Source organism: Streptococcus sp. HMSC062B01, from assembly GCF_001811085.1.
GTDB classification, from domain to species: Bacteria; Bacillota; Bacilli; order Lactobacillales; family Streptococcaceae; genus Streptococcus; species Streptococcus gordonii.
The window spans coordinates 1-57,100 of record NZ_KZ672804.1 but is presented as its reverse complement, the minus strand read 5'-3'; the positions used below and the strand labels follow the sequence as shown (position 1 = coordinate 57,100).

Below are 57,100 nucleotides of genomic sequence, written 5' to 3'. Positions count from 1 at the left end.
GCAAAAAGAAATCTTTTTTCTGCTCTTGGTAGCTTCTGCAGTCAACTTTTTCTTTGCGGCTTTTAATTATCTATTGCCTTTTACCAATCAGCTCTACGGCAATACCGGCTCTTATGCGACCATTTTGAGTTTGGGAGCTGTAGGCTCAATCGTTGGAGCCATGCTAGCCAGCAAGGTTAAGGCCAGTATGGGTAACTTACTTGTAGCCCTGCTATTGACCGGTGTTGGAGTTGCAGTCATGGGCGTCTCTGCCTTGATACAGGTTCATCCCTATTTTTCTTATTCTGGTAATCTTATCTGTGAGCTTTTTATGACTGTGTTCAACATTCATTTCTTCAGCCAGGTTCAGACCAAGGTGGACAAGCAGTATCTAGGTCGCGTTTTCTCAACGATCTACACGCTGGCAATTCTTTTCATGCCTCCTGCGACTTTCCTAATGACTCTGCTACCAAGCGTCCACACTCTTTCCTTTCTACTGATTGGCCTAGGGGTGATTGGACTAGCTTTTCTTTCCTATATCTATCAAAAAAGAATACAAAAAACTAGGCTGGAATAAATTCCAACCTAGTTTTTTGAATGTGAGTTTTCAAGTACTTCCTTGGTCTTTTTAAGCTCTTTTTTCAGTGAGAAATTTTTTACCATGCTGATGAGAAAGGTTGTGATAGATCCTAGAAGTACTGAGATCAAAATCAATATAATCAAGGGAAGTTTGAAGCTAAATAGGATAAAGCTAACATTTACGCTCTGCATATTGGCCAAGGAAATACCAGCAACCAATAGAACGGTAATTAAAAGTAGGATATAATGTAGTTTTTCTTTCATAATATTTCTCCAATATATTTATTCAAATTCAGCCTTACTTTTTACATCTCCATATTCTTCCTGTTTTTCCAGTGCTAAGATGTCCTCATAAGCTGCCAAATTAAGATCTGAGCCATATTTCTTTTTCAGTGCTGTTGTTACCAGACGATAGGCCAAGTTTGCGTTGCGGGATAAGATGGGGCCATGGAAGTAAGAACCAAAGACATTTTTAAAATGAACGCCTTCGCAACCATCCTCTTGGTTGTTGCCATTTCCATAGACGACCTTTCCAAGAGGTTTTTCGTCGTCAGAGAGGAAGGTACGTCCTTGGTGATTTTCAAAACCATAGTAGGTCTCATTGAATTCTTCATTATGAATCTTAATATCACCAATATAGCGATTATTGGTCTGGTTGAGGGTGTAATGTCCCATGATACCTAATCCTTCGATCCGTCGACCGGATGCTTCGATATAGTATTTTCCCAAGAGTTGAAAACCACCGCAGATAGCTAACACTACGCCATTTTCGTTGATAAAATTTTCTAAGGCATCCTTTTTAGCTGGTAAGTCACGAGCTACGATCGTTTGTTCATAGTCTTGGCCACCACCAAAGAAGACGATGTCGTAGCTGTCCTTGTCAAAACCATCTTCCAGAGAGACAATATCCACTTGAACTCTAGCACCTAGCTTTTCTGCCACATATTTAAGCATGAGCACATTGCCATTATCTCCATAAGTATTCATGAGATCTCCATAGAGGTGGGCAATTTTAATATCGTAACCGAAATCCTGGTTATCAGGAGAAATTAGGGATGTATAAACCATTAGTTCATCTCCTTTCTGACCACTTGTCGTTCTGCCAGTAGCTCGCGGAATTCCAGCATAGCAGTATATGTTGCTAAGATGTAGGCATGATTGGTTTCTTGCTGTTCAATGGCCTTGAAAACTTCTTCTAAGTCTTTGACTTCGCTAATCTGATCTGCTGGATAACCCGTTACTCGCAGTCGACGAGCTATTTCGGAGTGACGGACACCACCTGCGATGACATGAGGAATATTCATCTCTAAAATTTTCTCAAAATCAGCATCCCAGATCCAGCTGGTATCAATGCCGTCCGCATAATTAGCATTGAGCAAGACAGATAAGCTAAAGTCAAAAGGTGCAAGCTCAATCATTTCTAAGGCTTGGGTAGCACCAACTGGATTTTTAATCAAAACCAAGGTACACTCTTTATCTCCGATTTTGAAGGTTTCCTGACGGCCAAAGACAGCTCGGCTCTTATCAAAGCCAGACTTGATTGTAGAAGGATCAACTCCAAAGAATTGAGCCACTGACACTGCAGCCAACGCATTGTAGATATTGTAGAGTCCGCCGATATTGATCTGATAGTCTTGTCCATCAATAGTAAAGGCAGAGCGGTTATGCTCAAGAGCATTGAGAGCAGTCAAGCTGTAGTCTAGTTTAGGACGTTTGAAGCCGCAGTCCTCACAGATATAAGCTCCCAGATTGGCATAGGTGTTGAGCTCGTACTTGAGGATATGCTCGCACTTGGGACAGAGGATGCCCTCTGTATTGTAGTGAGCCAGCTGGGCCTGGCTTTTTTCAGTATCAAATCCATAGTAGCGGACAGGATTCTTTAGGCTAACCGAGTTAAAGAGAGGACTGTCGCCATTCATCAATACAGTCGCTTCAGGCACTTTTGCAGCAGCATCCAGAATCATCTGGTAGGTCGTGTAGATCTCACCATAGCGGTCCATCTGGTCACGAAAAATATTGGTAAAGACGAAGAGGCTGGGCTTGATATAATCACAAATCCGAGATAGGCTGGCTTCATCTATTTCTAGGACAGCGATATTCTTGCCAGATTTGCCTTTTTTAGCGGTCAGGAAGGTTGTAGTAATTCCCGTAATCATATTGGCGCCACTGGTATTAGTAACAACTTCTCCGAATGCTTCCTTTAGAATGCCCACTGTCAAAGCTGTGGTTAGTGTCTTTCCGTTGGTTCCCGTAATAACCACGACTTCATAGTTATTAGCTAAGTTTTGTAAAATGTTTTTGTCAAAGGTTAAGGCAATTTTTCCAGGAAGAGTAGATCCACGTCCCATTTTGCTGAGGATAAAGTGGGAGGATTTACCTGCCAAGAGGCCTAAAAGTGTATTTATCTTCATAAGAATTATTTTATCATAAAAAGTAAATTTGATTACAGAAAAAAACACTGAAAAGTGATATAATAGAAAAGAACGTTTTCTTTGATAGGGTGAATTGATTATGAATTTTCAACAATTGTCTAATCTCCAGTACTGGTCCAGTTTGTTTGGCAGCCCCTGGAGTATTTTGATTAATATCATTGATATTGCCTTGGTAGCTTGGATCTTATATTTCTTTACTAAGGCTGTTGCAGGAACAAAAATTATGATTCTCCTGCGTGGAGTTTTTCTCTTTGTTTTAGGACAAATTATTGCAAATTTTTTAGGCCTAGCAACAATCTCTTGGCTGATTAATCAAGTTATTACTTATGGGGTCATTGCAGCAGTAGTAATTTTTACTCCAGAAATTCGAACAGGACTTGAACGCTTAGGTAGAGCAACTGATCTTTTTTCAGCAACTCCTATAAGCTCGGAAGAAAAGCTTATTCAAGCTTTTGTCAAAGCTGTTGAGTATATGAGTCCTCGTAAAATTGGGGCCTTGGTTGCGATTCAGGGTAGCAGAACCTTGCAAGAGTATATTTCGACTGGAATTCCCTTGGATGCGGATGTGTCAGGTGAATTACTGATTAATATCTTTATCCCAAATACTCCTTTGCACGATGGTGCAGTCATTATCAGAGATAATAAGATTGCTGTATCATGTGCTTATCTTCCTCTCACAGAAAATTCAAGGATTTCCAAGGAATTTGGTACTCGGCATCGGGCTGCAATCGGACTATCTGAGGTTTCTGATGCTTTTACATTTGTTGTATCGGAGGAAACTGGAGGTATTTCTATCACTCACAATGGTGTCTTCAAGCATGATTTATCTCTGCAGGAATTTGAAGAGGAGCTTCGTAAGGTTTTGGCTCCTGATCAACCTGTTAAAAAAGGTTGGCATCAGCGTATATTGGGAGGGCATAGAAAATGAAAAACTATAAAAATATCTGGTATATTCTCTCCTCTATCTTTTTTGCTCTGGTCTTATTTGTTTATGCAACCTCAAATAATTTCCAAAACAATGCCAATATTCGCTTAAATAAGTCTGAAACATACACTAATACAATTACAAATGTTCCAATTGACGTGAAATACGACAGCGATGAATATTTTATAAGTGGTTTCTCTTCTGAAGCAACAGTTAGTTTGACGGGATCGAATCGCTTGACCTTGGCCAGTGAAATGCAGGAAAGTACTCGGAAATTCAAAATAGTAGCTGATCTGACCAATGTTAAGACAGGTATCTCAGAGGTGAAACTAAGTATTAATAATCTACCTAGTGGCCTGACAGCAACAGTAAATCCTGATAAGATCACTGTAAAAGTAGGTAAGCGCGTGAGTAAGACATTTCCTGTACAGACAACTATCACAGAAAGTCAGGTTGCTCAAGGAGTTTCAATTTCAAGTGTCAACTTCGGTGATTCGAAGGTTACCGTCTTTACTGATGAGGACTACATGGAAAGAATTGACCATGTAGAAGCGGTCTTACCAGAGAGTGACGTCATTAGTGGTAATTATACAGGCGTTGCAACTTTGAGAGCTGTAGACAGTAATGGGACTGCAATACCAAGTGTCATTAGTCCTTATGAAACGACGGTGAAGATTACGACTAAGACGTCAGGTTCATCTTCGACAAGTACAAGCTCAACTTCTACGAGCTCTTCTAATCATTAATAAAACAGTTTATAACCTGAAAGGAATAATAGAATAATGGGAAAATATTTTGGAACCGATGGTGTTCGCGGAGAAGCAAATGTGGAATTGACGCCTGAATTGGCCTTTAAATTAGGTCGTTTTGGCGGTTATGTTCTGAGCCAGCACGAAAGTGAAGTGCCCAAGGTCTTCGTTGGACGTGATACACGGATTTCAGGAGAAATGTTAGAAAGCGCCTTGATAGCTGGTCTTTTATCAGTTGGTATTCATGTTTATAAACTTGGAGTTATTGCAACACCAGGTGTGGCTTACTTGGTTAAGTCAGAAAAAGCAAGCGCCGGAGTTATGATTTCTGCCAGCCACAATCCAGCACTGGATAATGGTATCAAGTTTTTTGGTGGTGACGGCTATAAATTGGATGATGATAGAGAACTAGAAATTGAAGCATTGCTTGATGCAACTGAAGATACTTTACCACGTCCAAGTGCTGAGGGACTAGGAACCCTTGTTGATTATCCAGAAGGACTACGCAAGTATCAACAATACCTAGTTTCAACTGGTTTAGAGCTAGAAGGTATGCATGTTGCTCTGGACACGGCTAATGGCGCCGCCTCAACAAGTGCTCGTCAGATTTTTGCTGATTTGGGCGCTCAATTGACTGTTATTGGAGAAAACCCAGATGGTCTCAATATTAACTTGAATGTTGGTTCGACTCATCCTGAAGCCTTGCAAGAGGTTGTGAGAGAATCGGGCGCTGCTATTGGTTTAGCTTTTGATGGAGATAGCGATCGTCTGATTGCTGTGGATGAGAATGGTGAGCTAGTTGATGGTGATAAGATTATGTACATCATCGGTAAGTATCTATCTGAAAAAGGCCAGTTAGCTCAAAATACTATTGTGACTACAGTTATGTCTAACCTTGGTTTCCATAAGGCATTAGATCGAGAAGGAATTCAAAAGGCTGTAACAGCTGTTGGAGACCGTTATGTAGTAGAAGAGATGCGCCAATCTGGCTATAATCTTGGTGGTGAACAGTCTGGACATGTGATTATCATGGACTATAATACAACAGGTGACGGCCAGTTAACTGCTGTACAATTGACCAAAATCATGAAAGAGACTGGTAAAAAATTATCAGAACTTGCATCCGAAGTAACTATTTATCCTCAGAAATTAGTTAATATTCGAGTGGAAAATAGCATGAAGGATAAGGCGATGGAAGTCCCTGCTATTAAATCAATCATCGAAGAAATGGAAGCAAAAATGGCAGGAAATGGACGGATTTTAGTTCGTCCAAGTGGAACTGAACCATTACTTCGAGTAATGGCGGAAGCTCCAAGTCATGAGGAAGTTGATTTCTATGTTGATACGATTGCGGATGTCGTTCGTGCAGAAATTGGTATTGAATAAATAACTATGAAAACAAAGAAGTAGCATTGATTTTGCTACTTTTTTGTATGAAATGAATCAATTTACATATATATCTTGTAATATAACTGATTTTTTTGTTATTTTTCTATAAAACATTTCCTACTTTTCTGTATTTTAGGTATAATGAAATATGAAGGAGGGAATAATGAATGAAAGAAAAAAATAATCTTGTTCTTAAATTCTTTATTTTGTTGTCGGCTATTGTTTTTGGTCTTGGAGTAACAAAATCAGCTCAAGCGACGGAAGTTACTGACTATACAAACAATGTTACTATAACTAAAAATGGTAGTCCTCTAACTAGCGATACAACAGTTACGACAAATGAGACCTTAGCTGTGACAAGTGACATTACTTTTCCGGATTCACAAGCTATTAATAGCGGTGATAACCTTACTCTGAAGCTGCCTCAAGAGTTAACTCTTATTACAGTTTTGAATTTTAATGTCATTGATGTCAAAAATGATAAGGGTGAAGTTGTTGGTACCGCTCAAGTAGATCCGAACAATCAGACGGTGACAGTAACTTTCAGTGATTACTTCTCTCGTTTGCCTGAAAATAAGAGAATGTCTCTAAATTTCAATGTTCGATTAAATAATGACACAGTCAAAGAGTCTGGCCCTGTTTCATTCCGTTTTGGTCAAACTGACTTTTCTTTCCAATATAAAAAGGATGATGGTCAAGCTGGTGAGTACGAGATGAAATATGGTTACCAAGATAAATCAGACCCAAGTATCGTTAAATGGCGTATCATCTTAAACGCTCGACAAGACATGCTTCGTGGAATGGTTATTTCTGATAATTTTGGTGATGGCTTAACTCTTGTTCCAGGAAGTTTACGAGCTGTGCGTTATGCACCAGTTCAAGGGGGAATTCGTAATGAAGCCCATCTTTTAACTCTACCTGTACTTGACAATTTTACAAAGAAAGCAGTTCTTTCTAAAAATGCAAATGGCGACGTAAATGGATTCACAATCAACTTTGGTGATAATTACAATTGGCCAATGTATATTGAATACTCAACTCGTGTAGCGCCAGGAACTAAAGTAGGTGATACAGTAAATAATAAATTATCTTGGTCAGCTACAAACTTCCCAGGAGAACGAACAATCAATCGCTCACTTAGATTGGAAGCTGGTTCGGGAGATGGAAGTGCCGAACGCTCAAAAGATGTTGTAATCAAGGCTCAAAAAACTCTGGTCGGTAAAGAATTGACTAAGGGACAATTTAGTTTTGGTCTTTACGATGACAAGGGGCAACTTTTACAGACAGCTACTAATGAAGCTGATGGTTCTATTAATTTCGCAGCAATCAACTATAGCCAAGCTGGTACATTCAACTATGTAATTAAAGAAATTCCAGGGCAGGAAGATGGCTACACTTATGACTCTAAAGAGGTTAAAGTAACAGTTAAAGTTGTTGATGTATTGGGTGAAAAATTCGGTTCAGTTTCTTATGATGGAGACGCGACTTTTACCAATACATACAAACCAGTAACCTCTGTATCAGGTCATAAAACATGGGTTAATGATACAAACATGACTCGTCCACAGAGCATTACAGTTAATCTATATGCTAACAATCAAGTAGTAGCATCTAAAGTTGTCAGTGAAGCTGATGGCTGGAACTACACATTTAGTGGTCTTCCAGTAAATGATGAAAATGGTCAAAAAATTACCTATACAATTGGTGAAGATGCAATTGTAAACTATAGTTCAAAAGTTGAAGGTTATGACTTAATTAATACCTATGATCCGCCAACTATTCCATCAAACCCAGGAGAGCCTGGAAAGGATAAACCAAGCAATCCAGGTGGAGGCGATCCGAATGATCCTGGTCGTAAAACGCCAGATCCAAAGGTAGAAGATCCAAAGGGTTCAAATAAACAAGATCCAAAAACAACAGAAACCAAGAAATCTGAAAATAAACCAACCTTGCCAAAGACTGGTGAGCAAGCGGCTATCTGGTTGACTGCAGCTGGAGTCTCAATTTTGGTTATTCTTGGTGGTGTATTTGTACTCTTAAGAAAGAAAAATAAACAATAATTGATGGCTTAAAAAAATAAGAAGTCAGTTTTTAAGTGATCAAAATAATTTGAAAGAAGATAAGGTTTATCATTTTTATCCCTTTCTTCTTTCTTTTTTTATTTGAAGCGACTAGCATTTGAAAAATACTATCAATCATGTTAGAATAAGTCTATAAAAATATAAGAGGTAATTATTGTGGCTTTTGGAGATGAAGGAAAACGCAAAAAAACAGGATTTGAAAAATTAACAATGGTCGTTGTGGTAATCATGATTGTGGTAACAGTCGGAGCCATTATTGCTAGTGCAGTCAGCGCTATTTTGAGATAATTTTAAATCCGAAACGCTCTTTCAGCGTTTTTTTTAGGAATATGAAAGTGAAATTTAAGAGAAGGTAGAGAAAGAATGAGTATGTTTTTAGATACAGCCAAGATTCAGGTTAAGGCTGGTAATGGTGGTGATGGTATGGTTGCCTTTCGCCGTGAAAAATACGTTCCCAATGGTGGTCCTTGGGGTGGCGATGGAGGTCGTGGAGGCAATGTGGTTTTTGTCGTAGACGAGGGTCTTCGTACCCTGATGGACTTTCGATACAATCGCCATTTCAAAGCTCAGTCTGGTGAAAAGGGCATGACCAAGGGCATGCATGGCCGTGGCGCTGAGGACTTAATTGTTCGTGTACCTCAGGGGACGACGGTTCGTGATGCTGAGACTGGCAAGGTGCTGACGGACTTGGTAGAAAATGGTCAAGAATTTATCGTAGCGCGTGGTGGCCGAGGCGGTCGTGGAAATATCCGTTTTGCAACGCCTAAAAATCCTGCACCTGAGATTTCTGAAAACGGAGAACCAGGACAGGAGCGGGAGCTTTTGCTGGAGCTCAAGGTCCTAGCAGACGTTGGTCTAGTTGGTTTTCCATCTGTCGGAAAATCCACTCTGCTTAGCGTGATTACAGCGGCTAAGCCTAAGATCGGTGCCTATCATTTCACGACAATCGTGCCAAATCTAGGCATGGTTCGCACCCAGTCTGGCGAGTCTTTTGCAGTTGCAGATCTACCGGGTTTGATAGAGGGAGCTAGCCAAGGGGTCGGACTGGGAACCCAGTTTCTCCGTCATATTGAGCGGACACGGGTTATTCTTCATGTCATCGATATGTCAGCGAGTGAAGGACGTGACCCTTATGAGGACTATCTGGCTATCAATAAAGAGTTGGAATCCTACAACCTTCGTCTCATGGAGCGGCCTCAGATTATTGTTGCTAACAAGATGGATATGCCAGATAGTGCTGAAAATCTCAAGGTATTCAAAGAGAAATTAGCTGCTAATTATGATGAGTTTGCGGAACTGCCACAAATCTTCCCAATTTCCAGTCTGACTAAGCAAGGACTTTCGACTCTCTTGGATGCGACCGCAGAATTACTGGATAAGACACCAGAGTTCTTGCTCTATGATGAGTCTGAAATGGAAGAAGAAGCTTACTATGGCTTTGACGAGGAAGCACCAGCCTTTGAAATTTCTCGTGACGATGATGCGACTTGGGTCCTATCAGGTGACAAGCTTGAGAAGCTCTTTAACATGACCAACTTTGACCGAGATGAGGCCGTTATGAAATTTGCCCGTCAGCTACGTGGTATGGGTGTTGATGAAGCCCTTCGTGCTCGCGGAGCCAAGGATGGGGATCTGGTCCGAATCGGCAAGTTTGAGTTTGAATTCGTTGACTAAGGAGGCTTGAAATGGGTGATAAACCAATATCTTTCCGTGATGAAAATGGAAACTTTGTCTCTGCAGCAGACGTCTGGAATGCAGAAAAGCTAGAAGAGCTCTTCACACGCCTTAATCCAAATCGGAAATTACGATTGGAAAGAGAAAAGGCTAAAAAAGAAGAATAAAATAAGCACTCTGAGGATAATTCTCAGGGTGTTTTCTTATTATGAAAGATAGACATTTCAATTCTTTTGTTTTGGATAATGATATAATATGCTTAAGGAATATTTGATTCCAAAGGAGAGTTGATAATGACTAAAGCATTAGAGGATATGTCTTTGGAAGAGCTATGGCAGCTTTTTCCGATTTTTTTAAGAGAACATCAGCTTGAGTGGAAAGACTGGTATGAGGAGGAGCGACTTCGGCTCTTGAGTTTTTTGCCAGAACATCAGATCGTTTGTCTTAGCCATATTGGCTCAACATCGGTAGAGACCATCTGGGCCAAGCCCATAGTGGATATCATGCTGGAGATTCCTAAAAAAATAGATATGGCGGTAATGAGAGACTTACTTCTACAGAATGGCTATTTGCTCATGTCAGAAAGCCAAGGGAGGATGTCTTTTAATAAGGGCTACACACCGAGTGGTTTTGCAAAGCGCGTTTTCCATCTGCATCTTCGCTATGCAGGTGATCATGATGAGCTTTATTTTAGGGACTATTTGCAGGAGCATCCTGCTGTAGCTAAGGACTATGAACAGCTCAAACTTTCTTTGTGGAAACAGTATGAACACAATCGTGATGCCTATACAGACTCCAAGACGGTTTTTATCAAGAAATATACCAAGGAAGCTAAAAAGCTTTATAGTGGGCGATATGAGAGGGAAGACATATGATTTATCTTGTAATGGTTGGACTTCTGATTATTCTGGCTTTTCCTTACTTAATTTACCAATCAAAGAGACCGTCCGGCTTTGTCGGATTATGGATGATGAAAATTTGGAATCGTGTTTATATGCCCATGGTTGTCTGGTCGATCAGTCAGTTGGATCATAAGAAGCGATTTAAAGCTATTTTGGATGTTGGAGTTGGAAATGGAGCTTCCTCGAAGTATTTAAAAATGCATTTTCCTGATAGCCAAGTTTTGGGGATTGATATTTCTTCTACAGCCATCAGAGCAGCTGAAGAATTGTCTGAGCCTGGCCTATCTTTCGAGGTGAAAAATGTTGAGAAAACAAATCTTCCTGTCGAGGAATTTGATTTGATTACAGCCTTTCAGACGCATTTTCATTGGTCGGATTTAACTCAAGCGTTCCTAGAACTTAAGAGGATTCTTAAGCCAGATGGAACCATTCTACTGGCATGTGAATGGAGCAAATTAGCTTACTACCTACCAGACTTTAAGAAGCGCGAAAAACTGGAAAGCTTCTTGTCAACCTTGGAGCTACATCTACTCAATAGTCAAAGAAATGATCAATGGATTCTTTATCAAATCGTAAAAAACTAAGGGAGGTATCCTATGAAACAATTATTTTTATGCTCTTATTTTGCGGGAGTCAAGGACTTGTTCAGACAATATGCGTCTGAAAAGCAATTGGGCAATCAGGTACTTTTTATCCCGACGGCTGGAAATGTAGAAGAGTACAGAGGCTATATTGACGAAGCCCTGCAAACCTTTGAGGACTTGGGATTTCAAGTAGAAGTCTTGGATATTTCAGTTTGTGATAGAGAAACAGCTCAAGCCAAAATTTTCCAAAGCAAGCTCCTCTATATTTCTGGCGGCAATACCTTTTACCTTCTGCAAGAACTAAAGAAAAAGCACCTTCTGTCCTTGATAAAAGAGCAGATTGCGGATGGTATGGTTTATGTGGGCGAATCCGCTGGTGCTATCATCACAGCCAAAGACATTGACTATAATAAGATTATGGACGATAAGGCGGTTGCTAAGGAACTGAATGATACAGAGGCACTAAACGAGGTTGATTTTTACGTTCTTCCTCATCTAGGCGAAGAACCCTTTGTTGAAAGCGCTCAGGCAACTCTGGATACATACAGCGCCCAGCTAAATCTGCTTTCCCTCCATAATCACCAAGCTGTGCTTGTGGAAGGAGAAGAAGTGAAGGTTTTGGAGGAGGAATAAAATATTTTTGCCACGAATTTTAACAAAAGGTCTATAGAAAGTAAGAAAAGCTTGGTTGAAGCAACCAGCTTTTTTGCTATACTAACAGTGTAATCATAAAAAGGAGATTAAAAAATGATTTCTAAAAATATTGCTATTTTAAGAAAAAGAGAGAATATTTCTCAGGAAAAACTGGCCGAGGAAATAGGTGTATCAAGACAGACTATAGCAAAATGGGAAGCAGGAGAAAGCGTTCCAGATGTGATTTATTCCTCTCAATTAGCTGATTTTTTTGATGTGAGTTTGGATGAACTAGTACATTTAGAAAGCAATTTATTGACAACTCCTAGTATCAAAGGGAAATATATTTTTGGAACAGTAACGGTGGGAGAGCGTGGTGAAATCCACTTACCCCCTCGGGCACGAAATATTTTTCAAATAAAAGCGGGAGATCAGCTTCTTTTGCTAGGAGATGAAAATCAAGGATTGGCGTTATTAGATCCGAATTTTTTTCTAGAAACTCCTAAGTATTTTTCAGAAAAGTAGCAGGCGATGAATGAAAAGGACAATGATGTTAGTTATTTTGATATTGATAGCTCTTATATTGGTAAGTGCAGGGTGGTTTGCTTATCGCAATCTTCACTATGATAAGGCTAATCTTGAATATATACGACAAGCTGGGATGATAGAAAAGCAAGTGACTTTACCAGATGGATCTCTTATTAATTATGGCGAAGGTCCAAAAAATGGTCCTGCTTTACTCCTGATCCATGGCCAGCAAGTATCTTGGGAGGACTACGCCAAGGTTTTTGGAGAATTGTCTAAGCGATATCATGTATATGCAGTAGATTGTTATGGACATGGTGGGTCTAGTAAAAATCCTGCTAAATATTCAGCACTAGAAAATAGTCAGGATTTCATTTGGTTTATTCATAATATTATAAAAGCTCCTGTGTTCATTTCAGGACATTCATCAGGAGGCCTTCTGGCAACAATGGTAGCTGCACTAGCTCCTGATACTGTTAGAGGACTGTTGATAGAAGATGCACCGTTCTTTTCAACAGAGCCTAGTCGAGCACTTTCTACTTTTTCTTGGTTAGGATTTAAAGATATGTATGATTTCTTAAAAAGCGGTAAAAAAAATTATACTGCTTATTTTTTAGAACATACTTATTTAAAAAAACTTTTTGGTAAGGAAAATTTTAATAAGATTGTCAAAAAACCAGCTCTGAACTATATGAAAAATCATCCAGGAAAGATTCCTAGAATTTGGTACTATCCGCCAGAATTACAAGTGAATCTCATCTATGACTTAACAGCTAATTTACAGGATGGAACAGGAGATTACGATCTTCGTTTTGGCACAACGTTTTATGATTTTTCTTGGTTCAAGGGATTTGAACAGGAAGAAATCTTGAAAAAAGTTCAATGTCCATCTATATTGCTTCATGTGGCTCGGCCTTTGAATCAGAAAAATTACTATGATAAAAATGGGATTCTCTTGAGTGCTATGGATGACAAAGATGCTAAGCGAGTAGACAAACTTTTGTTGAACAATCATCTAATAGATAATATCAAGAGTGGGCATGATATTCATGCTGAAAAACCTGAGATTTTTATTCGGGCGATTGATGATTTACAAAAAAGGTGTAAATAGAATCTTAAAGGTGAGAGATGTTTTCACTTGATCTATTGGAATTTTCACTTGACGAAAAGTTTAAAGTCTATTTAAGTTGTGCTTCTTGTTTTTATTTCAAAAACAGCCATCAGACTGTTTTTTTGATATAATAGACTCTATGAACACAAAAGATAAAATTTCAAATTATCAACTTTTATTAGCACAGCTGGAAGCCTTGTTAGATGGTGAGACCAATGCTTTGGCCAATCTTTCCAATGCTAGCGCTCTTCTCAATCAAGCCCTGCCTCATTCGGTTTTTACTGGTTTCTATCTTTTTGATGGAAATGAGCTGATTCTGGGGCCTTTTCAGGGTGGTGTTTCCTGTGTCCATATTGCCTTAGGTAAGGGTGTCTGTGGGGAATCTGCTGAGAAAAAGCAAACGATTATCGTAGACGATGTGAGCCAGCATGCCAACTATATCTCTTGTGATAGCCGGGCTAAGAGTGAAATTGTGGTGCCCATGGTAAAAGATGGCCACTTTTTGGGAGTGCTAGATTTGGATTCGGCATTGACAGGCGATTATGATAATCTAGATCTGGAATATTTGGAAAAGTTCGTCCAGATTTTGCTTGAAAAAACAACTTGGAATTTTGAAATGTTTGGAGAAAAAGCCTAATGTATCAAGCTTTATATAGGAAATACCGCAGTCAGACCTTTGGTCAGCTGGTGGGTCAGCAGGTAGTGGCAACCACTCTGCGACAGGCTGTGGAGCAAGGGAAAATTAGCCATGCTTATCTCTTTTCTGGACCACGTGGAACAGGGAAAACTAGTGTTGCTAAGATTTTTGCCAAGGCTATGAATTGTCCGAATCAAAAGGACGGCGAGCCCTGCAATGACTGCTATATTTGTAAGGCCATTACTGAGGGAAGCCTTGAAGATGTCATAGAAATCGACGCAGCTTCTAATAATGGGGTAGATGAGATTCGTGATATTCGGGATAAATCTACCTATGCACCTAGTATGGCTAAGCACAAGGTCTATATTATTGACGAGGTGCACATGCTCTCAACAGGGGCATTTAACGCCTTGCTCAAGACCTTGGAAGAACCGACAGAAAATGTGGTCTTTATCCTAGCGACGACTGAGCTACATAAGATTCCAGCCACCATTCTTTCCCGCGTCCAGCGTTTTGAGTTTAAGTCTATTAAGACGCAGGACATTATTGCCCATATTGAGTGGATTTTAGAGCAGGAAGGCATTGATTTTGAGCAAGAAGGTGTGCAGATTATTGCCCGTCGAGCTGAGGGCGGTATGCGGGATGCCTTGTCTATCCTCGATCAGGCTCTTAGCTTGACCCAAGAAAATCGCCTGACTACAGAGATTGCTGAAGAGATCACAGGCTCTATCAGCTTGGGAGCCTTGGATGCTTATGTAGCAGCCTTGATTGCCCATGATGCAGTTGCGGCCTTGGATAATCTCAATCTGATTTTTGACAGCGGAAAAAATATGGCCCGTTTCGTAACGGATCTTCTGCAATACCTGCGTGACCTAATCATTGTCAAAACTGGCGGGGAAAATCATCATGCCAGTGAGCTCTTTCTGGAAAATCTCAAGACACCGCAGGACACTCTCTTTGCTATGATTGATATGGCAACCAAGAGTTTGCCTGATATCAAGAACAGCCTGCAACCTAAGATTTATACAGAAATGTTGACTATTCGATTGGCAGAGACTAGCAGTCTTCCTGCAGTTGTAGCCATTCCGGATAATCTAGCTGATGAGCTCAAGGGATTGAGACAAGAGATTGATAGTCTTAAGCAGCAGCTGGCTAATGGCAATGGAAAACCTGTAGCAGCTGTCAAAACTTCGGATATTCGGCCGCAGAAATCTAAGGGCTACCGTGTAGATCACAATAAAGTCAATGCTATCCTGGAGGAGGCTGTTGACAATCCTAGCCTAGCTCGTAGCAATCTGACTAAGCTACAGAATGCTTGGGGAGAGGTCATTGAGAGTTTATCTGGGGCGGACAAGGCTTTATTAGCTGGCTCGCAACCTGTGGCAGCCAATGAAAGCCATGCTATCTTAGCTTTTGAATCTAATTTTAACGCTGAGCAGACCATGAAGCGAGACAATCTCAATATCATGTTTGGCAATATTCTTAGCAACGCAGCAGGGTTTTCACCAGAGATTTTGGCTATTTCCTTAGAAGAATGGACCAAGATCCGAGCGGATTTCTCGGCTCGTAGCAGAAATGGTAAAGTTGAAGTCGAAGAAAAGAAAGAGGAAAAACTGATTCCAGAAGGATTTGACTTTTTAGCTGAAAAAATTACCGTGCAAGAAGACTAATAAAAGATTTTTTGAATTTTTCATGATATAATACATTTATGAATAGAAGACAATTTATCACAGTGGCTCTCTTTACGGCTGTTGAAACATACTTTTTTAATGAATCCATAATGTCGGAACACTATTTCATGGCGATTTTCTGGGCCTTTCTGATTTTGCGGAATCTTCAGATTTCCTATGTCATGGGTCGGATTGTTGATGAAATTGATAAACATTTAAAATAAATATAAGAAAAGGACTGAGCTTTCTCAGTCCTTTTATCTTGTGATTTTATGTGGCCTATTACCAACTGCTTAGAGAAACTTCGCCACTATTAAGCCAGATTTCCTGACCATTATCAAGCTGAACGAGGAGCTGCCCACTGTCAGAAACGTCCTTAGCCAAACCCTTGTAGTCAGTATTATTTTGACTGAAGCAGACTTCCCTCCCCAGCACCAAAGAGCGCTGCTTGTAAAGGTAGATGAGTTCTTCTGGATCACTTTCGTAAAAGCATTTCCAGATCTCAGCAATGAGCTCATTACGACTGATTGGAGGTTTCTTATCAAATAAAGATCCGGCCTTGTCCTTGAGGTCTTCAGGAAAAGCTTTAATAGAGAAATTAAAACCAACTCCGATAATAACATCAGTTACTTGCCCATTCTCGATAGAAGTAGTAGCTTCTGTTAGGATGCCAGCTATCTTTTTATTTTTATAATAAATATCATTGACCCACTTGATGTCAATGTCCATAAGAGTTAAATTTTTTATAGCTTTATAGATGGCTCCCGCAGTTAAGATAGTATAAGATGGGATCTGGCCAAAGGGGAGGTTGGGCTTGAGGTGGAGAGACATGTAGAAGCCACCTTGGCTAGGGCAGAAGAAAATACGACTGAAACGGCCACGACCAGCTGACTGGGAGGTGGCTAGATAAAGGGTATCGGATGGGGCGCCAGCTTCCATCCCAGCTTTAGCATCGATTTGAGTGGACTTACAGTCAGGATTGAAGGAAACCTGAACAGGAGCGTGTTCTTCAATCCAAGAAGGAAGTAGCAAATCTCCATCAAGCAATCGATAGCCACGATTCTTGACTGATTCGATTTGAATGCCTTCTTTCTCAAGTTTTTGAATGGCCTTCCAAATAGAGGTCCGAGTAATCCCTAGCTCTTGGGCTATTTTTTCACCATTGACATAATCATCGGCCTGACTAAGAATATCATAGAGTTTTTCGTAGGTTTTCATAGTATGTCTTTCTAATTTAAATGCTGCTTTCTCTAATAGTCAATCTTGTAGCTAATTTGACCATATAAGGAACTGAAGAACCATCTTTTTGGAAACTTTGCTCAAGAATCTGAATGGCTTGTTTTCCCATTTCTTCAGTAAAAACTGTCACAGTACTGAGTTTTGGATACATATATTTGGCTAGAGAAGTATCGTTAAAAGAAATCAAGCCAACTCTTTCTGGGACAGGGATTTTAGCTTCTTGCAAAGCACGCAAGGCGCCTGAGGCTAAGGCATCATTTGCTGCAAAGAAGGCTGGAGGTAGATTGTCACCAAGCTCCATAATGAACTCTTTCATTATTTTATATCCAGCTTCTGAAGAAAAACTCCCAATTTTGATCAAGTTGGGATCATATAGTGTGAGTTGTTTGAGATAGGATTGAAAAGTGTTGAGTCGAGGGTCAGATAGGAGTGTGCTTTTATCAGAAGAGGTTTCTTGGCCAGCAATCATACCAATTTTTTTTAGGCCACTGTTGATAAAGTAATCTATAACATTGATGACGGAGTTTTCAAAGTCGGTTGTGACGCAAGAATGACCAGATTTTAAGGTATCGCTATCGACAAAAACTAAGTTGTCACTGTAAGTTTCCAGTTCTTTTATCTTATCAGGACTAAACTTACCGATAGCAATGATTCCGTCAATATTTTCTAGTTGAGCCATAGAATCATTGTTGAAAATTCTAATGATCTCATAGCCTAATTCTTGAGCTCTTTTTTCAGCTCCTAAACGAATAGAGTAGTAGTAGAGATCATCTAATTCTTCTTGTTCTGTATACCATTCGATTATAGCAACTCTGTGAGAAGATTTAGAATGTTTATTTGTTCTCTTTGATTTTTTATAACCAAGCTGTTCAGCGATAGTAAAAATTTTGGTACGCGTTTCATCACTGACAGACATGGCTTGATCTTGGTTTAAAACTCGCGAAACAGTTGCAGATGAAACACCAGCAGCATGGGCAATATCTTTGATAGTAACCATACGATTCAATCCTTTTTCTTTACTATCCTTTCATTATACATCAAAAATTAGTAAATCACAAAGTAGAATTTAGTAAAACATCCCAGCATATTTGTCATAGTTATTAGTGGGCAGATTATAGTATGTGGTATAATAAAATAAAGCTTTGAATGAGGAGGATAAAAGATGAAAAGACATGGAATAACTTTTCTTGCATTAACAACTCTTTTATGTGGTTTGTTTTTTCTAACAGCCTGTAAGAAGGGACCACTAAGTCTTGACCAACAATTTGATGTTTATTCAAAGGCTAAACCAGTCTCCATTTCTGATGGAGAAACCTATTATCTTTGGGTTAAAGATAGTCAAGATAAGACAGTAGATAGCCTTAAGTATATGATTCCAAAAGAATGGGAACTAGATCTTGAGCAAAGTCTAAAACCTAATGAAGATGTAGCTTATACTGCTCAAGAAGATGGTCGTTATTTCTTAGTTCAAATTTATACTTTACGTATTCAAGGTAATCAGAAACTTTCTGAGAAAGCTCTAAAGCAAACAATGATGGATGACGGTCATCGTTTTTCTAAAGAAGGAAAGGTCACTATCGGAGATAAGGAGTGGCTGACAGGTTATGAGCGTTCTGAGCAAGCTAACAAGGCTTCAGCTATCTCTTTTTATCGTCTGGAAAAAGACTCGTCAGGAAATCCCATTATTTTAGTGGGAAATTTCCTATATCCAACCTATCCTGGAAAAGGAGAAGATGATGTAGATGCTTTGGTAGAGAGGGGAATTGGACACTTAAAGACTATTTTAAAGCAGTTGTCTAGTCAAGATCAATTTTCTTAATATTTAAGATTTGATCGAATCTTCCTTTTCCTAATAACAAAAAGACTTGGCTGGGTAGAAACAGAGTGCAGTATATTAAAAATTTTCAGAAAATATCGACTTTTTCTTGACAAGACAAAAATACTGTGTTAGAATTCTAAACAATAAGAAATCATCTCAAAAGGAGTTAGTCAAACATGAAGTCAAACCAATCTTCAAACTTTGCTTTGTTGTTGCGTTACTCGGGCTAGTGCAAAAGCATTAGTCCTGTTTGGCTTACCAAGCGGGAGTAAATCAACATCTCGCTTGTTCCTCAAGTGAGATGTTTTTTTATACCTACTCACCTCAATATTGATTTAGGTTTTTATGTCAGGCTAAAAGTACTAGTCTCTGAGGGATATTTTCCGCTGCTAGTTTACACTTTCTTGCCTTGATTATAAGAGCCCCTATATCTTAGAAAAGGAGTCGTTTATGACACGAAAAATTGAGTTTCTTGATACCAGCCTTCGGGATGGTGAGCAGACACCTGGAGTGAACTTTTCCGTTAAGGAAAAGGTTGCTATTGCTAAACAACTTGAAAAATGGGGAATTTCGGCCATCGAAGCTGGCTTCCCAGCTGCTAGTCCAGATTCATTTGAAGCAGTACGGGAAATCGCTAAAGCAATCACCAAAGCTTCGGTCACCGGCCTAGCGCGTTCGGTTAAGTCTGACATTGATGCCTGCTATGAGGCACTCAAGGATGCCAAGCACCCTCAGGTACATGTCTTCATTGCGACCAGTCCCATTCACAGAGAGTTCAAGCTGAAAAAGTCCAAGGAAGAGATTTTAGAAGCCATTAAGGAGCATGTTTCTTATGCTCGCTCTAAGTTTGAGATTGTCGAGTTTTCACCTGAGGATGCGACACGAACCGAGCTAGATTTTCTGCTTCAAGTTGTTCAGACAGCGGTTGATGCAGGTGCTAGCTACATCAATATTCCAGATACGGTTGGTTTTACTACACCTGAAGAGTTTGGCAATATCTTCAAGTATCTGATTGACAATGTCCAAACTGACCGTGAAATCATTTATAGTCCTCACTGCCATGATGATTTGGGAATGGCAGTAGCCAACAGCTTGTCTGCGATTAAATACGGTGCTAGGCGGGTGGAAGGAACGATCAACGGTATTGGTGAGCGTGCAGGTAACGCTGCGTTGGAAGAAGTAGCGGTTGCCTTAGAGATTCGTCAAGACTATTATCAAGTTGAGACGGATATCGTCCTTAATGAAACCATTAATACTTCTGAACTGGTGTCTCGTTTCTCAGGTATTCCAGTGCCTAAGAACAAGGCTGTCGTTGGTGGCAACGCCTTCTCTCATGAATCTGGTATCCATCAGGATGGCGTTCTTAAGAACCCACTAACCTATGAAATCATTACTCCTGAGCTAGTCGGTGTCAAGAGCAACTCACTCCCACTTGGTAAACTCTCTGGTCGTCATGCCTTTGTCGAAAAACTCAAAGAATTGGCTCTGGACTTTGCAGAATCTGAAATTAATAATCTCTTTGCTAAGTTTAAGGTTCTGGCTGATAAGAAAAATGAAGTCACAGATGCTGATATACGGGCTCTGATTGCTGGAACGACGGTTGAAAATCCAGAAGGATTCAGATTTGATGATCTGCAGTTAACAACCAATGATGACCAAACTATCACAGCTGATGTGCAGTTGGTTAATGGAGATGGTGAGACAGTCACTTGTGTGGCAGAAGGCAAGGGAAGTGTTGAAGCTATCTTTAATGCGATTGACCAATTCTTTAACCAGTCTGTTCAGCTTTTGTCTTATAACATCGAGGCAGTAACGGATGGTATCGACTCTCAGGCTCGTGTTTTGGTAGCTGTTGAAAATACGGATACTGATACGATCTTTAACTCTTCAGGTATTGACTTTGATGTTCTTAAGGCTAGTGCTATTGCTTATATCCATGCCAATACTTTTATTCAGAAGGAAAATGCAGGTGAAATCGGCCGTCGCGTTTCTTATCATGATTTACCCGCTAGTGAATAGGAAGGAGTACCTATGACAAAAAAAATCGTAGCTCTGGCAGGCGACGGTATTGGCCCAGAAATCATGGAAGCGGGCCTCCAAGTTCTAGCAGCTGTTGCGGACAAGTTTGGATTTACTTATCAAGTCACAGAGAAGGATTTTGGAGGTGCTGGTATTGATGCGGAAGATCATCCTCTGCCTCAGTCAACTCTAGAAGCGGCCAAGAAGGCGGATGCTATTCTCCTAGCAGCTATCGGTAGTCCCCAGTATGATAATGCCTCAGTTCGTCCGGAGCAAGGTTTGCTTGCTCTGCGCAAGGAGCTTGAGCTCTATGCTAATATCCGTCCAGTTAAGATTTTTGATGCCCTAAAGCATTTGTCGCCTTTGAAAGCTGAAAGGATCGCTGGTGTGGATTTCGTGGTTGTGCGCGAGTTGACTGGTGGGATTTACTTTGGCGAGCATATTTTGGAGGACAAATCTGCGCGGGATATCAACGACTACAGCTATGAAGAGGTGGAGCGGATTGTCCGTAAGGCCTTTGACATTGCGCGTGGTCGCAGAAAGCGCGTGACCAGCATTGACAAGCAAAATGTGCTAGCAACATCCAAACTCTGGCGCAGAGTAGCAGATGAGGTCGCTAAGGATTATCCAGATGTGACCTTGGAGCACCAGCTGGTGGATAGCGCTGCGATGCTTATGATTACCAATCCTGCTAAGTTTGATGTTGTGGTAACGGAAAATCTCTTTGGAGATATTCTATCCGATGAGTCCAGCGTCTTATCAGGAACGCTAGGAGTTATGCCATCTGCCAGTCATTCGGCTGATGGGCCAAGTCTTTATGAGCCCATTCATGGTTCGGCTCCAGATATTGCAGGGCAAGGCATTGCCAACCCTATCAGTATGATCCTTTCTGTAGCCATGATGTTGAGGGATAGTTTTGCAGAGCTCGAAGCTGCAGAAGCCATTGAAGCAGCGGTTGAAAAGACTTTGGCTCAAGGAATTTTAAGCCGAGATTTGGGAGGACAGGCGACAACAACTCAAATGACGGAATCGATTATTAACAACTTATGAAATGGATATTAACAGGTATTTGCCTGCTTTGGAACCTTATCGTTTTCCAGCTTTATGGCTGGGATAAGCGAAAGGCAAAGAAAAATCACTACCGCATTCCAGAGAAGACCTTGCTGCTGTCAGCTTTGGTAGCTGCGGGTTTGGGCGCTTTATTAGGCGGTCAACTCTTTCATCATAAGACTAGAAAATGGTATTTCTGGTTAACTTGGATTTGTGGAATAATAATAGAAATTGTAGTTTTATATTACATATGGAGAAGCTAGTATGGCTGGAAAATCGATTTTTGATAAGCTGTGGGAAAGGCACGTAATAACTGGTCAAGAAGGCCAGCCCCAGCTTATGTATGTGGATCAGCATTATATTCATGAAGTAACCAGCCCTCAGGCTTTTCAAGGACTTCGAGATGCAGGGCGCAAAGTTAGACGGCCGGATTTGACCTTTGGAACCTTTGACCATAATGTTCCTACGGTCAATATCTATGATATCAGGGATGTGATTTCCAAGGCTCAGATTGATAAGCTTTCTGAGAATGTCAAGGATTTTGGCATTGAGCATGCGGCTCACGGATCAGAATTGCAGGGGATTGTCCATATGGTTGGACCCGAAACGGGCAAGACCCAGCCAGGCAAATTCATCGTCTGCGGTGATAGTCACACGGCTACTCACGGAGCTTTTGGAGCTATTGCTTTTGGAATTGGTACTTCGGAGGTGGAGCACGTCTTTGCAACGCAGACCATTTGGCAAGTCAAGCCTAAGAAAATGTTGGTCAAATTTACCGGAGTGCCACCGAAAGGTGTTTATTCCAAGGACTTTATCCTCGCTCTGATTGCTCGATATGGTGTGGCTGCAGGTGTCGGTCATGTGGTCGAGTATGCAGGTGATGCGATTGACCATCTGACCATGGAAGAGCGCATGACCATTTGCAATATGTCTATTGAGTTTGGCTCCAAGATGGGCATTATGAATCCCGACCAGAAGACCTATGATTACGTTCAAGGTCGGCCCGGAGCTCCCAAGGACTTTGAGGCGGCGGTGGCTGATTGGAAGACTCTTGTCAGTGATCCTGATGCTGTCTATGATAAGGTCATTGAGATTGATGTTTCCACGCTTGCACCAATGGTGACTTGGGGAACCAATCCTTCTATGGGAGTAGAGTTCGGTGCTGCTTTCCCAGAAATACGTGACATGAACGACGAGCGAGCCTACAATTACATGGACCTCGCCCCGGGTAAGAAAGCAGAAGATATTGACCTAGGTTATATCTTTATCGGATCTTGTACCAATGCTAGACTCAGCGATTTGCAGCTGGCAGCTAAGTTTGTCGCTGGTAAGCACATTGCTCCCAATCTAACAGCTATCGTCGTACCAGGCTCTCGTCCGGTCAAGCGGGCTGCTGAAAAGATGGGACTGGATAAAATTTTCATGGATGCAGGCTTTGAGTGGCGCGATCCAGGTTGCTCTATGTGCTTGGGAATGAATCCAGATAAGGTGCCAGATGGAGTTCACTGTGCCTCTACAAGTAATCGGAACTTTGAGGATCGGCAAGGCTTTGGAGCTAAGACTCATCTTTGCAGTCCTGCCATGGCAGCAGCGGCAGCTATTGCCGGACGATTCGTAGACGTCCGTCAGCTACCGGAGATCCAGTAAGGAAGGTTTATGGAAAAATTTACAATCTATACAGGGACAACAGTCCCACTCATGAACGATAATATTGATACGGACCAAATTTTACCCAAGCAGTTTCTCAAGTTGATTGATAAAAAAGGCTTTGGAAAGTATCTCATGTACGCATGGCGCTATCTGGACAATCAGTACACGGAAGATCCTGATTTCGTCTTTAATAGACCAGAGTATCGCAAGGCGACTATTCTGATTACAGGGGACAATTTCGGAGCGGGTTCCTCTCGGGAACACGCTGCCTGGGCCTTGGCTGACTATGGCTTCAAGGTAGTCATTGCCGGATCTTTCGGGGATATTCACTACAACAATGAACTTAATAACGGCATGTTGCCTATCGTCCAGCCACTGGAAGTTCGGCAAGCTTTGGCGAATCTAAAGCCAACGGATCAAGTGACGGTGGATTTGGAGCAGCAGAAGATTTTTTCACCGGTGGGAGAATTCTCCTTTGACATTGATGGAGAATGGAAGCACAAGCTCCTCAACGGGTTGGATGATATCGGTATTACCCTGCAGTATGAGGATTTGATTGCAGAATATGAAAAAAATCGTCCATCTTATTGGCAGTAACCATATTTTTGATATATTCAGAAAATTCTAAATATATCTTGTCTCTGATAAGAATATATGGTAAAATAAATCTTAATTTAATAGAAAAGGAATAAACTTATGACAAAACACATTCAATGGAACGGAACTCTTTCACAAGAAGGTTATGACATTCTTAAAGGAGATGGGGGCTGTATCGTTTGTCCGACTAAGGTAGGTTACATCATTATGACCAGTGATAAGGCAGGTTTGGAGCGTAAGTTCGAAGCTAAGGCACGTAATCGTAATAAGCCTGGTGTTGTCCTCTGTGGCAGTATGGATGAGCTCCGTGCTTTGGCTCAGCTCAATCCGGAAATTGAGGCTTTTTATCAAAAGCATTGGGATGAAGATATCCTCTTGGGTTGTATTCTTCCATGGAAGCCAGAAGCTTTCGAAAAGCTCAAAGCCTATGGCGACGGTCGTGAAGAGCTGATGACAGATGTTCGTGGCACTAGCTGTTTTGTTATTAAGTTTGGTAAGGCAGGCGAGCAGCTGGCAGCCAAGCTTTGGGAAGAAGGCAAGATGGTCTATGCTTCCTCAGCCAACCCATCTGGTAAAGGGAACCGCGGCAAGGTCGAAGGAATTGGCGAGCGCATCGAAAACGCAGTTGACCTAGTCATTGAAGCAGATGACTATGTAGCCTCTATCCAGCCAGACAAGACCATTGAAACTCGCTATGAGCAAGGTGTTATGGTCTCAATGGTTGACAAGGATGGAAAACTGATTCCAGAACAAGGTGGCCAACGTTCCATCTCACCAGCACCAGTGGTCATCCGCAAAGGCTTGGACATTGACAAAATTATGATGCACCTGTCCGATACTTTCAACTCATGGGATTACCGTCAGGGTGAATATTACTAAGATAAAAAGAAGCTCAGTGCGAGAGGGAGATTTCCTCTTTACACTGGGCTTTTTGTTTGATTCCTTGTTTTGCTTCTTTAATAGTGTTATTATATAAAAAGGTATTATATGTTAATGTGAAAATGGAGGCATTTATGTCGAATATAAGAGTCTGGAAAATTTCAGTTGGCGGAACTACTAACATAAAATTGCATAAGAAAGCTTTTAAGGATAATGTTCTATATATCGGATTTGATAATATAGAAGAAAAAAATTATCCTTATAATGGGGAAGAAAGACCTAGAAAACAAGAGAATCAAGTAGCACTCCTCCAACATGGTGTCAGTATAGGAGATTTAGTAGTAGTTCCTAGGAAGAATCTACGGGCTTCTTTTTTGGCTAAAATAATTGGTCCTTATCAATATGTTGAAGATAGTGAGTTTGAAGGATTTCCAAGACGATTTGAAATCATACCGATTAGTAAATTTGGTGATTTCCAGTTAAATTCTCTTGGAACTAAGAAATGGGACAATACAACAGTATCTGCATTACCATATTCAAGTATTGATGAGTTATATGTGGATTTTAATATTGAAAAGGATGAGATTTCAGATGTTCAAAACGAGGAAAACGCATCAGAAAATATCAACGAGTATAAGAATATTTTACTTTCATCCAAAAACCTCATCCTTCGTGGTGCTCCTGGCACAGGAAAAACTTATCTTGCTAAAGAAATTGCTAAGGAGTTAACGGGTGGCAACGAAGACCAAATCGGATTTGTACAATTTCACCCATCCTATGATTATACGGATTTTGTAGAGGGGTTGAGACCTGTTTCTAATGATAATAGCCAGATAAGTTTTGAGTTACAAGATGGTATTTTTAAGAAATTTTGTCACAAAGCTAACGAAGCTCAAAAAACAGGAGGACAAGATAATTTTGATGAAGCTTGGAATGATTATCTTGAATATGTAAATAATAGAGATGAAAAAGAGCGTTTGACTGATTTTTCTTATCTTACTGTTAATAGCCGGAATAATTTTAATGTCAATTATGAGAGCAAAAGTCAAGGGACAGTTTTGACTAAGTCCTATGTCTATGAACTCTATAAAGATGAAAATTATTTAAAACAGACTTATTATCGTAGTCAGGGGAAAAAAGTTCTTGAAACGTTAAGAAAAAAATTTGGTCTAAAAGACTATATTTCTCCAACAGAAATTGATACAGACAAGAAATTCGTCTTCATCATTGATGAAATCAATCGTGGGGAGATTTCTAAGATTTTTGGTGAACTCTTTTTCTCTATTGACCCAGGTTATCGTGGTGAAATGGGGAGTGTTTCTACCCAGTATTCTAATTTACATGAAACTAATGAGAAGTTTTATATTCCTGAAAATGTCTACATCATCGGAACAATGAATGATATTGACCGCTCGGTAGATACCTTTGATTTTGCCATGCGCCGTCGTTTCCGTTTTGTAGAAATTACAGCTGAAAGTCAGCTTGGAATGCTTGATGAACCTCTTGGAGATGGAGCAGAAGAAGCGAAAATTCGTCTAAGAAACTTGAATGCTTCCATAGAAAAAGTAGAAGAGCTCAGTAGTCATTACCATGTTGGACCAAGTTATTTCCTTAAGTTGCAGGAAGTAGACTTTGACTATGAATTGCTCTGGTCTGATTATATTAAACCACTCCTAGAGGACTACTTGCGAGGTTCTTATGAAGAGGTTGAAACGTTGGAAACTTTGAAAAAGGCATTTGATAAGACAAGCAATGAGCAAACCAATCAGTCAATAACTGGTGACAATGAAAGCGATGGAAATGACGATACGGATAACAGATAATCAGCAACTTATAAAAAAAGAGGATTTTGTTGAAATCTATCCAAAAATTAGTCAGGTACTTTTAGATAGAACTTTAGAAAGCCTTTCTCAAGAGGATAGTATTTTCATTTTTCCAAATGACTTGAAAAATACTTCTGACTTGGACAAGGACCAGAAAATTTTTGAAACTGTAAATCAGAATATTAAGACAGGAAATGTGATTGGTTTTCTGGGTTACGGTCAGGAAAGATTAACGATTTCCTCTCGTTTTTCAAATGCTAATAACGACTATTTTTTACATTATCTCTTGCAGAAGGTCCTCAATATCAATCTCACTAATTTGGATGTTGGTTTATCTAGCGAAGATAAACTCTATCAACTATTGGTTTACCTCTTTCCAAAATATCTGCAAGTGGCTTTGAGAAAAGGGTTCTATAAGGAGTACCAGAGGTTTTTTCATAATGATAGCCATGTAAAGGGAGCGATTGATGTAGGAAATCATCTTAAGAAAAATGTTCCTTTTATGGGAAATATTTCCTACACTACTAGAGAGTTTACTTATGATAATCCATTGATGCAGCTGATTCGACACACCATTGAGTATATTAAGAATCAGAAAACAATTGGAAGTGGAGTGTTTGATGCTAATCGTGAAAATGTAACAGAAATTATCCGCGTGACTCCGTCTTATAAACTAGCTGATCGTGTTAAGATTATCAGACTAAATCAAACTAAACCTGTCCGTCATGCCTATTTTCGAGAATATAGAAAATTACAGGAACTCTGTTTGATGATTCTGAGTAAAGAAAAGCATGGTCTTGGGTCACAAACCCAAAGGGTGCATGGCATTCTCTTTGATGTTGCCTGGCTTTGGGAAGAGTATGTTTACACCTTGTTGCCAAAAGGATTTATCCATCCACGAAATAAAGAAAAGACAGATGGCATTTCTGTATTTAGCAGTCATGGTCGAAAAATTTATCCAGACTTTTATCATAAAGATTTAAAAATCGTACTAGATGCCAAATATAAAAAACTAGAATTTACTGAAAAAGGAATCAATCGTGAGGATTTATATCAACTGATTTCCTATGCATACATTTTAGAAGCTAAAACAGCCGGTCTTATTTTCCCAAGCGTGGAGAAGTTTGTTGATAATGACATAGGTAAATTAGCAGGTTACGGGGCATTCTTGAAAAAGTGGTCCATTCTTATCCCTCAAGAAGCTGAAAATTATGACCATTTTGTTCAACAGATACATCAATCGGAAACAATAAATTTTAGATTTTAAAGCAGGTTGAACCTGCTTTTTTCTATACATATTTTTAAGTTGTATCAAAATAGAACAAAATTCTTGACAGATGTAATATCTGGTGTTACAATAATTAAAAATCGATTCGATATAGAAATAAATTGGAGGAAGTATGAAAGACAGTCATTTAGTAGCCTATCATATTCGTTTGTTGAATGGGCGAATTTTTCAAAAGTTACTGAATCAGGATCCTGAAGCCCTTTATCGAAGTGAGCAGGGCAAGATTCTCACAGTTTTATGGAATAGTGAAACGGGCTGCGCGACGGCGACAGATATTGCGCTGGAGACAGGACTAGCCAATAATACGCTGACGACTATGCTGAAAAAGTTGGAAGAACAGGGTTTGGTGAGCTTTAGTCAGTGTGGTTTAGACAAGCGAAAAAAATATGTAAAGTTGACAGAGCGGGGTTGGTCTCAGAAAGAAGTGGGCCATCGTATCAGTCAAAAATTGGATGCTATTTTTTATAAAGGCTTCTCAGAGGAAGAAATTCGTCAGTTTGAAAGTTATCAGGAACGCATTTTAGCAAATTTGAAAGAAAAAGAGGCATAAATCATGTCAAAACAAGTTGAAAATGCCCAAAATCTATATATTCATGCTATTCAAGACGGACGAGTTGCTGAGGCTCAAGCTCAGTCTGTAGGGGATACTTATATCCAACATTCGACAGGTGTGCCAGATGGGAAAGAAGGGTTTGCGGCTTTTTTTGCAAATTTCTTTGAGCGTTATCCCGAGCGTGAGATGAAGATTGTTCGCACCATTGAGGATGGCAATCTGGTCTTCGTTCATGTCCATCAATATCTCAATGGCGGGGAAGCTCAATGGGTGACAACGGATACTTTCCGTGCGGATGGGAATGGCCGTATCGTGGAGCATTGGGATGTTATTGACTACTATCGTGCTCCGGAAAATGGACAGTTAGACCAGATCTTTGGAGATTTTGAAGTCACGGATTTAGACAAGACAGCAGAAAATAAAAAATTGGTTCGCCGTTTCTTGACAGAAATTTTCCAAAATGGGGAACTGGAGCAGTGGAGTGATTATGTGGCGGACGATTTGATTCAGCATAATCATGAGATTGGCCAAAGAAGTGATGCTTATAAAAACTATGTGGCTGAACATGGTATTGCTTTCGACTTTGTTTTCCAGCTTTTGGGACAAGGAAACTATGTGGTTAGCTATGGCCAGACTCATATTGACGGAGTTGCCTATGCCCAGTACGATATCTTCCGTTTGGAGAACGGCTTGATTGTGGAGCATTGGGACAATAAGGAAGTCATTCCTAAGGTAGAAGACTTGACGAACCGAGGAAAATTTTAAATTGAGGACAAACAATGATTGAATATAAAAATGTAGCGCTACGCTATACAGAAAAAGATGTCTTGAGAGATGTTAATTTACGGATCGAGAATGGGGAGTTCATGGTTTTAGTTGGGCCTTCTGGGTCCGGTAAGACGACCATGATTAAGATGATTAACCGTCTCTTGGAACCAACTGATGGAAATATCTATATGGATGGTAAACGCATCAAAGACTATGATGAGCGTGAGCTGCGCCTTTCTACTGGTTATGTTTTACAGGCTATTGCTCTGTTCCCCAATCTAACGGTTGCTGAAAATATTGCTCTCATTCCTGAAATGAAAGGATGGAGCAAGGCAGATATTGAGCAGAAGACCGATGAATTGCTGGAGTTAGTAGGCTTGCCTGCTGAAGAGTATGCTCAGCGTATGCCGAGTGAGCTGTCTGGTGGTGAGCAGCAACGGGTGGGTATTGTCCGTGCCATTATCGCTCAACCCAAAATCCTACTGATGGATGAGCCTTTTTCAGCTCTTGATGCTATCTCGCGTAAGCAATTGCAGGGCTTGACCAAGAGTATCCATGACCAGTTTGGAATGACGACAATCTTTGTGACCCATGATACGGATGAGGCTTTAAAATTGGCGGACCGTATTGCTGTCTTGCAGGATGGAGAGATTCGTCAGGTGGCGAATCCTGAGACGATTTTAAAGGCGCCTGCAACGGACTTTGTAGCAGACTTGTTTGGAGGTAGTGTTCATGACTAATTTGATATCAACTTTTCAGGATCGTTTTGGTGATTGGGTAACTGCTCTATCTCAACATTTGAAGTTGTCTCTTTTGACCTTATTACTAGCTATTTTTATTGCTATTCCCTTGGCTGTTTATCTTCGCTATCATGAGAAGTTGGCGGACTGGGTCTTGCAGATTGCAGGGATTTTCCAGACCATTCCGTCTCTAGCCTTGTTGGGACTCTTTATCCCCTTGATGGGAATTGGAACCTTGCCTGCTTTGACGGCTCTAGTGATTTATGCGATTTTCCCGATTTTGCAAAATACCATCACTGGGCTAAAGGGAATTGATCCAAGTCTACAAGAGGCTGGGATTGCCTTTGGGATGACCAGATGGGAGCGTCTCAAGAAGTTTGAAATTCCACTTGCCATGCCTGTCATAATGTCTGGGATTCGGACGGCAGCGGTTTTGATTATCGGCACGGCAACCTTGGCTGCCTTGATTGGGGCAGGGGGACTGGGTTCCTTTATCCTTTTGGGAATTGACCGCAATAATACCAGTCTGATTTTGATTGGGGCACTTTCTTCTGCAGTGCTTGCTATTGCCTTTAACTTCCTACTAAAAGTGATGGAAAAAGCAAAATTGCGGACGATTTTCTCTGGTTTTGCCTTGGTGACCATATTGCTCGGTCTGTCTTATAGTCCAGCACTCTTAGCTCAAAAAGAGAAAGAAAACTTGGTGATTGCTGGAAAATTGGGACCAGAACCCGAAATTTTGGCCAATATGTATAAGTTGCTGATTGAAGAAAATACCAGTATGACTGCGACTGTTAAACCGAATTTTGGGAAAACAAGCTTCCTCTATGAAGCTCTGAAAAAAGGTGATATTGATATCTATCCTGAATTTACTGGTACGGTGACTGAAAGTTTGCTTCAACCAGCACCTAAAGTAGGTCATGAACCAGATCAGGTTTATCAAGTGGCGCGTGATGGAATTGCCAAACAGGATCATCTGGCCTATCTCAAACCCATGTCTTATCAAAATACCTATGCTGTAGCTGTTCCGAAAAAGATTGCTCAAGAATATGGCTTGAAGAGTATTTCGGACTTGAAAAAAGTGGAAGGGCAGCTGAAGGCAGGCTTTACACTTGAGTTTAACGACCGTGAAGATGGAAATAAGGGCTTGCAATCAATGTATGGTCTCAATCTCAATGTAGTAACCATGGAGCCAGCCCTTCGCTATCAGGCGATTCAGTCAGGGGATATTCAAATCACGGACGCCTATTCGACCGATGCAGAGTTGGCGCGTTATGATTTACAGGTCTTGGAAGATGATAAGCAACTCTTCCCACCATATCAAGGGGCTCCTCTGATGAAAGAAGCTCTTCTCAAGAAACATCCAGAGTTGGAAACGGTTCTTAATAAATTGGCTGGTAAGATTACAGAAAGCCAGATGAGCCAGCTTAACTATCAAGTCGGTGTCGAAGGCAAGCCAGCAGAACAAGTAGCCAAGGAATTTTTGCAAGAACAAGGTTTCTTGAAGAAATAGCTTGAAAATGCTGAACTCAACTTCCTTAAACGACTATATAGAAGAATGCTCAGATATTTTTGTCTGGGCTTTTTTGATGTTAGAGTTACTGAAGGTCACTTAAAATGGAAAGGAAGAGAAAATTTTCAGGATTTTCTAAAATTTTACTGTAAAGACACTTGACTATTCAGAGAATAGGTGTATAATGTGTTGTGAACTACTTAACAAATAAAGATTTCCAGCTCATGTCGACTAAGGATGGAAATCTTGTGTATAGACAGTTCAGTAGATATATAATAGAGCGTTGCGTCCGAAAGTCTATCCAGACACGGCTCTTTAAAAACAAAAGGAGAAGATTATGAAAACAGAACCGATTCATCGTACCAGTATGTGGAAATTTAAGTTAAGTGCTGCCACCATGACTTTGATTCCCGCTGCCGTGGGGATTAACTATGTTGCCAAAGCCTTGGCGGAGGGGTTAAAGTTGCCCGTTTGGCTGGGGTCTTTGGGAACCTTTCTTGCCAGCATGTTGGCTGGGCCGGTTGCCGGTGCCATTAGTGGTTTCATCAACAACGTGATCTATGGGCTGACCTTATCGCCAATTTCAACCGTGTATGCGATTACCAGCATCGGAATTGGGATTGCTGTCGGAGTTTTGCACGCCAATGGGTGGTTCTCGTCAGCGCGACGAGTATTTGTTTCTGCTATTATTATTGCCATCGTTTCAGCTGTCATTTCAACGCCACTCAACGTCATCTTTTGGGGTGGTCAGACCGGTATCGCTTGGGGTGACTCATTGTTTGCGGTAATGGTCGCCAATCATGCACCAGTGTGGCTGGCCTCATTTACCGATGAGTTTGTCTTGGATATTTTGGATAAAGTCTGCGTGGCCTACCTGGCATTCTTCATCTATCGTCAGCTGCCGAAGCGGATGGTGCACTTCTTTAGCGATGATAAATGATGACTGATAAAACAATGATTTCTGGAGCGCCACGGGTCAAGCTCAAGTGGTACCAGGTGATCGATCCGATTACTAAGCTCTTGTTCATCTTGGACATGACGTTGTTGAGCTTTGCCAGTATGAATTTATTGCTTCAGGCCGGATTAATTCTTGTCGCAACACTGCTATTGTTATTTTCCAAATTGAGTTCTACCACCTTTAAGGCGCTGGGATTCAGCCTGTTTCTGATTTGCACCATGCTGATCATCCAAGGGTTATTTTACAGTCGGAATCAAACTGTGCTGTTTTCTGTGCTTGGGGTGTCGTTCTACAAAGAAGGCCTGATTTACGCCACCACTCTGGGTTGTCGAGTATTGGTGATTATTTTGACCAGTGGCTTTTTTATGGTGACCACGAGTATTTCAGAAAACGCGGCCTATTTGGAACTGTCCGGATTGTCTTATAAAACCGTCTACGTTCTGATGTCGGTGTGTTATATTTTGCCGGAAATGATGCGCAATATGCGGAAAATCCAGCAGGCACAAAAAGTTCGCGGAACCAATCCGCAAAAAACGTTGATTCAGAAATTAAAGTCAGTCCTGCCGGTTCTAATTCCATTGGTGATTAAGACCTTAGATCAATCGATGACGCGGTCGATTTCTCTCCAACTGAGAGGTTTTGATAATCTCAACCGGACTGTCAGAACCTCCCAGCGCGTGTATCGCCTGTCGCGGACGCTGCACATTGGTCTGACTGGATTGGCAATTTTATTGATTGGGTGGAAGATATGGACGAAGATAAACGGATTGTAATTGAAAATTTGACCACCCGTTATCCGGGTACTGAGCAACCACAACTGCGTCAGATTAACGCGGAGGTTCATACCGGCCAGGTGGTTGGGATTATCGGGAATAGCCACTCCGGCAAATCGACTTTGTGCCGTGTGCTGGCAGGGGTCATTCCCAAAATTGTGTCTGCTGAGATTGAGGGCGATTGGCACATGTTTGGCCAGCGAGTGTCTGACAATTGGCCCGTTTATAATGCCATGAATGGAGTTGTACTGCAAAATCCAGCTGGCCAACTAAGCGGGTTGGCAGACACGGTTGCCGATGAAATCGCCTTTGACTTGATTAATCAGGGAATGGCTGAAGGACTGATTCAAAAACGGGTTGAAGAAGTTGCCACGCAAATGGGGCTGATTGAACAGCTGAATTTGCGTCCCGAGAGCCTTTCCGGTGGTCAGATCCAGCGGTTGGCAATTGCCACGGCGATTGTGGCTAATCCGGCTGTTTTGATTATGGATGATCCGACCAGTGAGATGGATCCCCTTGGCCGCCGGCAATTTTTCCAATGGCTGGCCCAAGTCAAAGAGACGACTGTCTTCATTGTCACCAGTGAAATTGACGATTTGTGCGAAGTCGCCGACGTTGTGTGGGTGCTGCACGAGGGTCAAATGGTAGCCCAGGGCAGGCCGGGTGAGGTGTTTAATCATTTGGTAGCTGACTGGCAGATTCCAGCCCCGACAATCCAGCAACTTGCTCAAAAAATGGATTGGCACTTGGCTGATGGCCGGTATCCGGTGAATTACGCTGATCTGAAGGAGGTTCGTTATGTCCACAATTGAACTGAGCCACCTGACGTTCACTTATCCGGAACGGTCCTTTAGCTTGGATGTTGAAGACAAACACTTCGCCGATCCGATGGTGGCGATTGTCGGCCAAAATGGTGCCGGCAAATCAACGCTCTTCAAATTGTTGACGGGTTTGCTGACACCACAAACCGGTGTGATTAAGATCGATGGAGAAAATTTTAATGATCTTAAACCAGTCGAAAAGTTACTGAAGGTTGGGATTACTTTTCAGAATCCTGACGATCAGCTTTTCAACCCGACCGTTCAACGAGAGGTGGAGTGGAATGTCGCGCAGGTCATGGATGACCACGACACGATTACGAGGCGGGCTTTAGCGGCTCTAAAAAGAGTTGGCTTGGATGATAAAACAGCTGAAAGTCCATATGACCTGTCATTGTCGGAACGCAAGCTGTTGAGCGTTGCCACAGTTTTGGCAGTGGATCCGGCGATTTATTTATTTGATGAGCCGATGATGTCGCTTGATTGGGAAAGCCGGCGCAAGTTGACCGCAATTTTCCATCAGTTGGCTGATTCGGGCCACCAAGTTGTGACCATCACCCATGACATGGATTGGGTCGCCGCCGAGTTTGAGTCGGTGTATGTTATGGAACACGGGAAGTTTGGCTTCGCCGGCAGTCCACGGGAATTGTTCAGCAATCACGAACTTGTCCAGCGAGTGGGATTACTACCACCGCGGATTATGGACATAGCGGAGTCGCTGGGTGATTCACAGACATATTTATCGGTTAATGATTATTGCCAGAAAAATCGAGATGTATAGAAAAAGTCACCTCTGCGGGTTTTCCAGGTTGAAGGATTAACTTCAGCTTCTGGCAAGAACTCACATGGGTGACTTTTGTGTTTAATAACGTTTCATGATCATCGGGTGCTTCCTCAGATCACTCGGTTTGATTTTACTTTGTTTCATGGTCATAATCATATACCATTTCTTTTGGATTTTTTGTTTGACTAATACAAAATAGGTCTTCATAGGTCTTCGCATTTTTAGCGCCCATTAGGATCATCAGTATAATTTTCTGAATTAGGAGACTGTCCCATCACTATTCGAACTTCGTCTCCCAACTTACGCTGTTCCCATTCATCCGTGAATCCTTTAAATCGCAATTCTGGAACTTTCTTTTTAACTGAATCATCTATTTTCGCCATAGTCCCCACCATTTTATTGGTTTTTCTTGTTCTTCTATCCTTTTTTGATCTTTGATTTTTTCTTGTAAATTTTTCAACTTCTCTTTAAGAGCGTTCACTTCATCTTTATATTGATTGTCTAAGTGTTTGAATTCTGTTTCCTGTGAGGGCATTTTGAGGGCTTTTAAGTTATCATTTTCCGCCTTGTATTCTTCTAGCAACTTTTTATCTTGCAAGGCTAATTGTTGTTACTGGTCTAACAAATTAGTTAGTTTTTCTATTTGTTGGTCTTTGCTACTTATTTGTTGGTCTTTGGTATTTGATTTGCTACTACTTTCTAATTTACCTAAAATTATTTTTTCTGCTTTAGAATTTATTAGATTAGACCCATTGGAACTTTTAAGCTGTAATTCTTTTGGTAACCTTTGGTAGTGATATTAAATATTTTGTTTTGTAACACTCAACTCATCCGCCAGCTCTTTGATCGTTTTTAAGTCTTCACTCATGGTTTAAGTCTTGCCTTTTAACCGTTGGTAGATATTGTTCAATGGCTTTTTTGAGGTAGCGTGCGATATTATGCTTAGAATATTCTTCACGTCTGCTGGCAACATAAGACAAGTGGTCTTTAACACTATTTAGCCCTCTTAATTTTTTCAGTTCGTCATAGAGGGGGTAAACATGGACTTGCAATCCTGCCATGATTTTTGTATCTTGCATTTCAAACGGACTTAGCAACATATTTTCTAGCAATAGCGTGGTGTACTTGCTTTTCATTGCTTCAATAGCTAGCTTATCTTCGGTTTCTGCTTTGCGTGCTTTATCTTCTTGATAGGCGGTATCTTCTAACTTATAGCTGTTATCGTCTGCTCGACGTTTCTTTCGTAACCAGATATCCAATGTTAAACCGTCCGCATCAATCGCTCGATAGAGATAATGCCAACGCCCCTTAATTTTGATATAGGTTTCATCCATTTTCCACGAATAGAAGGACTGTTTATTTTTCTTTTTCCAGAGATGATAGAGGATTTTACTGTATTCTTGAACCCACCGATAAATCGTAGTGTGACAAACATTTATTCCACGGTCATAAAGCAATTCATGAACTTCACGATAGCTCAGATTGTAACGTAGGTAATAACCAACAGCGACAATGATGACGTCTTGTTGGAATTGTTTGCCTTTAAAATGATTCATCTCTCAAGCCTTACTAACCTTTTTTCTGCTCTTTGAGAAGCTGAAGGTCGTGCTAGTAACTACCTATTTGGTTTGATTAATTCCATCATTTATCTGGTGCTTGCCCTTCAAAAAGGCTTCTATGGTGAGGTGCTGACGACACTCTACTTTACGGCCATGCAGCCAATTGGACTTCTAGTGTGGATCTACCAAGCACAGTTCAAGAAAGAAAAGCAGGAGTTTGTCGCGCGTAAACTGGACGGCAAGGGTTGGACCAAGTATCTTTCCATTAGTGTTCTTTGGTGGTTGGTATTTGGGTTCATTTATCAGTCTATCGGAGCCAATCGTCCTTATCGCGATTCCATCACCGATGCGACCAATAGGGTTGGGCAAATCCTCATGACAGCTGTTTACCGTGAACAATGGATATTCTGGGCAGCTACCAATGTCTTTTCTATCTATCTCTGGTGGGGAGAAAGCCTGCAAATTCAAGGAAAATACCTGATTTACTTGATCAATAGTCTAGTTGGGTGGTATCAGTGGAGCAAGGCAGCAAAGAGTGCTTAAAAAAGTAAAAAAGGATCAGATGATCCTTTTTTGTGTTAGAGCAAAATGAATAATACCGTAATGATAATAGCGCTCGTTATACGAACGATGTGGTGCGAGATATGTTGACTTTCTTTCTGTTGGCCGTTCCAGTAGGCTCCATAGCAGACGATACTCGAGCCCACAATCCATATAAGAATGGTTGCAAGCGGAACGAAGTAAAAGATAGCTAGAGCCAGAGAGGTGATGCAGCTGCCGACCAAAATGCATTTATTTCCTAGACAGTAGTTTTTTTGTTTTATGGCTGAAAAAGCAGCAGCAAGGTGAAGCAATGAGAAGGCGAGAGCTAGTACAATTGTTAGTATTCCTAGAATCATCGAAGTTAACATAGTTGGTTCCTTTCTGAGTTACAGGATTAGTTATCAAGTGGAGTTGTAGAGGTCATCTCCATTACATCAAGGTAAAATCTCACCACTTGGTCTTCGGTATAAGATTTTCCTTTTTTTAGCCACCAAGTTAGGGTCTCGATAAAGTTCGTCACAACAAAATGTTGAAGGTAGGAGGCCGGAATGTTTGGATAGGCCTCTTGCAAGTCACCCGCTACCATGGGATAAACGTGGTGTTCGAGTTCCTTGTGTAGTTGGCGGAGGAAGTAGTCGTTTTTGGAAAAAAGAAGACTGGTGACATGGTCCTAGTTTTTTTGAAAATGTAAAAAGATATGTGCGAGGTAGTCCTCGGTAGTAAAGTGTCCTTCCCTTTCAAAGAGATGATGAAAGAGGTAGCGACAGAGCTCATCTAAAAGGAGTTCCTTACTTTCATAGTGACAGTAAAAAGTAGAACGTCCAACATCTGCTAGGTCAATGATATCCTGGACAGTAGTGGCATCATAGCCCTTATCGTTCAAAAGTTGTAAAAAAGTTTGATAGATGGCTTTTTTAGTCTTACTGACTCGACGATCTCTTTTTGACATATAGACACTTGAGACAAACTGTTCAGAACTGAACAGGGCTGACAGTTTGCTTCTATCCTTTCTTTGAATTTTATTAGATAATACAAATGAAAGAAGTATGTATATACCCATTATACCAAAGGAGGGAGAGAAATGAGTTCTAAAACATCTATCTGGTTAGCTTTTTTCTTAAATTTAAGCTATGCGATTGTTGAGTTTATCGCAGGAGGAATCTTTGGTTCGAGTGCAGTTCTTGCTGATTCTGTTCATGACTTGGGAGATGCTATGGCCATTGGTATCTCAGCCCTTTTAGAAACGATCTCCAATCGTGAAGAAGATAGGCAGTACACCTTGGGTTATAATCGTTTTAGTCTTTTAGAGGCCATGCTAACGGCTGTGATTCTTATGATAGGGTCTGTCCTAGTGATCTTGGAAAATGTCACAAAGATCGTTCACCCTCAACCCGTTAATGAAAATGGTATCCTATGGCTGGGAATCATTGCAGTGGCTATTAATGTGCTAGCTAGTCTAGTAGTCCGTAAAGGAAAGACAAAGAACGAGTCAATTCTTAGCTTGCATTTTTTGGAAGACACTCTTGGTTGGTTGGCCGTCATCCTAATGGCGATTATCCTCCGATTTACAGATTGGTATATCCTCGATCCGCTTTTATCGCTGGTTATTTCTATCTTTATTCTGTCGAAAGCCATTCCTCGCTTTTGGAGCGCACTGAAGATTTTCCTAGATGCTGTGCCAGAAGGAGTCGAGACAAGTGATTTGGAGAAGGATTTAGAGGCTCTACCCAATGTCAACAGTGTCAATCAACTTAGCATTTGGTCCATGGACGGTCTGGAGAATAATGCTATTGTTCACATTTGTATCAAGGACTGGGAGCAGATGATTGAGACCAAAGAAGTGGTGCGTCAATGTTTAGAAGAAAGAGGCGTGCAGAATATCACTATTGAAGTGGACAGCAGTCAAAGCAATCATGCGCAACATAGGCGGAGGGTGAGAACCATAGAGCAGAAGCATGGGCATCATCATTAGAAAAACGATCTCGCTAGAGGTCGTTTTGTTATCCTATTCATTCCTCGTACTTTCTCTCAAAGTCAGTCTGGTTCCCAGCATGGTTAGGCTAGGTATTTTGCGACCGTGGAGAACTTCCTTGTTAAGAATATCCATACCTGCTCGGCCCATTTCTTCGGTATAGACGGTAATGCTAGAAAGAGGAGGATAGACCTGCTTGGTCAGGCTAGTGTCGTTAAAAGAAATGAGGCTGACGCGGTCTGGTAGGCTGGTTCCAGCTTCTTGGAGAGCACGAAGGGCACCGATGGCTAAACTATCGCTGGCAGCGAAAAAGGCTGGTGGGAGTTGTTCTCCTAGCTTGTGAATGGCCTCCTTCATCAAGTCATAGCCAGATTGGGCAGTAAAGCTCCCCTGAAAGACCAGTTCTCCATGGTAGATTCCATTTGCTTGGGTAATGTCTTTGAAATTTTCTAGTCGCTTATCCTGGATGATTTCTTCCTGGTCGGTTGTTTCTTCAAGACCTGTGAGAATTCCGATACGGTTCATACCTTGGCTGAGGAAATGGTCTACAACTTGTTTCACAGCAGTGTAAAAGTCCGTAATAATACAGGTGTGTCCCAACGAGAGGGTATCACTGTCTATAAAGACTAAAGGTTTTTGGTATTCTTCAAAGACAGAGATCTGTGATCGACTGAACTTTCCAATACAGAGTATCCCGATTACTTCCTCGCTCAGTGTAAAAGGATGGTCGTTAAAATAGCGCAAGATATCATAGTCCAACTCTTGGGCTCTTTTTTCAATACCGAGACGAATCTGGTAGTAGTAGAGGTCGTCCAACTCCCCTTGTTCGCTGACCCATTGGATAATGGCAATTTTTTGCTTGGGCTTATGGGATTCGCCTGTCTTGAGGTGCTTGGTATAGCCCAGTTCTTCAGCGACAGTTAAAATACGGTGTCTGGTTTCTTCTGTAACAGATAGACTCTGGTCGCGATTGAGGACACGAGATACGGTCGCGATAGAGACAGAGGCTAGCTGTGCGATGTCTTTTAAGGTAGCCATAAATTCTCCTCCTTTTAGGTTAGTATATCATATTTTTCTGCTTTTTACTGATAGTTTAGTAAAAGTTCAGTAAAAAGGATTGACCTTGGTAAATCCCTTAGATACAATAGAAGAAAACGATTACACGTTAAGATGACTTAACGACAGTCAAAGGAGAATTCATATGACACAAGATCTTACTACTGAAGCCCTTCGCAAAGACTTTCTTGCCGTTTTTGGTCAAGAAGCAGACCAAACTTTCTTTTCACCAGGTCGTATCAATCTGATTGGTGAACACACAGACTACAACGGTGGGCACGTTTTTCCGGCGGCTATTTCTTTGGGGACTTATGGGGCGGCTCGCAAGCGTGACGACCAAGTCTTGCGTTTTTACTCAGCCAACTTTGAGGACAAGGGCATTATAGAAGTTCCTCTAGCTGACCTCAAATTTGAAAAAGAGCACAGCTGGACCAACTATCCAAAAGGGGTTCTTCATTTCTTGCAAGAAGCTGGACACGTGATTGACAAAGGGTTTGATTTTTATGTTTATGGGAATATCCCAAATGGAGCTGGCTTGTCATCATCAGCATCTTTGGAACTCTTGACTGGTGTTGTGGCAGAGCATCTCTTTGATTTAAAACTAGACCGTTTGGATTTGGTTAAAATCGGAAAACAAACAGAAAACAACTTTATTGGAGTCAACTCTGGTATCATGGACCAGTTTGCCATCGGTATGGGTGCAGACCAACGTGCTATTTACCTAGATACCAACACTCTAGAATACGACTTGGTGCCGCTTGATTTGAAAGACAATGTCGTTGTCATCATGAACACCAACAAACGCCGTGAACTGGCGGACTCTAAATACAATGAACGCCGTGCTGAGTGCGAAAAAGCTGTTGAAGAACTGAACCGTAAGCTATCTATCGCAACCTTGGGTGAGTTGGACGAGTGGTCCTTTGACGAGTATAGCTATCTAATAGAGGACGAAAATCGTCTCAAACGGGCTCGCCATGCTGTTTTGGAAAATCAGCGCACTTTGCAAGCGAGGGCCGCTTTGCAGGCAGGTGATCTTGAAAAGTTTGGCCGTCTCATGAATGCGTCTCATGTTTCATTGGAGCATGACTATGAAGTGACTGGTCTAGAGCTGGACACCTTGGTTCACACGGCCTGGGAGCAAGAAGTTGTTCTGGGGGCTCGTATGACCGGAGCTGGCTTCGGTGGTTGCGCCATTGCTTTAGTTGCTAAGGATGCGGTGGATTCTTTCAAAGAAGCAGTTGGCAAACGCTATGAGGAAGTAGTTGGATACGCTCCAAGCTTCTATATCGCTGAAGTTGCATCGGGGACACGAGTTTTAGACTAGGAGAGAAGTAAATGGACGCTGTAATATTTGATTTAGATGGCTTATTAGCTGATACTGAGATCATTTCTCTAAAAGTTTATCAAGAATTGCTTAAAGATTTTGGAATTCCTTTCACAGAAGAAACATATTCTAGAGAATACAGTGGACATAGGGAAGAGGAGAATGTTCAACGATTTTTAGATACCTATGATTTACCTTGGAACTTTGACCAAACCTTGGAAAAAGTTTATGAACTGGAAGCTCGAATATTAGCCAAAGGTGTAAATTTAAAAAAAGGTGCTAAAAATTTGCTTGCTTTTTTGAAAAGAGAAGGTATTCCAATCGCTCTAGCAACTTCAAGTGTTGAATCTAGAGCTAGAATAATTTTGGATAGTAATGGTATACTGTCCCTATTTGACCATCTAGTTTTTGCAAAAGATGTAAAGCGAAGCAAACCTTACCCTGATATATTTTTAAAGGCCTGTAGTGATTTGAATGTTTTACCAGAGAATTGCTTAGTATTAGAGGATAGTGAAGCAGGGATTGAAGCAGCGTATAGAGCTGGGATACCAGTTGTTTATATTCCAGACTTAAAAATGCCAGCACAGTCTTTCTTAAATAAAACAGAACAAGTTTTTCAAGATTTAGATGCTGTCAGAGACTATTTAGAAAGTAGGAAGGAGAATCAATGAGTCAGGGAGTTCTAGATGCATTTATCACAGAAGTCATTGCAGAAAGTACCTTTGAGGAAATAGATCGAATCTACCTGATCAATCGTGTTCTGGCACGAGTGGGAGAAGGTGTTTTGGAAGTTGAGACTGATCTGGATAAATTGATTGACCTCAAGGACCAGCTGGTTGAGGAGGCAGTTAGATTAGAGACGATTGAGGATAGACAGACTGCGCGTGAAATCCTTGGTGCTGAGCTCATGGACTTGATTACACCTGCCCCTAGCCAGCTCAATCGGGACTTCTGGACGACTTATGCCTCCAATCCCGAGCAAGCTGTGGCTGATTTTTACCAGCTTAGTCAAAAGAACGATTATATCAAGGTCAAGGCTATTGCTAAAAACATTGCTTTCAAAGCACCAACTTCCTATGGGAATTTGGAAATCACCATCAATCTCTCTAAGCCAGAAAAGGATCCTAAGGAAATTGCGGCAGCTAAAAAGTCTAAGAATAGTAACTATCCAGCCTGCCAACTCTGCATGGAAAACGAAGGCTACCAGGGTCGCTTGGATCACCCAGCCCGCGCCAATCATCGGATTATCCGCTTTGACTTGGCTGGACAGGAGTGGGGCTTTCAGTATTCGCCCTATGCCTATTTTAATGAGCATTGCATCTTTCTGCACAGCCAGCACCTTCCTATGGCGATTAGCCGGCTGACCTTTGAGCGCTTGTTGGACATCGTTGAGACCTTTCCAGGCTATTTCGCTGGCTCAAATGCCGACCTGCCTATTGTTGGCGGCTCTATCCTGACTCACGACCACTATCAGGGCGGACGTCATACCTTCCCTATGGAAATAGCAGAGCTGGATTGCAGCTTTACTTTTAGAGGATTTGAAGAAGTAGAGGCAGGTATAGTCAAGTGGCCCATGTCCGTCATTCGGCTGAAATCTGAGAAGAAGGAACAGTTGATTGAGTTGGCTGACAAGATCTTGCAAGCTTGGCGGACTTATTCTGACCCAAGTGTGCAGGTGTTGGCAGAGTCTGAGGGTGAGCCTCACCATACCATCACACCGATTGCCCGCAGGAAAGATGGATCTTTTGAGCTAGACTTGGTCTTGCGGGACAATCAAACGTCGCCAGAACACCCAGACGGCATTTACCATCCTCATAGGGATGTGCAGCATATTAAGAAAGAAAATATCGGTCTGATTGAGGTGATGGGGCTGGCTATTCTGCCGCCTCGGCTCAAGGAAGAACTCAAACAGGTAGAACTTTTCCTACTAGGAGAAAACTGTCAGGTTGCTGCCTATCATCAGGAGTGGGCCAATCAACTCAAAGACCAGAATCCAGATGTTACCGCTGAGACGGTGGAAGGAGTAGTTCAGGCATCGGTTGGGCAAATTTTCAGCCGTGTATTGGAGGATGCTGGAGTTTATAAGCGAACAGAGGAAGGGCAGGAGGCTTTCATGCGCTTCGTCCAATCCGTTGGCATCCAGCCTTAGGAAATGTGTTATAATGAATCTAGCGTAACAGGGAAAGGAAGTTTTATGGCAATTTTAGTATTAGGTGGTGCTGGCTATATCGGCTCGCACATGGTTGACCGTTTGATAACAGCAGATAAGGAAGAAGTAGTCGTTGTTGATAATTTGGTGACTGGCCACCGGGCAGCCGTCCATCCGCAAGCAGTCTTTTATGAGGGGGATTTGGCGGATAAGGACTTTATGCGTGATGTCTTTGCCAAACATCCATCCATTGATGCGGTCATTCACTTTGCTGCCTTTTCACTTGTAGCAGAGTCTATGGTAGATCCACTCAAGTATTTTGACAATAACACAGCCGGCATGGTTTCCCTTTTAGAGGTCATGCAGGAATGTGGCGTTAAAAATATTGTCTTTTCTTCGACTGCTGCGACTTATGGCATTCCTGAGGAAGTTCCGATTCTGGAAACGACTCCGCAAAAGCCGATCAATCCTTATGGTGAGAGCAAACTCATGATGGAGACCATTATGCGCTGGGCAGACCAGGCCTATGGCATCAAGTTTGTAGCCCTGCGTTATTTCAATGTAGCCGGTGCCAAGCCTGACGGCTCAATCGGCGAGGACCACGGGCCTGAAACCCATCTCCTGCCCATTGTGCTTCAAGTGGCTCAGGGTAAACGAGAGAAGATTGCTGTCTTTGGCGATGATTACGACACTCCGGACGGGACTAATGTCCGCGATTATGTCCATCCTTTCGACTTGGCTGACGCCCATATTCTGGCTGTCGAGCATCTGCGTGCTGGACATTCATCAGATGCCTTTAACCTTGGCTCTTCGACTGGTTTTTCCAACCTGCAGATTGTAGAAGCAGCACGAAAGGTGACCGGACATCCTATTCCTTTGGAAATAGCAGATCGGCGCCCAGGAGACCCGGATACGCTGATTGCTTCCTCTGAGAAAGCAAGAAAAGTTCTGGGCTGGCAGCCGAAATTTGACAATATCGAAACCATTATCGAAACTGCTTGGAAATGGCATTCCAGTCATCCAAATGGCTATGATGATAGAGTTTAATAGCCCTCTAAAGCAAACCAGTAGGATTTACTGGTTTTTTTGTTTAAATCAAGTCTTAAACTAGAAGAGATTAGAAGGTCTCTTCACAGTTTGCCCTACTGAAGGCCTGTAATTTTTATGGTATAATGGGTTCATTATAATTTAAAGAGTTCTGAAGATTTCTATTTGACTCTTATAAAAAAGAATAGGAAATAATATGCACACGATTCTTGCTTTATATATCACCCTGATGCCGGTCATTCTGGCTGGAGTTCTGAATATGATCTTTTGCAAGTCTTCACTGCTAGAGGTGGCTTATCGACCAATGGATGCTGGGCTGATTTTAAAGGATGGGAAGAGGCTTTTTGGAGCTAACAAGACTTGGAAAGGTTTCTTTGGTATGATTGTCTGGGGAGCCTTGGCTCAGATCCTTTGGGGCTTGCTCTTAAAGAGTTTTCCTACCCTAGAGAAGCTGCACTTAGTCTATGCTTTCTACGAAAATACCGTGCTGTTTAATCTGGTACTTGGGTCTCTTTTGGGGCTGGCTTATGTTTTGTTTGAGCTGCCTAATAGTTTTGTCAAGCGCCGTTTGGAAATCAGAGAGGGCAAGACGGCGGAGAATGGCTGGAAATGGACCTTTATCTGGATTGACCAGATTGATTCCTTGATTGGATGTATTATTTTCTTGCTTTTCTATATCCCTCTGTCTTGGCAGAAGATGCTAGGCATTTTAATCCTAGGGGCGGGCACGCATCTAGGAGTCAATCGTCTGCTCTACTGGACTAAGCTTAGAAAAAATCGTATGTGAGATGGGAGTTTTTGATGAAAGAACTATGGCTGGAAAAAGAGCCTTCGGCCGTCTATGGCGGTAAAATCAATCAGTTAATCAGCCTCTGTCAACTAGGTCTTTCGGTTCCTAAGGCTCTGATTTTGCCAGCGGACCAAGTAATGGCTTGGCTAAGCGCAGCTCTGCCAGAATACTCAAAAGAGGGACTTAAAGAGTTCATCAAACTGGGCAAGGAGGGAATTGCGGAGCGTTTGCAGCAGTATCCCTTGGATCCAGCTTGGAAGCGAGAGTTAGCAGCCTTTTGCCAGGAAAATCAAGCTTATATTGTTCGCAGCAGTGCCCTTTTAGAAGACGGACAGGCCATGTCATTTGCCGGTCAATATAACTCGATTGGAAATTGCCGGACACTGTCAGAAATTGAGCAGGGCATTCGTTCTTGTCTGCTTTCTCTTTTTAATCCTGAAGCCTTGGCCTACTGGCAACGTCAGGGTCTTACTGAGCAGGATTTTGCCATGGCAGTGCTGATTCAGGAGCAGATAGAGCCCGACTTTAGCGGTGTCTGCTTTTCTCTAGACGTGGCAACAAATCAGGACCAGACCATGCTATTGGAGTATGTAAAAGGCTCAGCTGAGAGCTTGGTTAGCGGTCAAGTTAATCCTGATCAGTTGACTCTTCCTTGGTACAAGCCAGACTGGAGCCAATTTGAAAAGGCTGAAATCTCTCTTACAGTCTTGCAGAAACTGCATGCGCAAGTTTTGCAGATTGTGGCCTATTTTGGTCGGCCGATGGATATTGAGTGGTGTGCTGTCCAAGAGCAAGTCTATATGCTTCAGGCTCGGCCTATCACGACGGTACCAACTAAAATCGACAGTGGCCGCTGGACGACGGCGAATTTTCGGGATGGAGGCGTGGCGGCCCAGCCCTGTCCAAATCTGATGTGGAGCCTTTATCGCTATTCTTGGCAAGAGGCACTCTCCAGCTTTTTGCTGGCAATTGGCCTAGAGCCAGATGGTGTGATGCCGCCGCTGATGCGCCTGCATTATGCTCGGCCTTTCTGGAACTTAGGAGTGGTCAAGCAAGGTATGAAGCAGATTCCAGGCTATATTGAGCGAGACTTTGATGATGAGCTGGGAGTCAATAAAGACTACCAAGGTCAAGGTTTTACCAGCAAATTAAGTCCAGCCTTGCTCTTAAATTTCCTGCGGGTAGCTTTGAAAACGCAAAAAGTAACTAAGACTTTTCTGCATCAGGCGCCAGAGAAGCTGCAAGAGCTGCGCCAGCAATTTAACCTCCTGAATCAAGAAATCCAAGAACTGAACGACCAAAGCCCGCTGCAGCAGGTCGAGAGTCTTTGGCAGTTAGTGCTAAATCAGGTTTATTTAGACAGTGAGGGAACTTATTTCTGGCAGGCCTACATCAATACGGTCCAGCTGTCTATGAAAAAGACCAGTCTGCTCAAATGGCTGACGGTCGATGAATTTTTCCAATTGATAGCTAAGTTGGGAAATGTTTCGCATACCAAGCCTTTGGCTCGAATGCTGGAAGCTGCGGATCTTGTTTTGGCAGACGAGAAACTGACAGACGATTGGTTGAAGCTATCGGTGGAAGAGTTGCAGGAACTGACTGCACAATATCCTGAGCGAGCAGATTTCATTAAGATTCAGGATTTCCAAAAGGACTTTGGCTATCACTCGACACGGGAGCTGGACTTGCGAGTAGCGAGTTATGAAGAAGATGCTCATCAGGTCCTGACAGCAGTCCAGCAATTGGTTGCTGATTCAGCTTATTACCAAGCGGCCAAAGCTTCGCTCAGTCCTGGCTCGGAGTCTGAGCTGGATCTGGCTCATCTATCTCGAGCCAAGCAGAAAAAGATAGAAAAAATCAGTCAAGACCTTCGGAACTTGCTCTGGTGGCGGGAGGAGTTCAAGGATATTTCCACGCGCTATTACCACCTCATTCGTCAGATTAGCCTCAAACTCGGCCGAGCCTACGAAAAGCGAGGCTTTCTGAAAAATGAACAAGATGTTTTTTACATTAAGAAAGAAAGTCTGACTGCCTTTATGGAAGGGCAAAAGACTGCTGACCAGCTCCAAGAAGAAGTGGCTGATAATCGGCATTATTGCCAGGCCTATCGGAATTTTGAGCCAGTTGGTGATTTGACTGATAAAGAGATGAGTTTGGAAGAAGCGGCCCATGATAGTCAAGCTCTGCTGACGGGAATGCCAGCCAGCAGCGGTCAGGTGACCGGTCGGGTTCGGGTCCTCTTGGATTTGGCTGATATTGAGACGATTGAGCCGGGAGAAATCCTTGTCACTCGCTATACAGATACGGGTTGGAGCTATGTTTTCGGTATTCTGGGCGGTCTTGTGACAGAGTATGGCGGGGTTCTCTGCCATGCATCCATTGTCGCTCGGGAATGCGGGATTCCAGCTCTGGTCTGCGCTAAGAATGCAACTCAGCTGCTAGAAACTGGCATGATGGTAACTTTAGATGGAAGAAGAGGAGAAATAAGAATTCATGAAGAAGAATGAACCTTTGTTTATCGGTGAATACGATAAATCTGTTATCCTGACCTATATGGGCGCTGCTTTTGCACTGTTGGCAGTCTATGCCATCATTCATTCCCAGCTGCGTCTGGCCATGATGGCCTTTATCGTTAGCGGTATCTGTGACCTCTTTGATGGTGTGGTGGCGCGGCGGATGAAGCGGACTGAAAGCCAGAAGCGCTTCGGCATTGAGATTGATTCGCTCTGTGACATGATTAGTTTTGCGGCTCTTCCGGCTGTGCTCCTCATGACTCAGTTGCCCTTGGGAGTGGCCAATATCATCTTGGCTGTCCTCTATGTCTTGGCTGCGGTCACACGCTTGGCGCATTTTAACCGCTTGGCCAAGCATGATGAAGGATCTGGCTCTTATTTTATCGGCTTGCCCGTGACTTACAGCGCCCTATTTTTCCCTCTGACCTATCTGGTCTGTCAATGGCTGGCGCCTGGTTTCTTTGCCTGGGTGTGGCTTGGTTTGTCTCTTTTGTTGACCTTCCTATTTGTCTACAACTGCCGTATTCCCAAGCCCAATAAGCTGGCCTATCTGATCTTTGCGATTCTGGCTGTTGCAAGTCTGATTGGTCTGGGGGTTCTCCCGCATGGTTAAGGTCTATCTGAGAAGGACTGACCAAGTAGTGGAACCGACAGAATACAAGGCGGGTCTGTTAGACAAGCTTTATGGTACTGCTTGGGGCCGCTTCCTATTGCCTATCTTCACCCGACCTAGTCTGTCTTATCTTCTAACCTTGAAAGACTATACTGCTTTTTCTCGCAAGAAAATAGCAGCTTTTGTGGAAAATTATCAGCTGGATCTGGATGACTATGAAGATGGCCCCTATTCTAGCTTTGCGGCTTTTTTTCAGCGGAAAATCAAGCCTGGTCTGCGTCCAGTCTGTCCTGACCGTCAAGTACTGGCAGTGGCAGATGCCAAGCTAGAAGTTTTTACCATCAGTCAGGACTTGCAACTGATTATTAAAGGGCAGATGTATAGTCTAGCTGACTTACTGTTGGATGAAGAATTGGCTCAGTTGTTCAGTGGCGGAACAGCGCTGGTCTATCGTTTGGGAGTGGAAGACCTGCACCGCTATTTGGCAGCTGAATCCGGCAGAATTACCCAAAGACGAAAAATCAAGGGACGCCTGCATACGGTCAGACAGGTAGCCCAGAAGCAGCGCCTGATTTACAAGGAAAATAAAAGAGAATACTGTCTTTTAGATACCGACCTAGGACCTGTCCTGCAGATGGAAGTAGGGGCTCTCTTGGTCGGAAGAATATACAATCACAGTCAGGACCATTTGGTCAGGGGACAGGAGAAGGGATGCTTTGGTCTGGGCGGCTCAACCATTCTTGTCCTCTATCCAGCAGGTACGATTCGCATGGATCAGGATATCCTGACTCACTCAGACCTCGGAATAGAAACCCAGATTCAAATGGGTGAAAAGATTGGAGAAAAGCTATGTTTAAACGATTAGCTGTTTATTATAGGGAAATGTTTCCTTTGCTGCCGCGCTTTTTTGTGGCTGCCATCATGTTTTTTGAGATTTATTTTGTCCTCTTGCTCAATGACGGAGTAACCACCTTTCACTTTGACCATCAGGAGTTGATTGGTATTTTTACCATTTTTGTCTTTCTGATGATTCTGCGGATTGCGGATGATTTCAAGGACTACGAGACCGACAGACGTCTCTTTCCTCATCGGGCATTGCCATCTGGACGGGTGAAAAAGAAGGACTTGGCTGTTGCCCTCAGCTTTATCGTAGCTGTATCTGTACTTCTCAATGTTCTCTTTATGAACAATATCGGCTGGTTCCTCTTTCTCTACATCTACGGAACTCTCATGTCCTTCTGGTTCTTCAAGCGTGACAAGATTCAAAATTCTCTGCCACTGGCTCTAGTAACCCATAATCCGGTCATGATGATTTTGAATCTCTATACCATCTCTTTTGTCTGCTACAAGTACAATCTGCCTCTCTTGTCCCTGCCGACCGTCTTGCTGGCCTTTACCATGTATTTCCCAAGTCTGATCTGGGAAGTCTGCCGCAAGATTCGGGCGCCAAAAGACGAGACCGAGTATGTGACCTATTCAAAGCTTTTTGGCTACAAAAAAGCCACTCGTTTTATCGAGGTAGTGACTCTGCTGGATATCTTGACTAATTTCGCTCTCCTCTGGAATATTTCCCATGTCGGAGTGGTGGTCTTGGTGCTGAATGTTATCTGGATGACCGTCCAGTTTGAGCAGTTTATCAAGGATCCGACTCGCTTTAATATCCGGGAGCGGGTGGAACGCTATACCTATATCACGGAGACGACCATGGTTCTGTCCGTTGCTGTTTATCTCTTGATGGGGGTACTTTGATGAAAAGAATCAAGCAGACAGGGCTTGACCAGGTCGGAGGCAAGGCCTATCATTTGCTGAAAATGCAGGCTGCTGGTTTGCCGGTTCCTGACTTTGCGGTGTTTGCTTTTGACTTTTTTCAAGAATCTGCCAGCTCTGCTGACTTAGAGCGGATGGAAGTAGCCTATCGGTCTGGAGAATTGAACTTGTCCCAGCTCAGTCAGCAGCTGCAGGACTGGGCCAGAGAGCAGTTTGCGCAGGAAGACCTGACAGCAGCAGAAAACTGGATTCGGCAGGAATTTTCTCAGAAAGACTGTCGCTTCGCAGTCCGCTCATCTGCTACCATTGAGGATGGGAAGGCTTCATCCTTTGCCGGTCAGTTTGAGAGCCAGCTCAATGTGAAGACAGAGGGGCTCAAAGAAGCCATCCAAGCGACCTTGCTCTCTCTTTATCAGGAGTCGGCTCTTAGTTATCTATTTGAGCAAGGACTATCGTTGAAGCAAGCGCAGATGATTTGCCTTGTTCAGGTTATGCAGGAGGGAGATTTGTCTGGGATTTACTTTACAGCTAATCCCAAGGGCATTCTGAACGAGCACATCATTGTCATCGGTCGGGGCTTGGGCAATAAGGTTGTCGAGGATAAGATTCCTACGACAATGGTGACCCTCCATCCCAAGGACCAGCTCTTTTATACAGAGCAGACGGAGGACTCACCAGACGTATCACAGGAACAACTTGCGGAGTTACAGGCCTTGGCTGGTCATGTAAGTCAGCTTTTCGGACCTTATATGGATATGGAGTTTACCTTCGCAAATGGCCAGCTCTATCTCTTGCAAGTACGACCTATTACTACCTTGCCAGAGGGACAGCAGATTATTCTGGATAACAGCAATATTGTCGAGAGCTATCCTGGCGTTTCCAGTCCTCTGACTATTAGCTTTATTCAAGAGGCTTATGCCAGCATTTTCCGCAGTTTGGCTCAGCGTTTGGTTGGCAAGGATGCCCCTGAGTTGGCTGCCTATGAAACCACTTTTCAAAATATGCTGCAGCCGGTTAACAGCCGGGTTTATTACCAGATTCAGAGCTGGTATCAGCTCTTGCAGCTTCTGCCTTTTTCTAAGAGAATCATTCCTATCTGGCAGGATATGCTGGGAGTGCGAGAGACAGAGGTACCTCAGATGCCGGTGCACCTGTCTGCTTTCAAACGCCTGCAAATCATGCTCCGTATCATCCGAGAGTTTTGGACGTCTCCCAAGCAAATGCGACAATTGGAAGAGCAGTTTGCCCAGATTCAGCGCGAATACGAAGAGAGCTTTTCTCCCGCCGCAGATGCGGAGACCTTGATTGCCTTGGTCAGTAAGCTAAAAGAGGATATTCTGGCTCACTGGGACATTACGCTGGTCAATGACCTCTATGCTTTTGTCTATACTGGACTCCTGAAAAAATCGCGTCGCGGCGGAGCGGTTCAGGCTGAGATTGCAGGAATTGAGCAGATTGAAAGTATGAAGCCGGCTTTGGCTCTACAGGCTTTAACAGCTCAGCTAAAAGCAGAAGAAAATGCAGCGATTAGACAAGCTATGGAAACTGAAAGCTCAGAAGTTTTTCTAAGTCGCCAGCATCCTTTGGTCAAAGAAATAGTCCATTTTATCCATGAATTTGGTGATCGAGCTCCAGAAGAGTTGAAGTTAGAAACACCAACCTTCCGAACGCACCCAGAGCGTCTGATCAAGCTCCTGCTGCAAATGTGCCAGCAAGAGGAGAAGAAGTTGGCACCTCAGAAACTTGAAGAAGAGGTGCAAAAATCAGGCTGGTGGACGAATTTTCTTCGCAAGCGAGCCATGACTGGTGTTAAATATCGGGAAAGCTCACGCTTAAACCGCACACGAATCTACGGCATGATGCGGCAAATTTTCCGAACACTTGGCCAGCAATTAGCCGAGCAAGGGTTGCTGGCTACGCCTGACGATGTTTTTTACCTGACAAAGGAAGAGTTGTTTGAGCTGACCAGAAAGCCCAGAGATGTTAGTGGCTTTATAGCTGAGCGTCGGGAGAAGTTAGAGGCTGATAAGTGGCTGCCAACCTTTAGTCGCTATGTTTTTGCTGGACAGGTCTTTGAGAAATACCTAAAACCGCAAAACCGCACCAGCAGTCATAATACGGGCAATCAAGCCTTACAAGGGATTGGCTGCTCATCTGGTTTCGTTAAGGCTCAGGTTTTGGTCGTAGAAGATGTGCAGGAGATTGAATCTGCTCAGGACCGGATTATCGTGACCAAGATGACCGATCCGGGCTGGGTTTATCTTCTGACTCAAGCCAAGGGTGTCATTGCAGAGCAGGGGTCTTTGCTCTCTCACACAGCTATTATTTCCCGCGAGTTGGGTATTCCTTCTATTGTCAATGTTAGAGGAGCTTGCAGTCTCTTGCAAAATGGCGACTGGATTGAGATGGATGGCCTTACTGGCAAGATTCGACTAGTCAAGGAGGAAGACCATGCTTGAAATTAAACCAGTCAAACCTAATACGACAGAGCTGGCCGATTTTCTAGCCCTGCCCAAGCAGATTTACCAGCCAGATCACCTCATGCAGTCGGAAGAGGAAGAACTGGCTTTAATTGAAGGCAGTCACCCGCTGAGTTCTGGCCTAGATACCTATGCCTTTATTGGCTATGAGGAGAGCCAGCCTTGTATTCGCGGACTTCTGACCTTCTATCCAGATGATGAGGCTGCTTACTTGGGATTTTTCGAGTCGATCAATGACCAGAAGGTTGCATCTGCTTTTATCGAGCATTTAGCAGGTTTTGCCCGCAGTCTCGGAGCTATTAAGATAATCGGTCCCGTACAGGCAAGTTTTTGGCTAGGCTATCGAATGCAGCTGACTGGAACAGAGGAGCTCCCTTTTACAGGGGAGCCTCATAATCCAGCCTATTATCCTGAGCTGTGGCAGGCAGCTGGTTTTGAGCTCAAGGAGCGCTATCTGTCCAATTTTTATCCCAAGGTCAGCAATCAAACTCATCAGGATAAGCTGGCTCATCGCTTTGAGTCTTTTGAAGAAGCGGGTTTCACCATTTGCTCTCCCGAAAAGAAGGATTGGGAAGAAGCTTCGCTGCAGGTTTTTGAGCTCCTCAATCGCCTCTATCAAGATTTTCCAATTTATCGGTCTATTTCCAGTCAGCAGTTCAGTCAGATTTTTCAAAAATACCAGTATATTCTTGATTTTTCTATGGTTAAGCTGGCCTATAAGGAGGGCAAGCTAGTTGGTTTTCTGATTGCCATGCCGGACTACGGATCTCTGGTTTATCAAAAGCTGACTCCTTTTAACCTAGCCAAGCTTTTCTGGACCAAGCGTTTTCCCAAACGTTATACGATTATGTATCTAGGAGTAGATGAGCAATTCTTGGGATTAGGCTCTGCCTTGGCCTATCCGATTTTTAAAGAAGCGCAGAAGCGACAAGCTTCAGCTATTGGTGCCCTGATTCATCAAAAAACCGTCACACGGCACTATGCAGCAGAATTGCAAGGAGACAAGCATGAGTATGGTCTCTTTGAATTAAGATTGTATTCGTAGTTACTAAAGCATATTTACAAAAGCAAGTTTTCTGAGAGGAAACTTGCTTTTTATTTCAAAAGATAAAAATGAATAATATGTTTGGTTGAAAAAGAAGTAAATTTCAGTATTAAAAGATATATTTTTAAGCAAAGAAATTGTCTTTTTGAAAAAAATCCAGTAAAATTTTAAGAGATTATTATATTATGAAAAGGGAATTATTATGGAAAAAAGAATCACTGGTGATAGGTTCCAGCGCTATTCTTTAAGAAAGTTATCAGTAGGATTGGTTTCCGCTACTATCGGAAGCTTCTTTTTTAGTACGGCGATAGCAGGAAATGTAAGTACGATTGAGGCTGCAGAAGTATCAGCTAGACAAACTATTCCTGTTCAATATCACTACGTAGTAGAGTCTGAACTGACTGAGGCTGAAAAGAATGCGGTCGTTAAGGAGCTTCCAAAATTTGTAGAAGAAAACTCTGACGCTTATTATTTAGTATATCGTCCAAAAACTCAGGGGCTGTTGGAAAATAATCTGCCGAGGACGGGATACTCAAGTCTGTGGGAAGCAACTTTTACAGTTGCTGGGCTGACTTTAGCAGTCTTAGTAATTGCACGAGGTAGAAATGGTAAGCGATACCTGTCTTCTATTTTGCTGGTGACGGGTCTAGGCTCTATTCTCTTAGCTCCTTCTGTGTTTGCAGTGACCAATATTGAATTAGCAGCTTACAATCAAAGGCTGAATTTGTCAGTAGGAGATAAGCTGCCTGAGCCTTTAGAGATAACCGGTTTTGAATATGTCGGATATCTAAAAAGTGGTGAACAGGTCAAGGAGAACGCAGCAGGAAATCATCAGCTTCCTATGGCACAAAAGGACTTGTCAGCTGTTGAAGTCAATAAGCAGGCGGGCAAATCTGTGAGTTTTTCTGAGAATCCAAGTACTCCCAATAAGCCAGTATCTACTGAAACAGAGAAACTGACAGAGCAAGAAAAAGCTGTTGCTGTCAAGGAGCGCGAGTCTGATCGACGTTTTCCAGTCACTGAATTACCTGAATTGCAACTCAAGAGCCAAGACAGCACCCAAACCCAAGTTCTGCCTTATCAAACTGAGTACCAATATTCAAATGAGCTTGCAGAGGGACAATCTCAAATTATTCGTAAAGGCATATCTGGTACACGTACTGTTATCACACGAAATTATATTGCAGGTACAGATATTGTAAAAAGTGAAGTGGTTTCAGACCAGGTTACTTCTACGCCTATTTCGGAAATTATTTTAGTTGGAACAGCTACAGCCAAATCTGTACCAAAAGAAGCACCAGTTCAAGAAGTTCCTGAGTTGACCAACTACGGTACAGCCCCTGAAACAGCACCTGTCCAAGAAGTTCCTGAGCTGACCCACTATGGTACAACTCCCGAGACAGCACCAGTGCATGAAGTTCCTGAGTTGACCAACTACGGTACGACTCCTGAAACAGCACCTGTCCAAGAAGTTCCTGAGTTGACCAACTACGGTACAACTCCTGAAACAGCGCCAGTGCATGAAGTTCCTGGGCTGACCGATTATGGTACAAGTCCTGATACAGCACCAGTGCATGAAGTTCCCGAGTTGACCAATTACGGTACAACCCCTGAAACAGCGCCTGTTCAAGAGGCTCCAGAACTGGCAGAATATGGCACCAGTACCGAGACAGCCCCAATTCACGAGACTCCAGAACTGACGGAATATGGCACAGCACCAGATACAGCACCAGTGCATGAAGTTCCCGAGTTGACCAATTATGGTACAACCCCCGAAACAGCACCAGTGCATGAAGTTCCAGAATTGACGACTTATGGCACAAGTCCTGATACAGCTCCTATTTATGAGAACTCTGAGTTGGAATTGACTACAAATGACGAGGTTAGAATAGAAAAGATTGATTTTTCTATTGAGGAGCAGTATACAAATGAGATTCCAGAGGGGAGTCGTAAAATAACAACTCCGGGAGTTCAAGGCGAACGGACCATCAAGACCCGCGTCTACAGTTCCAACGGTCAAGTGGTTGACCGCCAAGAGTTGTCTAACGAGGAAACCCTAGCTCCCGTAACTCAAATCGTCAAAGTCGGCACAGCTAAGACAAGCATGGTACCGAACGATGCACCGAAAGCAGACACTTTGCCAGAGTACCCACTGACTTACACGGATGAAACGCGTGTAGAGAAAGTAGCTTTCACCATCGAGGAACAATATACCGATGAGTTGCCACAGAACGCTCGTCAAATTGCGACTCCAGGAGTCCAAGGTGAACGAACTATCAAGACTCGTGTCTACAGTTCTAACGGTCAAGAGATTGATCGCCAAGAGTTGTCTAACGAGGAAACCCTAGCTCCCGTAACTCAATTCGTCAAAGTCGGCACGGCTAAACCAAATATGGTACCAAACGATGCGCCGAAAGCTGACGCTTTGCCAGAGTATCCACTGACTTACACGGATGAAACGCGTGTTGAGAAGATTAACTTCTCTATTCGTGAAGAAGAGACTGACGAACTTGTTCGAGATGCTCGCCAAATCGCAACACCGGGTGTCCAAGGAGAGCGAACCATCAAGACCCGTGTCTACAGCTCCAATGGTCAAGAAGTTGACCGCCAGGAGTTATCGAATGAGGAGACTCTCGCTCCAGTGACGCAAGTTGTCAAAGTCGGAACAGCTAAGCCGCATATGGTACCGAACGATGCGCCAAAAGCAGATGTTTTGCCAGAGTATCCGCTGACTTACACAGACGAAACCCGCGTAGAGAAAATAAACTTCACAATTCGAGAAGAAGAAACGGACGAACTTGTTCGAGATGCTCGCCAAATCGCAACACCGGGTGTCCAAGGCGAGCGAACCATCAAGACCCGTGTCTACAGTTCCAACGGTCAAGAAATTGATCGTCAAGAGCTTTCCAATGAAGAAACTCTAGCTCCAGTAACACAAGTCGTCAAAGTTGGTACAGCTAAACCACATATGGTACCGAATGAAGCTCCGAAAGCAGAGGCATTGCCAGAATACCCGTTGACTTACACCGACGAAACCCGTGTAGAAAAAATTAATTTCACTATTCGTGAAGAAGAAACGGACGAACTTGTTCGAGATGCTC

The 57,100-nt window shown here is 42.5% G+C and carries 56 protein-coding genes and 3 pseudogenes (1 of these 59 cut by a window edge); 47 read left to right on the top strand and 12 right to left on the bottom strand.

Going from position 1 to position 57,100, the window contains the following annotated elements:
- Positions 1–556: the 3' portion of an MFS transporter gene (locus HMPREF2780_RS08650; protein ID WP_105026516.1), read on the top strand. 635 nt of this gene lie to the left of the window's left edge; only the last 556 of its 1,191 coding nucleotides appear in the window; its start codon lies beyond the left edge, outside the window; it ends in the stop codon at positions 554–556.
- An 8-nt stretch (positions 557–564) separates the two neighbouring features.
- On the opposite strand, the gene HMPREF2780_RS08645 is transcribed toward HMPREF2780_RS08650, so the two are convergent.
- From HMPREF2780_RS08645 to murT, 3 genes are read right to left on the bottom strand one after another with little or no spacing between them, the layout of a single operon-like run.
- Complete coding sequence (locus tag HMPREF2780_RS08645) at positions 565–822, bottom strand: lipopolysaccharide assembly protein LapA domain-containing protein (protein WP_012000335.1); 258 nt, start codon at positions 820–822, stop codon at positions 565–567.
- Between the two features lie 18 nt (positions 823–840).
- The gene (gatD, locus tag HMPREF2780_RS08640; RefSeq protein WP_105026515.1) at positions 841–1,626 is read right to left on the bottom strand and encodes a lipid II isoglutaminyl synthase subunit GatD; all 786 of its coding nucleotides are present in this window, start codon (positions 1,624–1,626) and stop codon (positions 841–843) included.
- Complete coding sequence (gene murT / locus HMPREF2780_RS08635; RefSeq protein ID WP_105026528.1) at positions 1,626–2,969, bottom strand: lipid II isoglutaminyl synthase subunit MurT; 1,344 nt, start codon at positions 2,967–2,969, stop codon at positions 1,626–1,628. Before murT ends, gatD begins: the two co-directional genes overlap by 1 nt.
- A 100-nt stretch (positions 2,970–3,069) precedes the next feature.
- Between murT and cdaA the strand changes: the two genes are divergently transcribed.
- The 15 genes from cdaA (at position 3,070) to HMPREF2780_RS08560 (ending at position 16,094) form a co-directional block, all read left to right on the top strand.
- Positions 3,070–3,918, top strand: coding sequence for a diadenylate cyclase CdaA (gene cdaA, locus HMPREF2780_RS08630; protein ID WP_045773712.1), 849 nt, complete (start codon positions 3,070–3,072; stop codon positions 3,916–3,918).
- A complete protein-coding gene (locus tag HMPREF2780_RS08625; protein WP_045635001.1) occupies positions 3,915–4,661 on the top strand; it encodes a CdaR family protein in 747 nt (248 codons plus the stop codon). The genes cdaA and HMPREF2780_RS08625 overlap by 4 nt, the downstream gene beginning before the upstream one ends.
- A gap of 36 nt (positions 4,662–4,697) precedes the next feature.
- On the top strand, positions 4,698–6,050 hold the full coding sequence (gene glmM / locus HMPREF2780_RS08620) for a phosphoglucosamine mutase (protein ID WP_008808904.1): 1,353 nt from the start codon (positions 4,698–4,700) through the stop codon (positions 6,048–6,050).
- Positions 6,051–6,220: 170 nt separating this feature from the next.
- Positions 6,221–8,113: a Cna B-type domain-containing protein gene (locus HMPREF2780_RS08615; RefSeq protein ID WP_105026514.1), complete on the top strand. Its 1,893-nt coding sequence runs from the start codon at positions 6,221–6,223 to the stop codon at positions 8,111–8,113.
- A 177-nt stretch (positions 8,114–8,290) separates the two neighbouring features.
- Positions 8,291–8,422: a DUF4044 domain-containing protein gene (locus HMPREF2780_RS08610; protein ID WP_012000341.1), complete on the top strand. Its 132-nt coding sequence runs from the start codon at positions 8,291–8,293 to the stop codon at positions 8,420–8,422.
- 75 nt (positions 8,423–8,497) lie between these two features.
- A complete protein-coding gene (obgE, locus tag HMPREF2780_RS08605; protein WP_045634998.1) occupies positions 8,498–9,808 on the top strand; it encodes a GTPase ObgE in 1,311 nt (436 codons plus the stop codon).
- Positions 9,809–9,819: 11 nt separating this feature from the next.
- Positions 9,820–9,975 (top strand): hypothetical protein, encoded by a 156-nt coding sequence (locus tag HMPREF2780_RS08600; RefSeq protein WP_045634997.1) that lies wholly within the window; start codon positions 9,820–9,822, stop codon positions 9,973–9,975.
- A gap of 126 nt (positions 9,976–10,101) precedes the next feature.
- Positions 10,102–10,683: a GrpB family protein gene (locus HMPREF2780_RS08595; RefSeq protein ID WP_105026513.1), complete on the top strand. Its 582-nt coding sequence runs from the start codon at positions 10,102–10,104 to the stop codon at positions 10,681–10,683.
- Positions 10,680–11,294: a class I SAM-dependent methyltransferase gene (locus HMPREF2780_RS08590; RefSeq protein ID WP_105026512.1), complete on the top strand. Its 615-nt coding sequence runs from the start codon at positions 10,680–10,682 to the stop codon at positions 11,292–11,294. The genes HMPREF2780_RS08595 and HMPREF2780_RS08590 overlap by 4 nt, the downstream gene beginning before the upstream one ends.
- Before the next feature lie 12 nt (positions 11,295–11,306).
- A complete protein-coding gene (locus HMPREF2780_RS08585; protein WP_105026511.1) occupies positions 11,307–11,927 on the top strand; it encodes a Type 1 glutamine amidotransferase-like domain-containing protein in 621 nt (206 codons plus the stop codon).
- A gap of 114 nt (positions 11,928–12,041) precedes the next feature.
- Entirely contained in the window at positions 12,042–12,452 is a 411-nt protein-coding gene (locus tag HMPREF2780_RS08580) for a helix-turn-helix domain-containing protein (protein WP_060954923.1), read from the top strand.
- 10 nt (positions 12,453–12,462) lie between these two features.
- Positions 12,463–13,563, top strand: coding sequence for an alpha/beta fold hydrolase (locus HMPREF2780_RS08575; protein ID WP_105026510.1), 1,101 nt, complete (start codon positions 12,463–12,465; stop codon positions 13,561–13,563).
- 139 nt (positions 13,564–13,702) lie between these two features.
- A complete protein-coding gene (locus tag HMPREF2780_RS08570) occupies positions 13,703–14,200 on the top strand; it encodes a GAF domain-containing protein (protein WP_105026509.1) in 498 nt (165 codons plus the stop codon).
- Positions 14,200–15,870, top strand: coding sequence for a DNA polymerase III subunit gamma/tau (gene dnaX, locus HMPREF2780_RS08565; protein WP_105026508.1), 1,671 nt, complete (start codon positions 14,200–14,202; stop codon positions 15,868–15,870). Before HMPREF2780_RS08570 ends, dnaX begins: the two co-directional genes overlap by 1 nt.
- Positions 15,871–15,908: 38 nt before the next feature.
- Positions 15,909–16,094 carry a DUF3272 family protein gene (locus HMPREF2780_RS08560; protein ID WP_046165754.1) on the top strand — a complete coding sequence of 62 codons (186 nt, stop codon included), beginning with the start codon at positions 15,909–15,911 and terminating at the stop codon, positions 16,092–16,094.
- Between the two features lie 58 nt (positions 16,095–16,152).
- Here the strand turns inward: HMPREF2780_RS08560 and birA are convergent, their stop codons facing one another.
- Positions 16,153–17,088, bottom strand: coding sequence for a bifunctional biotin--[acetyl-CoA-carboxylase] ligase/biotin operon repressor BirA (gene birA, locus HMPREF2780_RS08555; RefSeq protein WP_082307708.1), 936 nt, complete (start codon positions 17,086–17,088; stop codon positions 16,153–16,155).
- A 16-nt stretch (positions 17,089–17,104) separates the two neighbouring features.
- Positions 17,105–18,106, bottom strand: a complete 1,002-nt coding sequence (locus HMPREF2780_RS08550; protein WP_105026507.1) for a LacI family DNA-binding transcriptional regulator — start codon at positions 18,104–18,106, stop codon at positions 17,105–17,107.
- Between the two features lie 165 nt (positions 18,107–18,271).
- Between HMPREF2780_RS08550 and HMPREF2780_RS08545 the strand changes: the two genes are divergently transcribed.
- From HMPREF2780_RS08545 to HMPREF2780_RS08465, 17 genes are all read left to right on the top strand, one after another.
- A complete protein-coding gene (locus HMPREF2780_RS08545; protein ID WP_105026506.1) occupies positions 18,272–18,928 on the top strand; it encodes a hypothetical protein in 657 nt (218 codons plus the stop codon).
- A gap of 450 nt (positions 18,929–19,378) precedes the next feature.
- A complete protein-coding gene (locus tag HMPREF2780_RS08540) occupies positions 19,379–20,947 on the top strand; it encodes a 2-isopropylmalate synthase (RefSeq protein WP_061585268.1) in 1,569 nt (522 codons plus the stop codon).
- A 12-nt stretch (positions 20,948–20,959) separates the two neighbouring features.
- On the top strand, positions 20,960–21,997 hold the full coding sequence (gene leuB, locus HMPREF2780_RS08535) for a 3-isopropylmalate dehydrogenase (protein WP_105026505.1): 1,038 nt from the start codon (positions 20,960–20,962) through the stop codon (positions 21,995–21,997).
- A complete protein-coding gene (locus HMPREF2780_RS08530; RefSeq protein ID WP_061585270.1) occupies positions 21,994–22,260 on the top strand; it encodes a DUF1294 domain-containing protein in 267 nt (88 codons plus the stop codon). The genes leuB and HMPREF2780_RS08530 overlap by 4 nt, the downstream gene beginning before the upstream one ends.
- A gap of 1 nt (position 22,261) precedes the next feature.
- On the top strand, positions 22,262–23,644 hold the full coding sequence (gene leuC, locus HMPREF2780_RS08525) for a 3-isopropylmalate dehydratase large subunit (RefSeq protein ID WP_070493771.1): 1,383 nt from the start codon (positions 22,262–22,264) through the stop codon (positions 23,642–23,644).
- 9 nt (positions 23,645–23,653) lie between these two features.
- A complete protein-coding gene (leuD, locus tag HMPREF2780_RS08520; protein WP_002897735.1) occupies positions 23,654–24,244 on the top strand; it encodes a 3-isopropylmalate dehydratase small subunit in 591 nt (196 codons plus the stop codon).
- Between the two features lie 99 nt (positions 24,245–24,343).
- Positions 24,344–25,123 (top strand): L-threonylcarbamoyladenylate synthase, encoded by a 780-nt coding sequence (locus HMPREF2780_RS08515; protein ID WP_005590290.1) that lies wholly within the window; start codon positions 24,344–24,346, stop codon positions 25,121–25,123.
- Positions 25,124–25,257: 134 nt separating this feature from the next.
- Complete coding sequence (locus HMPREF2780_RS08510; protein ID WP_105026504.1) at positions 25,258–26,946, top strand: AAA family ATPase; 1,689 nt, start codon at positions 25,258–25,260, stop codon at positions 26,944–26,946.
- A complete protein-coding gene (locus tag HMPREF2780_RS08505; RefSeq protein ID WP_105026503.1) occupies positions 26,909–28,213 on the top strand; it encodes an McrC family protein in 1,305 nt (434 codons plus the stop codon). The genes HMPREF2780_RS08510 and HMPREF2780_RS08505 overlap by 38 nt, the downstream gene beginning before the upstream one ends.
- A 133-nt stretch (positions 28,214–28,346) precedes the next feature.
- Positions 28,347–28,784 (top strand): MarR family winged helix-turn-helix transcriptional regulator, encoded by a 438-nt coding sequence (locus HMPREF2780_RS08500; protein WP_061586081.1) that lies wholly within the window; start codon positions 28,347–28,349, stop codon positions 28,782–28,784.
- A 3-nt stretch (positions 28,785–28,787) separates the two neighbouring features.
- Positions 28,788–29,552: a nuclear transport factor 2 family protein gene (locus HMPREF2780_RS08495; RefSeq protein WP_105026502.1), complete on the top strand. Its 765-nt coding sequence runs from the start codon at positions 28,788–28,790 to the stop codon at positions 29,550–29,552.
- Positions 29,553–29,566: 14 nt separating this feature from the next.
- Positions 29,567–30,295 carry an ABC transporter ATP-binding protein gene (locus HMPREF2780_RS08490; protein ID WP_105026501.1) on the top strand — a complete coding sequence of 243 codons (729 nt, stop codon included), beginning with the start codon at positions 29,567–29,569 and terminating at the stop codon, positions 30,293–30,295.
- Positions 30,288–31,808: an ABC transporter permease/substrate-binding protein gene (locus HMPREF2780_RS08485; RefSeq protein ID WP_105026500.1), complete on the top strand. Its 1,521-nt coding sequence runs from the start codon at positions 30,288–30,290 to the stop codon at positions 31,806–31,808. The genes HMPREF2780_RS08490 and HMPREF2780_RS08485 overlap by 8 nt, the downstream gene beginning before the upstream one ends.
- 337 nt (positions 31,809–32,145) lie before the next feature.
- A complete protein-coding gene (locus HMPREF2780_RS08480) occupies positions 32,146–32,748 on the top strand; it encodes a hypothetical protein (RefSeq protein ID WP_012000350.1) in 603 nt (200 codons plus the stop codon).
- The gene (locus HMPREF2780_RS08475; protein WP_172455862.1) at positions 32,748–33,539 is read left to right on the top strand and encodes an energy-coupling factor transporter transmembrane component T; all 792 of its coding nucleotides are present in this window, start codon (positions 32,748–32,750) and stop codon (positions 33,537–33,539) included. Before HMPREF2780_RS08480 ends, HMPREF2780_RS08475 begins: the two co-directional genes overlap by 1 nt.
- The gene (locus tag HMPREF2780_RS08470; protein WP_020901625.1) at positions 33,515–34,351 is read left to right on the top strand and encodes an ABC transporter ATP-binding protein; all 837 of its coding nucleotides are present in this window, start codon (positions 33,515–33,517) and stop codon (positions 34,349–34,351) included. The genes HMPREF2780_RS08475 and HMPREF2780_RS08470 overlap by 25 nt, the downstream gene beginning before the upstream one ends.
- Positions 34,338–35,138: an energy-coupling factor ABC transporter ATP-binding protein gene (locus tag HMPREF2780_RS08465; protein ID WP_000103848.1), complete on the top strand. Its 801-nt coding sequence runs from the start codon at positions 34,338–34,340 to the stop codon at positions 35,136–35,138. The genes HMPREF2780_RS08470 and HMPREF2780_RS08465 overlap by 14 nt, the downstream gene beginning before the upstream one ends.
- Before the next feature lie 224 nt (positions 35,139–35,362).
- On the opposite strand, the gene HMPREF2780_RS11655 is transcribed toward HMPREF2780_RS08465, so the two are convergent.
- The 4 genes and pseudogenes from HMPREF2780_RS11655 to HMPREF2780_RS11850 form a co-directional block, all read right to left on the bottom strand.
- Entirely contained in the window at positions 35,363–35,524 is a 162-nt protein-coding gene (locus tag HMPREF2780_RS11655) for a hypothetical protein (protein ID WP_001062367.1), read from the bottom strand.
- Entirely contained in the window at positions 35,512–35,739 is a 228-nt protein-coding gene (locus tag HMPREF2780_RS08460) for a hypothetical protein (RefSeq protein WP_061595774.1), read from the bottom strand. Before HMPREF2780_RS08460 ends, HMPREF2780_RS11655 begins: the two co-directional genes overlap by 13 nt.
- Positions 35,740–35,751: 12 nt before the next feature.
- Positions 35,752–36,009: pseudogene (locus HMPREF2780_RS11880) on the bottom strand (plasmid replication protein).
- Positions 36,002–36,697: an IS6 family transposase gene (locus HMPREF2780_RS11850; RefSeq protein WP_105026499.1), complete on the bottom strand. Its 696-nt coding sequence runs from the start codon at positions 36,695–36,697 to the stop codon at positions 36,002–36,004. The pseudogene HMPREF2780_RS11880 and the gene HMPREF2780_RS11850 overlap by 8 nt, the downstream one beginning before the upstream one ends.
- A 39-nt stretch (positions 36,698–36,736) precedes the next feature.
- Here HMPREF2780_RS11850 and pnuC point away from each other — a divergent pair.
- Positions 36,737–37,243 (top strand): annotated as a pseudogene (gene pnuC / locus HMPREF2780_RS08445) (nicotinamide riboside transporter PnuC); the annotation flags it as partial.
- Positions 37,244–37,278: 35 nt separating this feature from the next.
- Here pnuC and HMPREF2780_RS11795 read toward each other — a convergent pair.
- Together HMPREF2780_RS11795 and HMPREF2780_RS08435 are read right to left on the bottom strand one after the other, a co-directional pair.
- On the bottom strand, positions 37,279–37,611 hold the full coding sequence (locus HMPREF2780_RS11795; RefSeq protein WP_045634974.1) for a hypothetical protein: 333 nt from the start codon (positions 37,609–37,611) through the stop codon (positions 37,279–37,281).
- A gap of 26 nt (positions 37,612–37,637) precedes the next feature.
- Positions 37,638–38,192, bottom strand: a pseudogene (locus HMPREF2780_RS08435) (TetR/AcrR family transcriptional regulator).
- A gap of 132 nt (positions 38,193–38,324) precedes the next feature.
- Here HMPREF2780_RS08435 and HMPREF2780_RS08430 point away from each other — a divergent pair.
- Positions 38,325–39,215 (top strand): cation diffusion facilitator family transporter, encoded by an 891-nt coding sequence (locus HMPREF2780_RS08430; protein WP_105026498.1) that lies wholly within the window; start codon positions 38,325–38,327, stop codon positions 39,213–39,215.
- 33 nt (positions 39,216–39,248) lie between these two features.
- Here HMPREF2780_RS08430 and galR read toward each other — a convergent pair whose 3' ends face one another.
- Positions 39,249–40,253, bottom strand: a complete 1,005-nt coding sequence (gene galR / locus HMPREF2780_RS08425) for a DNA-binding transcriptional regulator GalR (RefSeq protein ID WP_105026497.1) — start codon at positions 40,251–40,253, stop codon at positions 39,249–39,251.
- A gap of 163 nt (positions 40,254–40,416) precedes the next feature.
- Between galR and HMPREF2780_RS08420 the strand changes: the two genes are divergently transcribed.
- The 12 genes from HMPREF2780_RS08420 to HMPREF2780_RS08365 all read left to right on the top strand — a co-directional run.
- Complete coding sequence (locus HMPREF2780_RS08420; protein WP_105026496.1) at positions 40,417–41,595, top strand: galactokinase; 1,179 nt, start codon at positions 40,417–40,419, stop codon at positions 41,593–41,595.
- Positions 41,596–41,606: 11 nt separating this feature from the next.
- Positions 41,607–42,266 carry an HAD family hydrolase gene (locus tag HMPREF2780_RS08415; protein WP_105026495.1) on the top strand — a complete coding sequence of 220 codons (660 nt, stop codon included), beginning with the start codon at positions 41,607–41,609 and terminating at the stop codon, positions 42,264–42,266.
- Positions 42,263–43,744: a UDP-glucose--hexose-1-phosphate uridylyltransferase gene (galT, locus tag HMPREF2780_RS08410; protein ID WP_070493754.1), complete on the top strand. Its 1,482-nt coding sequence runs from the start codon at positions 42,263–42,265 to the stop codon at positions 43,742–43,744. The genes HMPREF2780_RS08415 and galT overlap by 4 nt, the downstream gene beginning before the upstream one ends.
- Before the next feature lie 45 nt (positions 43,745–43,789).
- Positions 43,790–44,791 (top strand): UDP-glucose 4-epimerase GalE, encoded by a 1,002-nt coding sequence (gene galE / locus HMPREF2780_RS08405; RefSeq protein WP_070493752.1) that lies wholly within the window; start codon positions 43,790–43,792, stop codon positions 44,789–44,791.
- Positions 44,792–44,987: 196 nt separating this feature from the next.
- The gene (locus HMPREF2780_RS08400) at positions 44,988–45,578 is read left to right on the top strand and encodes a CDP-archaeol synthase (protein ID WP_105026493.1); all 591 of its coding nucleotides are present in this window, start codon (positions 44,988–44,990) and stop codon (positions 45,576–45,578) included.
- Positions 45,579–45,592: 14 nt separating this feature from the next.
- Entirely contained in the window at positions 45,593–48,088 is a 2,496-nt protein-coding gene (locus tag HMPREF2780_RS08395; protein WP_105026492.1) for a PEP/pyruvate-binding domain-containing protein, read from the top strand.
- Entirely contained in the window at positions 48,075–48,707 is a 633-nt protein-coding gene (locus tag HMPREF2780_RS08390) for a CDP-alcohol phosphatidyltransferase family protein (RefSeq protein WP_046165733.1), read from the top strand. Before HMPREF2780_RS08395 ends, HMPREF2780_RS08390 begins: the two co-directional genes overlap by 14 nt.
- Positions 48,700–49,572 (top strand): phosphatidylserine decarboxylase, encoded by an 873-nt coding sequence (locus tag HMPREF2780_RS08385; protein ID WP_105026491.1) that lies wholly within the window; start codon positions 48,700–48,702, stop codon positions 49,570–49,572. The genes HMPREF2780_RS08390 and HMPREF2780_RS08385 overlap by 8 nt, the downstream gene beginning before the upstream one ends.
- A complete protein-coding gene (locus HMPREF2780_RS08380; RefSeq protein WP_105026490.1) occupies positions 49,557–50,456 on the top strand; it encodes a UbiA family prenyltransferase in 900 nt (299 codons plus the stop codon). Before HMPREF2780_RS08385 ends, HMPREF2780_RS08380 begins: the two co-directional genes overlap by 16 nt.
- Positions 50,456–52,933 carry a phosphoenolpyruvate synthase gene (locus HMPREF2780_RS08375; RefSeq protein ID WP_105026489.1) on the top strand — a complete coding sequence of 826 codons (2,478 nt, stop codon included), beginning with the start codon at positions 50,456–50,458 and terminating at the stop codon, positions 52,931–52,933. Before HMPREF2780_RS08380 ends, HMPREF2780_RS08375 begins: the two co-directional genes overlap by 1 nt.
- Positions 52,926–53,999 carry a hypothetical protein gene (locus HMPREF2780_RS08370; protein WP_061601822.1) on the top strand — a complete coding sequence of 358 codons (1,074 nt, stop codon included), beginning with the start codon at positions 52,926–52,928 and terminating at the stop codon, positions 53,997–53,999. Before HMPREF2780_RS08375 ends, HMPREF2780_RS08370 begins: the two co-directional genes overlap by 8 nt.
- Positions 54,000–54,201: 202 nt before the next feature.
- The coding region (locus HMPREF2780_RS08365; RefSeq protein ID WP_158672307.1) for an SIALI-17 repeat-containing surface protein at positions 54,202–57,100 on the top strand (2,899 nt) is incomplete at its 3' end.

Coding starts and splice junctions, on each gene's coding strand:
- HMPREF2780_RS08645 (WP_012000335.1), bottom strand. CDS start 822: ATGAAAGAAAAACTACATTATATCCTACTTTTAATTACCGTTCTATTG.
- gatD (WP_105026515.1), bottom strand. CDS start 1,626: ATGGTTTATACATCCCTAATTTCTCCTGATAACCAGGATTTCGGTTAC.
- murT (WP_105026528.1), bottom strand. CDS start 2,969: ATGAAGATAAATACACTTTTAGGCCTCTTGGCAGGTAAATCCTCCCAC.
- cdaA (WP_045773712.1), top strand. CDS start 3,070: ATGAATTTTCAACAATTGTCTAATCTCCAGTACTGGTCCAGTTTGTTT.
- HMPREF2780_RS08625 (WP_045635001.1), top strand. CDS start 3,915: ATGAAAAACTATAAAAATATCTGGTATATTCTCTCCTCTATCTTTTTT.
- glmM (WP_008808904.1), top strand. CDS start 4,698: ATGGGAAAATATTTTGGAACCGATGGTGTTCGCGGAGAAGCAAATGTG.
- HMPREF2780_RS08615 (WP_105026514.1), top strand. CDS start 6,221: ATGAAAGAAAAAAATAATCTTGTTCTTAAATTCTTTATTTTGTTGTCG.
- obgE (WP_045634998.1), top strand. CDS start 8,498: ATGAGTATGTTTTTAGATACAGCCAAGATTCAGGTTAAGGCTGGTAAT.
- HMPREF2780_RS08600 (WP_045634997.1), top strand. CDS start 9,820: ATGGGTGATAAACCAATATCTTTCCGTGATGAAAATGGAAACTTTGTC.
- HMPREF2780_RS08595 (WP_105026513.1), top strand. CDS start 10,102: ATGACTAAAGCATTAGAGGATATGTCTTTGGAAGAGCTATGGCAGCTT.
- HMPREF2780_RS08590 (WP_105026512.1), top strand. CDS start 10,680: ATGATTTATCTTGTAATGGTTGGACTTCTGATTATTCTGGCTTTTCCT.
- HMPREF2780_RS08585 (WP_105026511.1), top strand. CDS start 11,307: ATGAAACAATTATTTTTATGCTCTTATTTTGCGGGAGTCAAGGACTTG.
- HMPREF2780_RS08580 (WP_060954923.1), top strand. CDS start 12,042: ATGATTTCTAAAAATATTGCTATTTTAAGAAAAAGAGAGAATATTTCT.
- HMPREF2780_RS08575 (WP_105026510.1), top strand. CDS start 12,463: ATGAAAAGGACAATGATGTTAGTTATTTTGATATTGATAGCTCTTATA.
- HMPREF2780_RS08570 (WP_105026509.1), top strand. CDS start 13,703: ATGAACACAAAAGATAAAATTTCAAATTATCAACTTTTATTAGCACAG.
- dnaX (WP_105026508.1), top strand. CDS start 14,200: ATGTATCAAGCTTTATATAGGAAATACCGCAGTCAGACCTTTGGTCAG.
- HMPREF2780_RS08560 (WP_046165754.1), top strand. CDS start 15,909: ATGAATAGAAGACAATTTATCACAGTGGCTCTCTTTACGGCTGTTGAA.
- birA (WP_082307708.1), bottom strand. CDS start 17,088: ATGAAAACCTACGAAAAACTCTATGATATTCTTAGTCAGGCCGATGAT.
- HMPREF2780_RS08550 (WP_105026507.1), bottom strand. CDS start 18,106: ATGGTTACTATCAAAGATATTGCCCATGCTGCTGGTGTTTCATCTGCA.
- HMPREF2780_RS08545 (WP_105026506.1), top strand. CDS start 18,272: ATGAAAAGACATGGAATAACTTTTCTTGCATTAACAACTCTTTTATGT.
- HMPREF2780_RS08540 (WP_061585268.1), top strand. CDS start 19,379: ATGACACGAAAAATTGAGTTTCTTGATACCAGCCTTCGGGATGGTGAG.
- leuB (WP_105026505.1), top strand. CDS start 20,960: ATGACAAAAAAAATCGTAGCTCTGGCAGGCGACGGTATTGGCCCAGAA.
- HMPREF2780_RS08530 (WP_061585270.1), top strand. CDS start 21,994: ATGAAATGGATATTAACAGGTATTTGCCTGCTTTGGAACCTTATCGTT.
- leuC (WP_070493771.1), top strand. CDS start 22,262: ATGGCTGGAAAATCGATTTTTGATAAGCTGTGGGAAAGGCACGTAATA.
- leuD (WP_002897735.1), top strand. CDS start 23,654: ATGGAAAAATTTACAATCTATACAGGGACAACAGTCCCACTCATGAAC.
- HMPREF2780_RS08515 (WP_005590290.1), top strand. CDS start 24,344: ATGACAAAACACATTCAATGGAACGGAACTCTTTCACAAGAAGGTTAT.
- HMPREF2780_RS08510 (WP_105026504.1), top strand. CDS start 25,258: ATGTCGAATATAAGAGTCTGGAAAATTTCAGTTGGCGGAACTACTAAC.
- HMPREF2780_RS08505 (WP_105026503.1), top strand. CDS start 26,909: ATGAAAGCGATGGAAATGACGATACGGATAACAGATAATCAGCAACTT.
- HMPREF2780_RS08500 (WP_061586081.1), top strand. CDS start 28,347: ATGAAAGACAGTCATTTAGTAGCCTATCATATTCGTTTGTTGAATGGG.
- HMPREF2780_RS08495 (WP_105026502.1), top strand. CDS start 28,788: ATGTCAAAACAAGTTGAAAATGCCCAAAATCTATATATTCATGCTATT.
- HMPREF2780_RS08490 (WP_105026501.1), top strand. CDS start 29,567: ATGATTGAATATAAAAATGTAGCGCTACGCTATACAGAAAAAGATGTC.
- HMPREF2780_RS08485 (WP_105026500.1), top strand. CDS start 30,288: ATGACTAATTTGATATCAACTTTTCAGGATCGTTTTGGTGATTGGGTA.
- HMPREF2780_RS08480 (WP_012000350.1), top strand. CDS start 32,146: ATGAAAACAGAACCGATTCATCGTACCAGTATGTGGAAATTTAAGTTA.
- HMPREF2780_RS08475 (WP_172455862.1), top strand. CDS start 32,748: ATGACTGATAAAACAATGATTTCTGGAGCGCCACGGGTCAAGCTCAAG.
- HMPREF2780_RS08470 (WP_020901625.1), top strand. CDS start 33,515: ATGGACGAAGATAAACGGATTGTAATTGAAAATTTGACCACCCGTTAT.
- HMPREF2780_RS08465 (WP_000103848.1), top strand. CDS start 34,338: ATGTCCACAATTGAACTGAGCCACCTGACGTTCACTTATCCGGAACGG.
- HMPREF2780_RS11655 (WP_001062367.1), bottom strand. CDS start 35,524: ATGGCGAAAATAGATGATTCAGTTAAAAAGAAAGTTCCAGAATTGCGA.
- HMPREF2780_RS11850 (WP_105026499.1), bottom strand. CDS start 36,697: ATGAATCATTTTAAAGGCAAACAATTCCAACAAGACGTCATCATTGTC.
- HMPREF2780_RS11795 (WP_045634974.1), bottom strand. CDS start 37,611: ATGTTAACTTCGATGATTCTAGGAATACTAACAATTGTACTAGCTCTC.
- HMPREF2780_RS08430 (WP_105026498.1), top strand. CDS start 38,325: ATGAGTTCTAAAACATCTATCTGGTTAGCTTTTTTCTTAAATTTAAGC.
- galR (WP_105026497.1), bottom strand. CDS start 40,253: ATGGCTACCTTAAAAGACATCGCACAGCTAGCCTCTGTCTCTATCGCG.
- HMPREF2780_RS08420 (WP_105026496.1), top strand. CDS start 40,417: ATGACACAAGATCTTACTACTGAAGCCCTTCGCAAAGACTTTCTTGCC.
- HMPREF2780_RS08415 (WP_105026495.1), top strand. CDS start 41,607: ATGGACGCTGTAATATTTGATTTAGATGGCTTATTAGCTGATACTGAG.
- galT (WP_070493754.1), top strand. CDS start 42,263: ATGAGTCAGGGAGTTCTAGATGCATTTATCACAGAAGTCATTGCAGAA.
- galE (WP_070493752.1), top strand. CDS start 43,790: ATGGCAATTTTAGTATTAGGTGGTGCTGGCTATATCGGCTCGCACATG.
- HMPREF2780_RS08400 (WP_105026493.1), top strand. CDS start 44,988: ATGCACACGATTCTTGCTTTATATATCACCCTGATGCCGGTCATTCTG.
- HMPREF2780_RS08395 (WP_105026492.1), top strand. CDS start 45,593: ATGAAAGAACTATGGCTGGAAAAAGAGCCTTCGGCCGTCTATGGCGGT.
- HMPREF2780_RS08390 (WP_046165733.1), top strand. CDS start 48,075: ATGAAGAAGAATGAACCTTTGTTTATCGGTGAATACGATAAATCTGTT.
- HMPREF2780_RS08385 (WP_105026491.1), top strand. CDS start 48,700: ATGGTTAAGGTCTATCTGAGAAGGACTGACCAAGTAGTGGAACCGACA.
- HMPREF2780_RS08380 (WP_105026490.1), top strand. CDS start 49,557: ATGTTTAAACGATTAGCTGTTTATTATAGGGAAATGTTTCCTTTGCTG.
- HMPREF2780_RS08375 (WP_105026489.1), top strand. CDS start 50,456: ATGAAAAGAATCAAGCAGACAGGGCTTGACCAGGTCGGAGGCAAGGCC.
- HMPREF2780_RS08370 (WP_061601822.1), top strand. CDS start 52,926: ATGCTTGAAATTAAACCAGTCAAACCTAATACGACAGAGCTGGCCGAT.